Here is a 57,671-nt window from a genome sequence, read left to right as displayed (position 1 = left end):
GATGCCGAAACCGAGTGCCACGCCGATGCCGAGTATCCACGAGAAATACCACATGGGTCTGTCTCCTTGACGGTTGGGCCGCACGGCCGTGCGGCGTGCGTGTCGAAGTGCGCCGGGGCGCGTGCTGCGGTGCACGCAGCCCGATCATGACCAATATCGGCGTGCCGCGCAAGCCGGGCCGCCCGCGCAGCAAACCGGTAAACTGATGCGCAAACCGCAACATCACGGACAACATGCTGATCAACTGTGCTGCATACCAGGACGGCCGCAAGCTGGCCGACATCGATATCGACGCCATCAGCGACTACGTGTCGAAGCCGGAATGCTTCGTGTGGGTCGCGCTGAAGGATCCGACGCCCGACCAGATCGACCTGATGGGCGAGGAGTTCGGGCTGCACGAGCTCGCGCTCGAGGATGCCCGCAAGGGGCACCAGCGGCCGAAGATCGAGGAGTACGGCGATTCGCTGTTCGCGGTGCTGCATATGGTCGAGCTCGACGATGACGGCGAACTCAAGGTCGGCGAGCTGAACGTGTTCGTCGGTCCGAACTATGTGCTGTCGATCCGCAATCACACCGAGCAGGACTTCCGCGACGTGCGCAAGCGCTGCGAGCGCGAGCCGCATCTGCTGCAGGAAGGCTCGGCGTTCGTGTTCTACGCGCTGATGGACCAGGTCGTCGATCGCTATTTCCCGATCCTCGAAACGCTCGGCGTCGAGCTCGAGGAGCTCGAGGACCGCATCTTCACGAAGGCCTCGCCCGCGTCGTCTCGCGCGATCATCGAGGATCTCTATTCGCTGAAGCGCCGCCTCGTGATGCTGCATCAGCACACGGCGCCGCTGATCGAGCCGCTCGCGAAGCTCACGGGCGGACGCATCCCGCAGATATGCAGCGGGATGGACCATTACTTCCGTGACGTGTACGACCATCTGCAGCGGATCGTGAAGACGATCGAAGGGCGGCGCGAGATGGTCGTGACGGCGATCCAGGTCAACCTCGGAATGATCTCGCTTGCCGAGAGCGAGGTGACCAAGCGGCTCGGCTCGTTCGCCGCGTTGTTCGCGATACCGACGATGATCGCCGGCATCTACGGGATGAACTTCGCGAACATGCCCGAGCTGCACCTGAAATACGGCTTCTACGGCTGCATTGCCGTGATGGTCGTGGCCGATTTCGCGCTGTGGTGGCGCTTCAAGCGGGCAGGGTGGCTGTAGCCGTTCTTCGCGCCTAGGGCCTGTTCACGCTAATAACGGGCTTGCGAACGTGCCTTGCCGGCTGCAGTGCAAGAAGCAAGGAGCGCCGTTTGGCCGAGCCAAACAAGTGACGTGCGACGCCGCAATGCGGCCGGCAAGGCACGTTCCCCTGTTTGGAAAAAATCATTCGTGGGGCTGGCCACCAGAAGGGCCGATCGCTGCGTCATGCTCCTTGCGAATACGTCGAGTATTCGCTTCGTCGCAGTCCTTGCGCTCGGCCCTTCTGGTGGCCAGCGCAAGCCCGTTATTAGCGTGAACAGGCCCTAGCGCGCGTGCTTGCCGACCACCACGCGCCACGGACGCACGCGCCACGATTTCACGAGGCCGTTCTGCACATACGGATCGGCGCGCGCGAACGACTCGGCCGCCTCCGGCGAATCGCCTTCGAACACGAGCACGGCCTGGTCTGCCGGGTCCGACAGCGCGCCGGCGAGCACGAGTTCGCCGCGTGCGGTCGCGGCCTGGGCGAGTGCGAGGTGTTCGGCACGGAACGGTTCGCGACGGGACAGGTAATCGTCGACGAGTTCGTAAATCAGCTGGTAATGCATGCGTTGCTCCGGAAAGAGTCGGCGGCCGTGCCGGTGTGTCGGTGCGGCGGTCGGTCGGTCTGCTGCGGCCAGTATAGGACAGCCGGGCGGCAGCGGAGCGACGCCCGCGGAAGCGTATCCCCGCTTTCCTGAATGCAACTAACGGTCCGGTTTGCTGGCGCCCTGAAATTCCGGCCGCGACTGCGACTTCGATGCCGCGGAGTCTGCAGGACAGGCCCCGGCAGCGGAGACGCAATGATGACCCGTCCGCGTCGCCGGTCCGCGCCATTGTCGCGTGGTTTTATGCAGCGGCTTTGGAATTCGTCTGAAAAAGCGCGGCGAAAATCGTTCGCGGAAACACGGTCGCCATTGGCGCAGGCATGCGCGTGCAACCGCCATCGATCCGGCGCGCGCGCATTGCCGGGCGTGCGGTCCGGCCCGTCGCTGGTGCATGCGCGGCGCGACGGAATCGAGGTTGAAAATCGGATCAACTCGCCTATGCTCAACCTGTTTCCTCTGTGCAGGTTTTCGGGGTAAAGCAGGCATTCCGTTTGAATCCATGTCGCAACACAGGGCTCGCGTCCGGCGCTGAACGTCGGTCGGATGCGACTGCGGGGTGGGGATGCCGAAGCTGACGCATGCCGGCACGAAAGATCAGATGAATGGCGCGTAGGACGGCGCTTCGCCAGTCGTCTCCTTGCATTAGGCGCGGTTTTGAAGAACGTTGAGGAACGACGAACATGCTCGCATCGTCGGGCGGCGCCTCGCATGCGCCGGTTCTCGTCGGCGCCAGTGCGGCGATGGAGCGGCTGCGCATCGATATCGGCAAGGTCGCGCGCACCGACGCCAACGTGCTGATCACCGGCGAGACGGGCACCGGCAAGGAGTGCGTTGCCGAGTCGATTCACTGTGCGAGCGGCCGCGCGCGCTTTCCGCTGGTTCGGGTCAATTGCGCGGCATTGCCGGACACGCTGATCGAGAGCGAACTGTTCGGCTACGATCGCGGCGCGTTCACCGGCGCGCAGCAGCCCTATCCCGGCAAGGTGCGGCTCGCGGACCACGGCACGGTCTTTCTCGACGAGATCGGCGAACTCTCGCCATGCGCGCAGGCGAAACTGCTGCGCCTGCTCGAAAGCCATGAAGTGTTCCCGCTCGGCGGCCGGTCGGTCGTCAAGGTCGACGTGCGTTTCATCGCGGCCACCAATTCGGAACTCGAGTTGCTGGTCGAAGCGCGTGCGTTCCGCCGCGATCTCTATTACCGGCTCAACGTCGCGATGCTGTGCCTGCCGCCGCTGAAGGAGCGGCGCGACGATCTCGTCGAGCTGTTCGCGCACCACGTCCGCGAATTCAACCGGCGTTACGACGCGCAGGTCGGCGCGCCGAGCGCGGATCTGGTTGCCTGCATGCGTGCGTATCACTGGCCCGGCAACGTCCGCGAGCTGCGCAATCTCGTCGAATCGATCTTCATCGATCCACCCGTCGGCACGGTCGGCGTCGAGCATCTGCGCGAGCCGTTCCGCCGGCTGTTCGCAGCGTACGCGCGCAGCGGCGACGGCGAGCGGGAGCGCCTGATCGCGATCCTGCAGGAGACCAACTGGAACAAGAGCAAGGCCGCGGAAAAGCTCAGCTGGTCCCGGATGACGCTCTACCGGAAACTCTCCAAGTACGCGCTCGACGAGCGCCTGCCGCACAAGGCGTGAGCGTTCGCGATCCGCGCGTCACGCGTTGTCACAGTGTCACACCGTTGCCGGTCCGCCTGTGACAGCGCCGCGATCACCGCGGCGCGTGCGTGAGCGACCCGCCGCGCCATCGCGCGATCGCCGAGTGTCACACCGGCCTGTCACATCGCTGCCCGCCGCCGCGTCGCATATGTCGCGCGGTCCGCGCGCACCGCGCATTTGACCGCGTGTTCCCGGCTGGTACGGCAATTGCGTGACCGCACGCGTCCCTCACGTCGCGGAACCTGAGACGATGCACAAGACCTCGACCAAAGGCCGGCGGGCACCGGAGCGGCGCTACGTCAACTATTTCGAAGTGGGCCACAACCTCTGCGAGTTCGTGATCGATCTCGGGCAGTTCAACGTGGAGATCGCGCGGCCGCTGCTGAGCAGCCGGGTCGTGACCGGGCCCGCGTACGCGAAGCTGCTCGCGCGGATGCTGCGGGAATCGGTGGAGCGCTTCGAAGCGTCGTATGGCGCGATCCGCGAAGCGGGCGACGAGCTCGACCCGTTCGAGGTCGTCAAGCAGTCGATTGCCGGATACGACGGCGCGCCGGACGGCGCTGCCCGCATCAAACCCGTCAACGAATAGGCGCGCAATCGCGCGGCATGAACCGTCGCCAAAGGAGAAGGGCATGGCTAGCCAGATCCGCCCGAACCGGATCGAGATCAGCGATCGCTTCCCGATGATCGGGTTCACCATCCACGCGGATGGCGGGCCGAAATCGTTCGAGGTCGCGATCGCCACCGATCCGTCGCTGTTCAAGCCGGATGCGCGCGCACGGCGCACGCGCGCGAACTTCTATTCGAGCCGCGCGCGCGGCCCCGTGACCGCCGCGCGCGGCGAGGCCGTCTATCTGTTGCCGGCCGACGTCGTCGCGCGATTCATCGGCCAGGACAAGCTGTACTACGGCCTTGCCGCCGTCGGCGACAAGTCGGTCGATGCGCCGACCGTCCCGGGCGACGGCAGCCCGTATATCAGCCTGAAAGGGCTCAGCGAGCGCGCGCTGCGCCGCGTGCGGGTCTTGCCGAACCGGCAGCAGATCGCGGCGGGTTATGGCGTGCCGTCGCCGAAGGAACTCGAGTGGGCCGGCGACGTCGTGCAGCCCGGCGTCGCGCCGATCGCGGCGAAGGGCAACGGCCAGAGCGCGCCGTCGCCGGGCACGCCGGTGGCCGCGCCCGCGGCGGGCGGCAATGCGGCGAGCGCGAACGGCGTCGCGCATGCCGCGTCGCTGGCCGACTACGACGACGGCTACGGCCCGCTGCCCGCGCAGGACGGCAGCGGCGCCGCGTCCGCCGCGGACGACGACGCGCCGACGCACGCGATCGACTGGCCGATTCCTGACGACTCGGCAGGCGGCGGCACGGCCGCGAGCGCAAGCGCGCTCGGCGCCGACGTGCCCGATTATCCGCAGGCAAGCCGCTTCGTGCCGGCGGCGTCCGTCAACTACCGCCACGTGACCGGCACGCGCACGATCTCGCGTGTCGTGATCCACATCACCGAGGCCGCGACCACACGCAGCACGATCAACTGGTTCCAGAATCCGGACCAACGTACCCCCGACGGCACGCACGTGAACGTCAGCGCGCACTACGTGATCGGGCGCGACGGCGAGGTCGTGCAGATGGTCCACGACAACGACGTCGCGTGGCATGCGCACACCGCGAACAGCGACAGCATCGGCATCGAGCACGTCGCGATCGCGGGGCGGCTCAATCCGACCCAGGCCGAATACTGCGCGTCCGCCGCGCTCGTTACCTGGCTGTGCGACACGTACGGTATTGCGGTCGATCGCACGCATATCCTCGGCCACGCGGAGGCCGATCCGCACACGTCGCACGCGACCTGTCCGAACGCGGTGTGGGACTGGGACTACTACATGCATCTGGTGACGACGCGCAGCTGCGACGCGCAGCAGGCGGGCAGCGCGCATCCGGCGGCCGCGCAGGCGCTCGCCGCGGGCAGCCAGCCGGTCACGCTCGCGCGGCCGGCCCACGACCCCGCGCCGCATCATGCGGACCGCCGTCACGACGGCCGCGCGATGGCGCTCGGCGGCCAGTCGTACACGCTGAACTGGGACGGCGTCGAGCTGATCGCGCAACCGACCGACTATTCGTGCTGGGCCGCGTCGGCCGCAATGGTGATCGGCTGGCGCGACCAGATGTCGCTGACGCCGGAGACGATCGCGTCGATCTGCGGGCGCACGACGGCCACGGGCCTCGATCCCGGCCAGGTCGGGCCGTTTGCGCAGGACATGGGGCTCACGTCCGAGCCGCCGCAGTCGTACACGATCGACGCGTTCCGCCAATTGCTCGAGGATCACGGCCCGCTGTGGGTCGGCGCGAAAGTGCCGGGGCTGCATGCGATCGTCGTCACCGGGATGTACAGCGACGGCGCGGAAGACGGTTCGGATACCTACGTGAGGATCACGGATCCGTGGGATCGCGTCGCGGGCACGCCCGGCGCGCCCGGGCCTTACCGGAACACGCATGCGACCGGCAGCCGCTACATCCTGCGCTGGGCCGATTTCGTCAGCGAGTATGAAGGTGCCGCGACGATGCCGAACGTGAACCTGCAGATCCTGCATCCGGACAATGCGCTCGGCCGCCAGCCGAATCGCGGCAAGCCGGCCGACTATGCGATGGCGGCTGCCCTCGCGGACCGGCGCGGCGCCGATGCACGCTATCGCTCGCCGCGCGCCCATGCGCTCGATGCGCCGCCGCCGCTCGGGCCGGGCGACGTCGCGGTATCGGGCGGGCGCACCTACGTGGTGTTTGGGAGCGAGGTACGCACGGGCGGCGTGCCGGCGTGGCGCAACCACAACCCCGGCAACATCACCGCCGGCGAGTGGGCGGACGCGCACGGCGCGTATGCCGGCAAGCGCAACGGCGGTTTCGCGATCTTCCCCGACGACGCAACCGGCTTCGACGCGGTGATCGCGTTCATCGGCAGGTTTCCGAACGACACGATCGTCGCGCTGATGTCGCGCTATGCGCCGCCCGACGACGGCAAGAACCCGATGCTGAAGGGCAACGATCCGGCAGCCTATGCGCGCGCGATCGCCGCGCGGCTCGGCGTGCCGGTCACGACGCAGATCAGCGCGCTCGACGACGGCCAGCGCCGCACCTTCGCGTCCGAAATCCAGCGGATCGAGACGGGGCCCAACGGCGCCGGCACCTCGTACGCGTACAACGATCCGAAGCTGCCGGCCGACATCCGCAGCCGCCTGCCGGCGCCGGCCGCGAGTGCGCCCGATGCCGGCACCGACGCCGGCGGCCAGGATGCCGCGAGCCCCGATGCCGGCGCGCCGACCGGCGATGCGGGCGCGGGGGATGCCGGCGCAGGCGTGGGCGACGCGGGCAGCGGCGATGCATCGGCGTCGCAGGGGCTCGCGTATGCGGCCGGTGCGACGCCGGCGCGGCCGCATCCGCACCACCCGCACGCACGCGCGCCGCATACGCTGACGCTGGCCGAAGGCGGCGTCCCGTCGAACCCGGTCGCACCACCGGCCGATGCGTCGCCGCCGAGCGTGGCGTCCGGCACGGTGCCGGGCGCGACGCTCGACACGCAGGTCGGTGAAGCGGGCGGCGTCACCTGGGCGCTCGACCAGTTGCATGGGATGAAAGCCGTCGCCGGCGCCGATGCTGCGAACCGTGCGCTGGTCGACGGTCCGACGATCCGCATCACCGACTGGCCGTACCTCGACGATCCGGGCGGCCAGCGCGTCTGCGCACATTTCTTCGTCGACTGGCATTTCGACGGCCGCTCGGTCGGCGACGTGCAGATCGTCAACGTCGGCGCGAGCGACGCGCCGGGGCACACGCTGCACGTCACGGCGCGCATCGAGGACGACCCGCAGCGCTATCCGCCCGGCAAGCCGTTGTTCGGCGCGCTGCGCGTGCATTTCGCGTACCGCTTCGTCGAGCCCGACGCGTCGGTCCACGAGGCGACCACCGAGCTGCACCTGTTCGGCGACGGCACCTACGAGCAGGCGAGCCATTGGGCCGCGCTCGCGGCCTGAGCGAGGAACCGGCCCCTCCCGGCAATCATGGTCATGCTCCCCGCACCCCCGCCACCCGTTCGCCGCACCGCGCGGGCGTCCGCCACCGCCACCGCCGCCGACGAGTCGGCGGAGGTCGAGGCCGCGCGCGCGCTGACGGCGAACCTCGGTTCGTCGCTGCATCGATCCGCGGCGTTCCGGGATCTGCCCGCTCACGCGCGGCAGGGCATCCTCGCCGATCTCGACCGAATCCATCGCGGGCTCGGCGGTGCCGCGGCGACCGCCGGCGCGCTGGGTACGCCGCTCGATCTGCATCGCTTTGCACCGGCGTCCGCACCGGCGGACCCCGGCACGCCGGCCGATCCGCCGCCGGATGCGTCTGCGTCCGGCGACGGCGCCGCGAAGACGCCCGGCCCGAAAGCCGCGGCGACCGATACGATCGCGCGCCGCGCCGGCGCGCTGTCCGACGAGATCGATTTCCCGAAATTCGTCGCCGCGCTGGTGCACGGCACGTTCGACGCGATCGTCGAGGCGTCGATCCGGCAGATGGAGGCGTTTGCCGAGCTGGTCAGCGCGGTCGCCAAGTCGGCCGAGGATTTCACGCGCGAGAACATCACGCCGAACCAGGCGCGCGACTGGCTGGTCGCGCACTATCCGCAGGATCTCGAACTCGATCACGCGCAGGGCGAGCCGAAGGTGGTGCCGCGCGCGAGCGCGCCGTCGCAGGACGACAGCGAGCCGGACCAGCCGAACTCGCCCGCGTGGCTTGCCGAGTTCGATCTCGCGGGGGAGGAGCTGACGCCGGAGCTGGCCGAGACGCAACTGGTGCCGAAGGCGCAGCAGCGGGCCGGGCAGAACCGCCTGCAGACGCTCGCGACGATGGTGCTGCTCGGCATGAACCGCGTCGTCGTGCGCGACGGCACGATCTCGGCGCGCCTGCGGTTCCGTGCGGTGGCGGCCGACACCGCGAAGGTCGATTACGCGGTGTCGAACGACCCGAACCAGGGCAGCGATCTCGGCACGCGCGGCAGCACGACCTACGCGACGCCGTCGCTGCAGGTGTCGACGGTCGGCGTGAACGTGCAGGCCGACAGCGAGCTGCGCGCCGAACTGTTCGGCGAGGTGAAGATCAATTTCGCGAGCGAGACGCTGCCGCTCGAACGATTCGTCGACGATGCGCGCCGCACGCTGCTCGAACGGCATGCGCGCCCCGCACCCGTGCACAAGGCGTCGCCGCCGCCCGCGCTGCCGTCGCCGGCCGAGGTCGTGCCCGCCGTTGCGCCGCCGCCCGCGATCGCCGCCACGCCCGCGCCGGCGGGCGCCGTCAAGTGAGGACCGCCGCCATGCAACGCGCTCCGTTTTTCGCCAGCCTTGCCGCGATCGCGTCGGCCGCGCACGCGACGATCGTGTCGCCGGATCGCGCGCTGCACGCGCGGGAGATGGTGATCGAACTGCCGCTCGAACTCACGTGGGCGCGCTCGGCCGCCGGCTGCGAACTGTTCGCGAATCCGCCGCGCTGGCGCTGGCAGACCGCGTTCGACGCGCCGCTCGCGCGCGTGTCGATGACGTGGCGCGAAATGCCGCGCAGCGCCGCGGATGACCCGGGGACACGGCGATGAGCGCGAGCGACAGCCTGCCGATCGAACTGTTCATCCAGGCGCTGACGACGCAGCTCGATCACGCGCAGACGGCGATGGCGGTGAAGGCGCAGAACCTGAACCTGCCGCTGACGTTCGCGGTGAAGGATCTGTCGCTCGACCTGCGCACGCACGTCGAATTCGTGCAGAGCGAGGTGCGGATCCGGCCCGCCGGGCCCGGCGACCACGACGCGAGCACGATCCGGCTGTCGCTGACGACGATCACGAAGCCGATGATCGAGGAGAACGCGCCGCTGCCGTCGACGCGCAACAACGAGCCCGCGCTGCGCGACGTCGTCGGCAACACGCTGAGCGACGAGGAGCAGCGCCGGCTCGAATGGGCGGGCGTGCAGACCGCCGAGCAACTGAGGCGCTTCGAGCAAGGCGGCGAGCGGGTGCTCGAACGCGTGGCGAACCTGCCGGTCGAGCGGCTGCGCGCGGCGCTCGCGCGCGCGTCGGAGCCGCTCGTCACGCACGTCGAGCCGATCTTCCGCGACGGCAGCGACGGCGCAGGCGGCGATGCCGCACCCACGGACGCGCCGGCCGCGCCGCCGTGGATGCGGATCCGCGGGCGCAACCTCATGGCAGGCGGCACGCCGCGCGTGACGATCGGCGGCGAGCCGGTGAGCGTGCTCGATGCACGCGACGCCGAGCTGATCGTCGCGCCGGCCGCGCATCAGCTGGCTGGCGAGGTGGTGGTCGATCCGGGCAACGGCCGCACCGTCGCGCAGGCGTTCGATTTCGGATCGGCGCCGGCGCGGGCGGTGCGCGCCGGCACACCGGAGGAGGGGACGCGATGAGCGCGCCGGCTCCCTGGCTGCCGCACGGCGCCGGCTACGCGGTGCCCGGCGCGCTGCTCGTGAAGCTGCGCGTCGGCGAGGCGCCGCCCGCGGTGCCCGCGCGGCTCGACGTGATGCGGCGGCTCGGGGCGCCCGCGCAGGGGCTCGACGGCGGGCCGATCGACCGGCTGCTGCGGCATCACGGCGGCGCCGCGCGGGTCACGCGCGTGTATTCGGCCGCGCAGTCCGTGCACCGGCCGGGCGCGCGCCATCTCGGCTACGACGACGTCGAGCATGCGCTCGGGATGGCCGCCACGTTCCTCGTCGAAGTCGACCGCACGACGCCGATCGGCACGCTGGTCGACGCGCTGCGCCAGTTGCCGGCGGTCGAGCACGCGTGTCCGCACTGGATCGCGACCGCGCCGTTCGAGCTGCCGGCGGCGGCCGATCTCGACGACGCGTGGGCGCCGCGCGTGCGCGTGAACGGGCCCGATGCGCTTGCTTACGAAACCGGCGATCCGGCGATCGTCGTCGCGATCGTCGACACGGGCATCGCGCCCGTCCATCCGGAATTCGTCGACCGCTGGCGCGCGGGCTTCGACACGGTGCAGTTGAAGGGCACCGATCTCGCGGCGGGCGTGACGCTGCTCGGCGATCACGCGCGCTTCGACCGGCGGCCGTACGACCCGTTCGTCGGCCACGGCATGGGCTGCGCGGGGATCATCGGCGCGAGCGGCGCACGCCTGCCGCCGGGCCTTGCCGGCGCGGCGTCGCTGCTGCCGATCCGCGTGCTGGGCGCCGCGCGCCTGCCCGGCCGGCCGGACCCGGTCGGCATGGGCGCGCTCGCCGACATCGACTGCGGGATGAAGATCGCGGTCGACCTCGGCGCGAAGGTGATCAACATGAGCTTCGGCACGCCGGATTCGGCGCTCGCGAACGGCGGGCCGAAGCCGCACGAGGATGTGGTGCGCTACGCGCTCGCGCACGGCTGCGTGCTGGTCGCCGCGAGCGGCAATTCCGGCCGCGACGAGGCATTCTGGCCGGCCGCGTTCGACGGCGTGATCGCGGTCGGCGCGGTGGACGCGTCCGGCCGGCCCGCGCATTTCACGACGTCGGGCGCGCACGTCGCGCTGTGCGCGCCCGGCGAGCGGATCGTCACCGCCGCGCTGCGCGGCTACCAGAGTGCGACCGGCACCAGCTTCGCGGCGCCGTTCGTCGCCGGCGCCGCCGCGCTGCTCGTCAGCCGCGCGGAGCGGCGCGCCAGCCCGATCGACGGCGCGACGCTCCGCGCGCTCCTCGTCGAAAGCGCGAGCCCGTTTCCGGGCGGGAGCGCGCCGGGCTACGGCAGCGGCGTGCTCGACGTGCGCGCGGCGCTCGCGGCGCTCGACCGGCGGATCGATCGCGAAGAGGACGACGCGGACGCCGACGACGGATAGCCGGTCACGCCGGCCGGAGCACCCACCGAATCCGCGCCGGGTGGGGAGTCGCGGCACAGCGCGGAGACGGGTTCGTCGGGCATCGAGCGGCGGATCGGCACTGCAGCGGGGCGGGATTGAATCGACGTATCAGCCTTGCATGGGACCCGACCGGGCGCTGAAGCGCCGGATCGGGTCGACATCAAATCGAAAGGAGCATGACCATGGCCACACAGGTGATCTTCACCGACCTGGGCTCGGCGGATGCGGCGAAGCGGCTGACGCTCGAGGGGCGGCAATCCGAGCTGAACCAGGTCGCGCAGCAGCGCGCGCTGATGCCGCAGGAACTCGCGGAACTGGCGCGCATCACGCAATGGCTGTCCAAGGTCGAGCCGCCGCTGTTCGATCCGCTGTATATCGCGATCGCGAGCTACAACACGACGAGCGATCCGGTGAACGGCCTCGATTTCAGCGCGCTGCAGATCCAGCCCGCGATGCAGGCCGACGGCACCAACGCGTTCGGGATGGACGCCGGCAGCCCCGCGGGCGACCCCGCCAGCTATCCGGACGACGGCGTGCAGATGGCCGCCGTGTACGGCTACCTGTCGGCCGACAGCGTGCAGCCGCCGGACATCCTGCTGACCGAAATCACGCCGAGCCAGCTCGCGAAGATGGTGCCGAACGCGGCGTCGCCGCGCGGCCTGCCGCCGATCCTGTCGCACCTGACCGATCCGTCGCGGATCCTCGGCATCGACACGTCGGACCCGGTCTACCGGGCTTTCAGCGAGGCCTATTTCAAGGCGATGGGCGAGTTCAACGGCTGCAAGGCGCTCGCGACGCTGGTGTTCCCGATTCTCGTCACGATCGGCGCGACCAACGGCTCCTTCGAGGTCGACGCGACCGAATATGCACAGGTGCTGCGCATCCTGATCGGGCGCGGGATCGACGAGCGCGAGCCGCAGCTCACGCGCAAGGTCAACGAGGCGCTCGATGCGGTGCAGAACGTCTCGAACGGCGGGCCGACGTCGCAGATCAGCATCGACCTGCCGGACCTCGAGGCGTCGACCAACACCGAGATCATCGCCGACAACATCCGCGCGATGCAGCCCGCGTACTTCTCCGCGATGTTCGAGGAGCTGAAGGTGTTCCAGGTGGTCGACAAGCTCGCCGAGCTGTTCCAGAACGGCGTGCTGCCGATCGGCCGCGGCAAGGCCGGCGACTACCTGTACGCATACTGGAAGAACACGCCGAACCGCATCTCCGAGGCCGAGCGGCGCAGCTTCTATGCGCGCACGCTCGGCGTGCCGGGCGGCGACGACGGCGGCTCGCCGAACCGCGACTTCAACGACCTGTGGCTGCGCTTCGTGTCCGCGGTGTCGTCGTACGTGCGCCAGCAGCGCGTCGACGACCTGCTGCGCGCGCGCATTCCGAACCCGGTGAGCCAGCAGCTCGTGCGCAAGTCGGGGCGCGACATCGCGAACAACCTGTCGGTGCACGGCTACGGGATGGCGTATTTCATCGCGACCGAGCTGCAGCAGCTGATCAAGGATTTCATCGGACTCCTGTCGGATCCGGACATCCTGCTGTCGTACGGCGCGAAGGACATGTGGGGCGTGATCGACCAGGTCGCGACGCTCGAGCTCGGCGGGGCGAAGAACAGCGTGAAGTACCGGACGATGGCGACCTCGGGCGCGATCGTCATGGCGTGGCTCGCGAAGAACACGGTGAAGCTCGGCCGCTCCGGCTACGACGTGATCCTCGACGACAACGCGATCCGCTTCCCGGTGCCGCGGCCGGCAGGCGTCAGCGCGATGGTGTCGCCGTCCGACTACGACCTCGTGAACGCGTGCGACCAGTGGCTCGCGGTGACCGGCACCGAAGAGACGCGCGTCGACCAGTACGCGCAGGCGCACGAGGCGCCGATGACGACCACGCGGCCGATCCAGATCCCGTCGATCGCGCGCGACCTGCTCGATTCGGTCGGCGTGCCGGCGATGTCGCTCGGCACCGGCTACCGGCACTGAACGGAGGCGCAGATGTTGCAACGACCCATGTCCCACGCCATCGTCGAGCGGTTGCGGCGCGCGGCGGGCCAGCTGGGCACCGCGGACCCGACGCCGTTCGTCAAGCCGCTGATGGACCGCACGTTCGCGCTGCCCGAAGGCGACCGCCAGTACGCGGACAACGCGCTGACGCCCGGCACCGCGCCGTTCGAGCCGTCGTTTTCCGAACTGCAGCCCGGCGTGCTGCGCTTCACGATCGAGCCGCTCGGCCCCGGCGCGTCGGGCCAGGACCGCCGCGACGAGGCGACCCGCGAGATGCGCCGCCTCGTGCGGCCGTGCTTCGGGCCCGACGCGCTGCGCTGGTTCGACCAGCGCAGCGAGGAGTGGCGCACGGCCGGCTCGGGCACGATGCTGAACTACGGCGCGTTCTTCGGCAATTCGTTCGACCGGGACGGGCTGTTTACGTCGAAGGTCTATTACGAGATCGGCCCGCACCAGATGCGCGCGCTGCCGCTCGAGCTGCTCGATGCGGCAACCGCCGTGCAGCAGATGCTGCCGCAGGCCGTGCCGCTGTTCACGACGATCGGCTGCCAGCGCGAGCGCGGCCAACAGCGCCTGACGTTCCTGCATCGCGGGCCGCTGCGCCTGCGCGAACTCGGCCCGGTGCTCGAACAGCTCCGGCTGGGCCATCAGTTGCCCGGCATCATGCAGATCCTCGGCGTGGCGCTCGGCGGCCGCTTCGACCTGCCCGAGCGCTCGGTGCTGCTCGCGATCGGCCATACCGACGACGGCCCCGAGTTCGAGATCTACGTGCTGCTCGGGATGGTGCCCGACGTGCCCGCGAATTTCCTCGACCTGCTCGCGCTGGGCCTGACCGAGCGGCCGCGCGAACTGCAGGCGCTGGGCCGCTGGCTGCGCGCGTTCACGCCGGAGCGGGAAGACTGGCCCGGCCATTTCTCCGTGCTCAGCATCCACGCGGCCGCGCATTCGCCGCCGCGCGTGAGCCTCTATCTGCGGCCGGTCGAGTTCGAGATCAGCGACCGGATGGAGGCGCGCCGCGAACCCGAGGACGCCGGCACCTGACACCCATCGCCCAGCGAGGCCAACCATGAACCACGTCCAGCCCGAGCGCGGCGCGCATGCGAGCACCGGCCCGGCTCCGGCGGCCGTCCCGCGCGCCGAGGTGCGCCATGCGGTCAAGGATCTGCTGCAGCAGAGCCTGGCGTTCCGGCGCCTGCCCGGCCATATCCAGCAGCAGATCGCGCACGACACCGCGCAAATCGCCGACTACCTGGCGGCGCCGGAAGGCATTCCCGGTCACACGCTCGCGAACAGCCGCGTCAGCGCGCAGGCGCTCGACAACCCGCCCGGCGCCGACCAGTACCAGACCGACCGGCAGGCGGTGCAGGCGATCGGCGCGCAGAAGTTCAGGGCCGGCGCCGCGCGCGAAGGCGCAGAGGTCGCGGGGCTGTTCCTGCAGAAGGTCAATTTCCCGACCTTCGTCGCGAAGCTGATCCAGGGCGTGTTCCATGCGATCGTGCAGTCGTCGATCGAGCAGATGGAGGCCTACGGCAAGCTGGTGGCGAGCGTCGCGCAGTCGCTCGACAACTTCCGCGACGACAACGTCACGCCGAACCAGGGCCGCGGCCATCTCGTCGAGCAGTTCCCGGACGTCTTCCAGATCGGCGTTAGCGACGACAGCGACGGGCAGTCGCAGCCGCGCCTGCAACTGCGCGACGACGTCGACGAGGATTCGGCGCTCAAGCGCGTGAACGACAAGCTGGCGTCGACGGGCACGAAGATCGCGAGCCTCGACACCGAGGACGACGACAACGAGCGCGCGCTCGTCGAAGCGGCGCGCACGCACGTCGCGACGGGCCGCCAGCAACTGCTCGCGACGATGGTGCTGATGGGCATCAACCGGATCGTCGTGACCGACGGGCGGATCTCGGCGAAGATCATGTACGACTTCCAGGCGCAGGATTCGCGCAAGCTGCGCCGCAGCGCGACCGCGTACGACTACGCGCGCGACCAGTCCGGCAACGTGCAGAAGTCCTACGGATCCGAAGGGTCGTACGACCGTGGCGCCAGCCAGGGCTCGGGCGACGGCAGCCAGGATTCGAGCCAGAGCCCCGACCAGCAGGATCGCGATTCGAGCTGGTACACGAAGGGCACGTACAAGTACACCGAGACGCCGATCATCACCGCGATGAGTGCGGCGTCCGACACGCAGGACGAGTCGCTGAAGGTCAAGGCGACGCTCGCGGGCACCGTCGACGTGAATTTCAAGAGCGACTATTTCCCGCTCGAGAAGATGGTCGATCCCGCACAGATCGCGCAACTGCAGCTCGCGGCAGTGCCGGGACGCGGCGCCGGCGGCGCACGCGCGCCGGCCGGGGCGGCAGGCGCCGCGACGCCCGCGGCGGGCACGGGCGCCGGCACGGGGGCTGCCGCGACGCCTGGCGCCGGCGCGGGCGCGGCGGCACCGGGCAGCGCAGCGGCCGCGCCCGCGCCGGCCGCATGACGCGCCGGATTCGTCATGACCGCGCGCTCAGCGCCCCAAGCGTGGGCGGACGACGCAACCCTCGGGGTGGTGCGCCCGAAGGTGCGGGACATGCTGCTCGCGGTGCCGGCGTTTTCGCATCTGATGCCGGCCGAGCAGCAGGCGATCGCGTCGCAGATGGTCAAGGTCGCCGCGTACATGGCCAACCCCGACGGCGCGCTGGCGGGCACGCAGCCGGCCGCACCGCCGGTCGCGGCTGCACAGGCCGACAACGTCGCCGAGGCGGGCCGCCGCGCGACCGAGAATCGCGGCTTCGCGAGCAAGCAGTTCGATGCGGCGGCGGTGCGGCAGGGCGTCCAGCAGTTCGGCGAGCTGGTGCAGAAGGTCGACTTCCCGAAGTTCGTCGGCGGGCTGATCCAGAACGTGTTCCAGGCGATCGTCGATTCGTCGATCCAGCAGATGCGCGCGTACGGCGAACTGCTCGCGAACGTCGCGAAGACCGTCGACGAGTTCGCGCAGGACAACATCAGCGAGAACAACGCGCGCGACTGGCTGTCCGGCAAGTATCCGGACGTGCTGGACATCGACACGACCACCGAGGACATGGCCCAGGCGGACGGTGCCGCGGCGCCGGCGCCGCAACCGGTGCTGGTGGCGAAAGGCGACGATCCGGCCGCGGGCCTGCAGCGTATTTCCGGCGACCTCGGGCTCGCCAAGCCCGTCACCGACATCTCGAGCCCCGAGGACGAAACCCGGCTCGTGCTCGCCGCGCGGCAGCAGATGGCGCGCTCGCGCCAGCAACTGCTCGCGTCGATGGTGATGCTCGGCATCAACCGCATCGTGATCACCGACGGCCACATCAACGCGAAGGTCGTGTTCGACATGCGCGCGGCCGATACCGCGGGACGCGTCGCGAAGGCGTCGCTGTACGACGCGCAGCACGATTCGTCGACGACGACCGCGAGCGCGAGCACCGGCGGCTGGTTCAATCCGATCCAGGCCGGCATCAGCTCGACCGAGACCAGCGATCACATGACCACGGTGTCGTCGGCCGTCGACGACACGTCCGAATCGAAAGCCCAGGTGAAGGCGCAGCTGAGCGGCGAAGTTCGCGTGAACTTCAAGAGCGACTATTTCCCGATGGAGAAGCTGGCGAGCCCGGACATGATCGCCGCGATCCAGGGCAACTCCGTGCCGCAGCCGCAGCCGAAGGCGGCTGCCGCGGCCAAGCCGTAAGCCGTCATGGCTCCGTTCGACATCGCTCCGTCATCGTGCCGCGTCGACGTGCGCGGCCAGCCGGTCGAGCTGGCGGTCGCGCAGGCGCTGGATCTTGCACGGCTCGCGGAAACCGCGGGCTTCGCACTCGCGTTCGACGTGCTCGGCGACATCGCATTGCCGCCCGCCGCCGCCGTTTCCGGCGCGGCGGATGCCGCGCACCTGAACGCGATCGCCGCGCTGTATCTCGCGTCGGAGCTCGAGAACACGGAGCTCGTCAACGCGGCCCAGGCGCTGTGCGGCGTCGCGATGGCGGGCGGTCTCGCCGCCGACCTGGGCGATGCCGCGAACGATCTCGCGACCTTCTGGCACGGGCGCAACCAGCGCGCGAGCGCGGCCGAGCGGCACGCGTTCTACGTGCACCTGTTCGGCGACGACGCCCAGGCCGGCCGCGCCGATGCCGTGCAGGCGGACGCCGGCGAGCGTTTCGAGATGGCGTTCATCGACCTGTGCGAGGCGCTGTGCCGGCTCGACCCGGCGCTGCCGCCGGACGGGGCGGCCGATCCGGCACAGGCCGCGCAGGTCTCGCTCGCGGCGCGGCAGGTGCTCGACATCCTGATGGAGCGCGGTGCGGGCATCAGCGCGTTCATGGCGGGCGACATCCTGTCGACGGTGCAGGCCGCGATCCGGCTGTTGCAGCATCCGTCCGTGCAGCGTGCGTTCGGCGTGCGCGCGCTGTGGGATGTGGTGCGGGTGCTCGCGCAGCGCTACCTGCGCACGCGGCCGGTGATCGAGCCGCGGGTCGAGCGCGCGAAGGCCGGCTTCGCGGTGCTGACGTGGCTCGCGTCGACCGGCTCGCCAGGCCTGTACGCCGGGGACGCATCGACGCCCGTCGTCGCGCCGGGCGATCCGGTGCGCGCGAACGCGACCACCTGGCTGCAGTCGAGCCTGGACCTGAGCGAAAAGCTGGGCAGCGCGGCGGGAGGCTGACATGCGAGCCGATGCCCGCGCCCCCCAGCCGCTGCCCGAGGTGCGTCTCGCGGTGCGGGACCTGCTGTCCCGTGCGCCGGGATTTCGCGCGCTCGCGCCGGACGACCGCAGGACGCTGTCGCAGGCGCTGGTGCGCGTGTGCGCGGCCGCGATGGACCTGCTGCTCGAGGAAGCGCGCAGCGACGCCGACGCGCGTCGCGTGCAGCGCGCGGCCGGGCCTGAGGATGCGCCGCGCCTGCCGGCGGCGACCGCGCTCGCCAACGCCGGACAGGCGTTCAGCGGCATCGCGACCGACAAGCTCGCGAGCACGACGCAGCGAATCCTGAACGCGGTGTCGTTTCCGCGCTTCGTCTCGGACCTGATCAACGGCGTGTTCAAGGCGATCACCGACTCGAACCAGCAGCAGATGCAGTCGTTTCTCGACCTGCTGCGCAACGTCGCGACGACCACGGACGATTTCGCCGACGCGAATCTCGGCCCGGATCGCGCGCGGCAATGGCTGGTCGACAGCTTTCCGGGCTCGTTCGAGCTGGCGGGCGACGACACGTCCGGCGACGACGGCGGCGGCCGCTCGCCGGGCGATGCGGATTCGTCGCGCACGGTGCGGCTGAAGGACGGCGCGGCGATGCCGCCCGACGGCGCGTTGCGCGCGGTGCTCGGGCTGGGGCCGAACGAGTCGGTGCCGAGCGGCGAACCGGAAGCGGTGCTGCTGCCGTTCGCGCGCCGGGCGCTCGCGCAGCAGCGCCAGCAACTGCTGGGCACGATGGTGATGCTCGGCATGCAGCGCATCGTGATCGAGAGCGGCCGGCTGAACGCGTCGATGCGTTTTCACATCGACACGCGCAGCGCGGCCGCCGCGGACGAAGGCAGCCGCTTCGATTTCCAGAACAAGATCGACGCGAAGGGCAGCTTCAACGTCGGCGTGTGGGGCGCGGAAGCGAAGATGAGCAACACGATCGCGTACGTGTCGACGCAGAAGACCCAGACCACCGAGGAAATGAACACGGACCTCGACCTGAACTCGGGCGTCGAGCTCTATTTCAAGACCGACTACCTGCCGCTCGATCGCTTCGCGGGCAAGGGGCAGGTCGATCGCATCAAGGCCAACACGCTGAATCCCGACGCGGAGGAGAAGGCCGCGATCGCGGCGCGCGGCGATCGCGAGGCGAATGCGGACAAGGCGCAGGCGTCGCGGCTCGCCGCGCTGGACAAGGAGCTTGCGCCGCCCGCGGACACCGGGGCCGCACCGGCTTCGCCGGGTTCGCCCGCGCCGGCCGCGCATCCCGGTGCGGCGGGTGGAACGGCGGCAGCGGGCGGGGTCGGCGGGTCCGGTGGAAGCGGCGGCACGGGCACGGCGGGCGCAGGCGCAGCCACGGGCGGCGCCGGTGCGGCAGGCAGTACCGGCGGCGGCACATCGGCCGGGCATCCCGCGCCGCACGCGAATCCCGCGACGCCCGCCGCGGGTGCGCCGCACCCGGCAGCGAGTCACGGTCAGGCCGCGGCGTCTCCCGCATGACCCGGTCGCAGCGGGGTGGCATGCGCCCGGCGCCGGCCCGGCGGCTCGTGCCTACGCCTTGTATCCGATCGTGCGCAGCAGATCCTTGCGCCAGCGCACGTCGTCGTCGTCCTCGATGCCGAGCGGCGGAAAGCCGTCGACGACGCCGACGATCCCGCGTCCTTGCGCGGTTTCCGCGACGATCACGTCGGTCGGGTTCGCGGTCGCGCAGTAGATCCGGCAGACCTCCGGCACGGCCTTGATCGCATTGAGCACGTTGACCGGATAGAAACCGTCGCCGAGGAACACGATGAAAGCATGACCGGCGCCGATCGAAAGGGCGTTGCGGCATGCGAGTTCGACGAGCTCCGCATCGGTGCCGGAACGGCGCACGAGCCGCTTGCCCGATGCCTCGCAGAACGCGAGCCCGAAACGGATGCCGGGCACGGTGCCGACCAGCGTCTCGTGGATGTCCTCGACGGACTTGATGAAGTGCGACTGGCCGAGGATGAAATTCACGGCCTCGGGCTTGTCGACGGCGACGGTTTGCAATTGCAGCATGGCGGACCTCGTGTGGCGATGCGGCGCGCGCCGCAATGGGCTCTCCAAGCTTAGTACGCGGGGGCCGGCGCCGAAAGCGGCGGGCGCGTCCTATCCTTCGTTGTGTATGGCGCGCGAGCGCGAAGGCAAAGGAGGGAAACATGGACGTGCGACAAGGCTTCGTCGACTGCGTGGGTCGCACACCGCTGATCCGGCTGGCGAAGCTCAGCGCGGAAACGGGCTGCGAGATCCTGGGCAAGGCGGAATTCATGAATCCGGGCGGATCGGTGAAGGATCGCGCGGCGCTCTACATCATCCGCGACGCCGAGCAGCGCGGCGCGCTGAAGCCGGGCGGCACTGTCGTCGAGGGCACGGCGGGCAACACGGGCATCGGTCTTGCGCATATCTGCGCGGCGCGCGGTTATCGCTGCGTGATCGTGATTCCCGACACGCAATCGCCGGACAAGATGGCGATCCTGCGCACGCTCGGCGCCGACGTGCGCCCGGTGCCGGCGGCGCCGTACCGCGACCCGAACAACTATCAGAAGATTGCCGGGCGGCTTGCGGACGAACTCGACAACGCGATATGGGCCAACCAGTTCGACAACGTCGTCAACCGGCAGGCGCACTACGAGACGACCGGTCCGGAAATCTGGCGCGACACGGCGGGCACGGTCGATGCATTCGTCTGCGCGACCGGCACGGGCGGCACGCTGGCGGGCGTGAGCCGCTACCTGAAGGAGCAGAACCCGGCGGTCCGGATCGTGCTGGCCGATCCCCACGGCAGCGGGCTCTACGGTTACGTGAAAACGGGCGACCTCAGCGCCGAAGGCAACTCGATCACCGAAGGCATCGGCTCGACGCGCGTCACCGCGAATCTCGCGGGCACGCAGATCGATGACGCCGCGCGGATCGACGATCAGCAGTGCGTGACGATGGTCTACCGGCTGCTGCGCGAGGAAGGGCTGTACGTCGGCGGGTCGAGCGGCATCAACGTCGCGGCGGCGGTCTGGCTGGCCCGCCGGATGGGCCCGGGGCACACGATCGTGACCTTGCTGTGCGATCGCGGCGACATCTATCGCGCGCGGCTGTTCAACCGCGAATGGCTGCGCGAAAAGGGGTTGGAACCGGAGGGGGCGCCGGAATGAAGAAGAGGCGAAGCGGCGATTTCCATCGGCCAAAATGCGACCTATGCTGAACAAATCCGGAGCGAACTCCGTTCGCCCGATTCGCCCAGACGAGGTGTGCCATGCCTGTATCTGCCACCCTGCAGGATTGCCTGCGCCAGAAGTCATCGCGGTACGAAGTCGTGTACCACCCCTATAGCCATACGAGCATGGAGACGGCCGCCGCCGCGCATATTCCCGGCGATCGCCTCGCGAAAACCGTGCTCCTCGAGGACGACGAGGGCTACGTCGCCGCCGTGTTGCCGACGACGCACGCCGTGCGCCTGTCGGATCTCTGGGTGAAGACGGGCCGTCATCTCGTGCTCGCCCGGGAGGTCGAACTGCGCGAACTGTTCAAGGATTGCGACATGGGCGCGCTGCCGCCGGTCTGCATGGCGTACGGGATGAAAACGTTCCTCGAGGAACGCCTCGCGCAGCAGCCGGATGTCTATTTCGAGGCCGGCGACCACGAAGCGCTGATCCACATGACGCAGGACGAATTCCTGATGCTGATGGAGACGGCCGAGCGCGCGCATTTTTCGCACAAGATGCAGGGCATGCAGTCCTGATTGCGCGGCGCGTGCGGTGACGCGCGGGGCCGGTGCGCACGCGTGCGTGCCGATGCAATGGGCGCCGTGTTCGTGCGCCGGGACGTCGCGTGTCGTCCGCGACAGTTAATTCGATATCCGAAATAGTAAGGCGGACCTTCGCGCAGTGAAGGTCCGCCTTCTTTTTGTATCGGATTGCAGATCAATTGCGCGGAGGCCGGTTCGTGCACCCGACGTGTCCCGGGAGCGGTGTCGGCCGGCCAGGGCAGGTGAGCAGAGGCGCTGGACGACCGATGTCGGCATTGGCGACGCGAAGGGGCGAGCCTTGCACGTTACTTCCGCAGCGAACCGTTTTGGTGCAGCGCGGGAAATATGCGGATATTTATGTCGAAAGGATTTAATATTCGATCCCGCATATACCCATACAAATCAATTACCGTTTCAATAATAAAGGCTGGATTTAGTCTTACCGGAATATTATTTGAATAAACCCTCCAAACTTTGTATTTGGGCATCAAATAAAGTTTGACGGCAAAATTTTTTCCTTGCTATCTTCTGCACCCAAGTGAACGGCGCCATTGACATCACCGCGTAACGAACGGCGAATCGTCATACGAAACACGAGGTTGCGCCAGCTCAGCTGACAATTGCCTGACCGTGCGGGCGCGTGGATTTCCGGTGCGACACCGGGCCGCGCCGGCCGGAACGATTCCTTGAAAAAGAATGAATTGGAATTCGAATGCAATTCTTTCAGTTCGGATTGCTAATTGAATTTGAAATGAAATATTCGGGCTGATGCGGTTGCGATGCCGACCTGGTTTCGCCGCCAGCCGCAACCCGAAACTGGGCGAATCGCTTGGGGGATGGGATGGTGGGCATGAAAGTCGAAGAACGTCTGGCTACCTCGAACAGCGGACTGGCCATGCTGGGGCGTCCGCGAGAGTTCGGCAGGAAGCAGCAGAATCCGGTGCGCCGGTTCGGCGGCATCGGAATCGTCCTGGTGCTGCATGCAGTGCTGATCTACGCATTGCTCAACGGCCTCGCGACGAAAGTCGTGCAGGTGATCCAGCATCCGATCGAAACCCGCATCATCGAGCCGGTCAAGCCGCCGCCGCCACCGCCGATGCCCGTGGTCAAACTCCCGCCGCCGAAATTCGCGCCGCCGCCACCGCCGTTCGTGCCGCCGCCGGAAGTGCCGGTGCAGGCGCCGCCGCAGGCGACGATCACGCACCAGTCGGCCCCGGTTCCTTCCGCGCCGGCCGTGCAGGCGCCGGTCGTGGCGCCCGCTCCGGCGCCGGCCAAGCCGGTCAGCCATGACGTGGGCGTCGTCTGCCCGAATTCGGACACGCTGCGCGCGTCGATCCAGTACCCGAAGGAAGCGCAAGAAAACAACATCACGGGCGACGTGACGATCGAGTTCGTCGTGGATGCGGAAGGGAACATCACGAACGAGCGCGTGGCGCAGTCCGCCGATCCGATCCTCGATCGCGCCGCGTACAACACCGTGAAACGGTTCAAGTGCGTCGCGCAGGGCCAGTCGGTGCGGGTCCAGGTGCCGTTCTCGTTCAATCTGAATTGATGCAGTGGGCGGCCCGGCGCGAGCCGGGCCGGGGAAAACCGTCTCGAACTGAAGTATTAAGTTCACCGAAAGAACTGGAGTGGGGTATGACGAAGCGTTCACTGGCCGCGCTGGCGGCAAGCATGTTGATGTCCGTCGCCGCAGTCGACGGGTTCGTTGCACCGCAGCTCGCCCACGCGCAGGCAAGCGGGGCTGCCGGCACGTCGGCGCAGGCCGTGGCGCCGTTGGCCACGCCGGCCACGCCGGCACCGGCTCCGGCCGCCGCCGAGCCGGCTCCGCCGCCCGCGCCGGCCACGACGGAAGCGGTCGAGAATCCGTACGGGCTCGGTGCGCTATGGAAAAACGGCGACTTCGTCGCGCGTTTCGTGCTGATCCTGCTGGTGATCATGTCGATGGGCAGCTGGTACATCATGATCACCAAGTTCCTGGAACAGTTGCGCGCGAATCGCCGCGCGAAGCTGGCGGACGCGCAGCTCTGGACCGCGCCGTCGCTGGCAGAAGGCGCGAAGCTGCTCGACGAGGCGTCGCCGTTCCGGTTCATCGCCGAAACGGCGATCGAGGCCGGTGAGCATCACGAAGACGCGTTGCTGGAAGCGGTGGACCGCAACACGTGGATCGACGTGTCGGTCGAGCGCTCGATCACGAACGTGTCGAACCGGATGCAGGACGGGCTCGCGTTTCTGGCGACGGTGGGCTCGACGGCGCCGTTCGTGGGGCTGTTCGGCACGGTCTGGGGGATTTACCACGCGCTGACGGCGATCGGCATCGCGGGCCAGGCGTCGATCGACAAGGTCGCGGGCCCGGTGGGCGAGGCGCTCATCATGACCGCGATCGGCCTCGCCGTCGCGGTGCCGGCGGTGCTCGGCTACAACTTCCTGGTCCGGCGCAACAAGTCGGTGATGGAACGGGTCCGCAACTTCGGCGCGCAACTGCACACGGTGCTGCTGGCGGGCAACCGGCGCCCGGTGCGTGCGCCGGCGCCGGCGGCAGCGGCGTCGCTCGCGAACTGATCGGCTGACGGAGACGCGCGATGGCCATGAACGTCGGGCAGGACGATAGCGACGAAGTGATCGCCAACATCAACACGACGCCGCTCGTCGACGTGATGCTGGTGTTGCTGATCATCTTCCTGATCACGATTCCGGTCGTGACGCACACGATCCAGCTTCAGCTCCCGAAGGAGACGGTGCAGCCGCTGCAGACGACGCCGAAAAGCATCGAGATCGCGGTGAACCGCGATGGCGATTTCTTCTGGGGCGAGCAACTGGTGGACGCGCCGACGCTGCTCGCGAAGCTGAAGGGCGTGTCGCAGCAGCAGCCGCAGCCGAGCGTCCATGTGCGGGGCGACCAGGATACGCGCTACGAGTTCATCGGCCGGGTGGTCACGATGTGCGAGCGTGCGGGAATCGCGAAGCTGTCATTCATTACGGAGCCGCCGGCGCGTGGCGGCTAGCGCCGCACGGGAATCGCTGCGAAGCATGCGGCCGGAGTACGTGCCGGGGCACGCGCGCCGGCCGACACGAGCGCCGGAGCGCCAACGCTGATCGACCGCAACGCATGGGATCGGATGCGACGGATGGGGCTGGAGTAAGTGCTGAAGCGCTGACTCTGATCGACCGCAAAGCATGGGATCGGATGCGAAGCATGGGGCTGGAGTAAGTGCTGAAGCACCAACTCCAGCCGACATAACCGCTAAAGCGCTAACTCTGATCGACAGGAGTCGAAAATGGGAATGAACGTGCCTTCGGGCGGAGGCAATGCGGAACCGGACGTGATGGTCGACATCAACACCACGCCGCTGATCGACGTGATGCTGGTGTTGCTGATCATGCTGATCATCACGATCCCGATTCAGATGCATTCGGTGAAGATGGACTTGCCGGTGGGCAATCCACCGCCGCCGGCGACACCGCCGGAAATCGTGCAGATCGACATCGACTTCGACGGTACGACGACGTGGAACGGCGCACCGGTGCCGGACCGCGCGGCGCTCGAGGCGAAGCTGACCCAGGTGGCGGCGGAACCCGTGCAGGCGGAGATCCATCTGCGGCCCAACAAGCTGGTGCCGTACAAGGACGTGGCGGCCGTGCTGGCGTCCGCGCAACGCGTGGGCGCGACCAAGATCGGCCTGATCGGCAACGAGCAGTTCATGCAATGACGACACGGACGAGCCGATGAACCAGCGACGATGGAAACGGATGATGGCGGTGACCGCGCTCGGCGCCGCATGCATGCTCGGCCGGCCGGCGCTGCCGGCGGACGCGCTGCGGCCGGACGTGGCAAAACCGCTGGCGGCGGCGCAGGAGCTGTACCGCGCGCACAAGTATCGCGACGCGCTCGGCAAGATCGCCCAGGCTGCGGCCGTGCCGAACCGGACGCCGTACGAAACGTACATGGTGGAAGAGATGCGCGGCGCGGCGGCGATGGCCGCCGGCGACTCGGGCACGGCCGCGCAGGCGTATGAGACCGTACTGAACTCGGGGCGGCTGTCGGGCGAGGACGAGCAGCGGACGACGGCGGCGCTGGCCGGCGTCTACTTCCAGCAGAAGAACTACCCGCTGGCGATCCGGACCGCGCAGCGCTACCTGAAGGCAGGCGGAACGGATCCGGAAATGCGCACGCTGCTCACGCAGTCGTATTACCTGTCGAACGATTGCGCGCCGGTCGTGAGCCAGTTGAAGGCGAGCACGGACGCGCAGGCGAATGGCGGGCACGCACCGGATGAAGGGCAGTTGCAGATGCTCGCGACCTGCGCGCAGAAAGTGAAGGACGGCAGCGCGTACCGCGGTGCGCTCGGGCTGCTGGTGGCCTACCACCCGAGCCCCGCGTACTGGGACGAAATGGTCACGGCGATTCGCGGCAACCCCGGGTATCTGTCGTCGCTCGACCTCGACATCTACCGGTTGCGTCGTGCGACAGGATCGCTCACGACGGCCAATGGCTACATGGAGATGACGCAGCTCGCGCTGGTGGCGGGACAGCCCGCCGAAGGCAAGCAGGTGATCGACCAGGGGTTCGCGTCCGGCGTGCTCGGCAAGGACGCGCAGGCTGACCGCGAGAAGCGGCTGCAGGCGCTCGCCGCCAAGCGCGCGCAACCGGGCGGGGACGCCGCCACGCCGGTGGCGCCGCTCGATGCGGGGATGAACCTCGTCTTTGCGGGCCACGCACAGCAGGGCTTGCCGATGATGGAGCAGGCGATCGCGAAAGGCGGGCTCGAGCATCCCGACGCGGCGCGACTGCGGCTCGGCGAGGCGTACTACGTGGCCGGCCAGAAGGCGCGTGCGGTTCAGGTGCTGCACACGGTCAAGGGGGCCGACGGTTCAGGCGACCTGGCAAAGCTCTGGACGGCGGTGGTATCCCGGTAACGCAACGGAACGGCGCGACGGCGCGCGACGCGGTCGGCGGGCGGCATGCTGCCGCTGCAATGCAAGTGCTTGACGGTCAGGTCCGACGAGGAAAAGGGGCAGCCTTGTTAGTTAGTAAACCGAATGAAATGTGCGAAGGCCGCGTGACCGTGCCGAGACGGTGTCGCGCTGCGCCGCGCGCCGCTTTTGCACGGCAGCGGTGTGCGACCGGGTGTCATGCCCGGCCGGTCGCGTCATCGCATCGATCAAGGATCGCCGACATCAAACCGATTTCGACTGCGAGGTTCCGCCTTTCCATGCCTTTGCCCCCTGATGAGTCGGTGCTCGTCGCCGTGTCGCTCGGCAACAAGATCCGGGCGCTGCGCCAGCGCCTGAAACTCACGCTCGACGAAACGTCCACGATCGCCGGCATTTCGAAGCCGTTCCTGTCGCAGGTCGAGCGCGGGCGGGCAACGCCGTCGATCACGTCGCTGGTCAGGATTGCGAAGGCGCTGGGCGTGACGATGCAGTATTTCATCGACACGCCGACGGAAGCGCGCTCGGTGTGCCGCGGCAACGCGCTGCAGTATTTCCAGTTCGCGAACTCGGCCAGCCAGTTCGCCAGGCTGACGAATCTCGTGGACGGCCGCAAGCTCGACGCGATTCTCGTCCGGATGCCGGCAGGGCAGTCGCCGTCCGAGGTGACGACGCATGCGGGCGAGGAGTTCGTCTACGTGATGCGCGGGCAGGTTGCGCTGACGCTCGAGGATTGCACGTTCACGCTGAACGAGGGCGATACCGCGCATTACGAATCGACGATGCCGCATGCGTGGCACAACACGGCCGACGAAGAGGCGGTGATCGTCTGGGTCGGCACGCCGAGGTTGTTCTAGCGGAGGGCGGCCGGCGCTGCGCGCCGCGATGAAGGAGAAGTACCCGATCGACGGCGGTTGGCACGCGAGACGTTCTCGTCGCCTGCAGGACTCGCCGTCCATCGAATCGGGAGGTAGCAGGGAAGTGCGCTCAATGTAGGTAATCAGTATGACGAAGCAAAATCAAAAAAGACGGTGGTGCTGACTGGCACGGGTGCCTCGAGGCCGATCCGTTCGAGTCATGGCAGTCGGAAGGGTGGCAATCGCGGGTTCCGGCACACGGGCGCCCAGGACGCGCAGGGAATTCACAAGATTCCGGCGCACGGCAGGTGGGGTCTTACTACGAGCGAGAGGGAACAAGATGAAGCAGAGAGTTTTGGCGTTGGCCATCAAGAGGATAGTCTGGGCGGAACTGGCGCTGACGGCCGCACTGGTGCCGCCGGCGTTCGCCCAGAGCCAGCCGGCGCCGGGCGTCGTCGCGGTCGCGGATGCGGTCGCGAACGGCGCGCCCGTGACCGTCGCACAGGCGGGCGGCACGTCGGATGCCGCCGCTGCCACGGGCGCCGCGGCAACCGAGGCAACGCCCGCCACACCCGGTGCGAACGGCCAGGGCAAGGTCGCGCAGATCAAGCGGTTCGAAGTGACGGGTTCGCTGATCCGGCAGGCCGACAAGACCGGTTTCCAGCAGGTGCAGACGATCACGCCGAAGGAAATCCAGAGCAGCGGCGCGGTGACCGTCGCCGACTTCCTGCGCGATGCGGCGGCCAACTCGGCGAACAGCTGGGGCGAGGGGCAGTCGGGCAACTTCGCGGCCGGTGCCGCCGGCATTGCGCTGCGCGGCCTGTCCGAAAAATATACGCTCGTGTTGATCGACGGTCAGCGCGTGGCGCCGTACGCATTCTTCTCGAACAGCGTCGATTCGTTCTTCGACCTCAATACGCTGCCGCTCAACGACATCGAGCGCATCGAAATCGTGAAGACGGGCGCCGTGTCGCAATACGGATCGGACGCGATCGGCGGTGTCGTCAACATCATCACGAAACACAATTTCCGCGGCCTGCAGCTCGACGGCAGCCTCGGCAGCGCGATCAACGCCGGTAACGGCGACGGCACGATCAAGTTCGGCGTGCTCGGCGGCTTCGGCGACCTGAACGCCGACCGCTTCAACGTGACGGCGGCGCTCAGCTACTACAAGTCGAACGGCTTCACGCTCGCCGACCGCGATTCGACCCGCAACCAGGACTTCACCGCCAAGCCGGGCGGCTTCTCGCTGCTCGCGCCGTCCTACTGGAACATGCCCGGCGGCGTTGCGCAGGCGCTGAGCGGCGGCTGCCCGTTCGGCGGCTCGGTGCATCCGGCCGCGTCGAATTCGCTGTCGGCCGGATCGCCGGGCACGATCTGCGGGTACAACACCGCCGAAAGCACGTCGATCCTGCCGATGACGGAGCGCCTGAACGCGAAGATCCATGCGGACTTCAAGATCGACGACAAGACGACCGCGTTCGCGGATTTCCTCGAGAGCTACAACACGACCACGACCAACGACGGCCTGTGGAACAACGTGATCGGCAACTCGCAGAACCCGGCGCTCGTCTGGAATCCGCAGACGAAGCTGCTGTCGCCGTTCAACTTCGTCGTGCCGGTCAGCAACCCGTACAACACGACGGGCGCGGCCACGCCGCTCACCTATGCGTTCCCGAACACGGTCGCGCAGAAGACCTGGGCCAACTACTGGCGCGCGGCCGCCGGCATCAAGGGGTCGTTCACGCTGCCGTACGGCGACTGGGACTGGGCAACGTCGGTCAGCCATTCGCAGAGCACGGTGTCGAACGTGTTCACGAACCAGCTGAACGTCAACGCGCTGAACAACATCTACCAGAACGGCACGCTGAACTTCGCGAACCCGGCGGCGACACCGAACGCGTTCAACGGGCTGTACCAGGAAGCGAACAACCTCGGCATCTCGAAGCTCGACACGATCGACGCGACGCTGTCGACGCCGAACCTGTTCCATCTGCCGGCCGGCGACGTCGGCATCGGCTTCGGCGCGCAGTTCACGCACCAGAGCGAAGTGCTGACGCCGGGCTCGGAATACCTGAGCGGGGCGGTCATCACGCCGGACCTGGAGACGGTGAACGGCCAGCGCAACGTCGCGGCCGTCTATTACCAGATCAACGTGCCGATCCTCGAGAACCTGACGTTCAGCCAGGCGGGCCGCTACGATCACTACACGGACGTGGGCGGCGCCTTCTCGCCGCGCTTTGCGTTGCGCTACCAGCCGATCAAGGCGCTCACACTGTATACGTCGTACAACCGCGGCTTCCGTGCGCCGACCTTCGTCGAGGACAGCAAGTCGCAGACCCTCGGCATCCAGGTCGACCCGGCCACCGGCCAGAACTACACGTCGATCACCGTCGGCAACCCGAACCTCGCGCCGGAACGCACGCGCAACTTCAACATCGGCTTCCAGGTCTCGCCGAGCCGCTACACGGATCTCGGTTTCGACTGGTACAAGATCCGCATCGACAACGTGATCGGGCAGGGCACGCCGTCGCAGGTCGTGACCGATCCGACGACGGGCCAGTTGCTGTACAAGGTGATTCCGTATCAGAACCTCGGCTACCTCGATACGAACGGCTTCGAAGGCACGTTCCGCCAGGGGCTGCCGCTCAAGGGCTGGGGCACGCTCACGCTGTCGGGTGACTGGGCGTACATCAACAGCTACAAGATCGGCTTCCCGGGCGGCTCACCGGTGAACGGCGCGGGCAACAACTTCACGATCACGCAGCCGTTCGGCGGCAGCTTCCCGCGCTGGCGCGGCAACACGACGCTGGACTGGAACTACCGCAAGTTCGATGCGGCGCTGACGTGGCAGTTCACGGGCCCGTATGCACAGAACCTGCTGCCGGCGCCCGCGCCGTCGAAGGTCGGTTCGTACAGCCAGTTCAACCTGATGCTGACGTATACGGGCTTCAAGAACTGGACGATCTACGGCGGCATCGACAACATCTTCAACCGCACGCCGCCGTACGACCCGATCTTCGCGAACGGTACGCTGGACCAGAGCGGATACGACACGTCGATCTATTCGTACATCGGCCGGTTCGCGCAGATCGGCGCGCAGTACAAGTTCTGACGGCGATCGCGATGCACTGACAGGCTTAGACCGGCCGCTCCACGTCCACACCCCCCCTTTCCATGGAGCGGCCTTTTTTCACGTGGCGCCACGACGGTCCGTAACCGGGACGTACGGCGGCGCAGCTTGACGGATCGTTTGCAACACGAACAACCAGCGGGACGCGGGCTGCATGCTGCGTCCGGCGCACGCATCGACCGCGCGCAGGCATCGCGCCCGCACGCTTCCGGACAGACTGACCATGACACTGTTGAAATGGCGATGGACACGTGAGCCACGCCACGCGCGCCCCACACGCACGCGCGGGCGGATGCGCAACGGCACGCGCGCCGCGCTGTTCGCCTGCGCGGCGCTGCTCGCGTCGGGCGGCGCCATGCCGCGGGACGCGCTCGCGGTATCGGCGATTTCGCAATACGACCAGCCGAAGTATCCGCCGGACTTCACGCATTTCGACTACGCGGATGTGAATGCGCCCGACAACGGCACGCTGAACTTCGAAAACTACGACGAAGCGCAAAGCTACGACTCGCTGAATCCGTTCCTCGTGCGCGGGTCGCCCGCGCCGGACATCAAGAACCTGATGTTCGACACGCTGATGCAGCGCAGCTGGGACGAACTCGCGTCCGAATACGCGCTGATCGCCGACGACGTCGAGGTCGCACCGGACCGGCAGTCGGCAACGTTCCACATCAACCCGGCCGCACGCTTCTCGAACGGCGACGCGATCACCGCGGCCGACGTCAAGTATTCGTTCGACACGCTGACGAGCCCGCAGGCGTCGCCGATCTACAACGCGCAGTTCTCGATCATCAAGCGCGCGGTGGTGGTCGACAGCCATGCGATCCGCTTCGAATTCAAGCACGCGGAGCGCGACGCGGCGCTGATCGCGGGCGACCTGCCGGTGTTCTCGCCGAAATGGGGGCAACGCGCGGACGGCACGCGGCCGCCGTTCGACCAGATCGCGACCGCACCGCCGATCGCGAGCGGTCCTTACCTGATCGAGCAGCGCAAGAACGACAAGCAGATCCGCTATGTGCGCAACCCGCATTACTGGGCCGCGAACCTGCCGTCGCGGCGCGGGATGTTCCGCTTCGCCCGCGTGTCGTTCAAGCTGTACCTGGATCAATACACGGCGCTCGAAGCGTTCAAGGCCGGCGATATCGACGCGCGGATGGAATACAGCTCGACGCAATGGGCGCGCAAGTACGTCGGCAAGAATTTTCGCAATGGCCTGCTGAAGAAGGGCGAATTCCCGGACGGCCCCGCGCAGATGCAGGGGTTCCTGATCAACATGCGCAAGCCGATGTTCCAGGACGTGCGCGTGCGGCGTGCGCTCGCGCTGGCGTTCGACTTCGACTGGATGAGCCGGATGATGTTCTACGGGCAATATCGCCGCACCAGCAGCTTCTGGGAAGCGAGCCCGTTCGCGGCATCCGGCATGCCGAGCGCGAAGGAGCTCGCGCTGCTCGAACCGTACCGGTCGACGCTGCCGCCCGAGGTGTTCGGCCCGATGGTCAGCCAGCCGTCGACGCTGCCGCCCGGCTCGCTGCGCGCGAACCTGAAGGAAGCGCGTGACCTGCTCGCGCAGGCCGGCTGGCACTATCGCGACGACGCGCTGCGCGACGCGAACGGCACGCCGATGACGATCGAGATCATCGACGACCAGCCCGGCATGGACCGGCTGATCCTGCCGTACACGCAGGCGCTCGCGACGCTCGGCATCCATGCGTACCTGCACGAGATCGACAGCGCGGTCTACCTGAAGCGGCTCGACAATTTCGAGTACGACATGACGACGTACATCTACTTGCCCGTGACGATCCCGGGCGCGGAGCTGACGCGCCGCTTCGGCAGCACGGCTGCATCGCAGCCGGGCTCCGAGAACTATCCCGGCGTGAAGTCGAAGGCCGTCGATGCGCTGATCCGTGCGGCGCTCGCGGCCGACACGCTCGACGATCTCGAGACGGCCACGCACGCGCTCGACCGCGTGCTGATCAACCTGTACGCGCTGATCCCGCAGTACTACCTGCCGAACGCGCGGATCGCGTACAAGGCGACGCTCGACCATCCGGCGATCGTGCCGGACTCCTATCAGTACGAGGACTGGATCATCGACTACTGGTACGTGAAGAAGCCGGCGGCGCAGCCCGCTCCGGCGGCCTGACGGGTGCAACGATGCTGGCATACATATTCAGGCGGCTGCTGCTGATGATCCCGACGCTGATCGGGGTGGTGACGATCACGTTCGCGGTCACGCAATTCGTGCCGGGCGGCCCGGTGGAACAGGTGCTCGCGCAGTTGCGGCACGGCAGCGCACGCGGAGGCGAGGCGGGCGGAGGCGGGGGCGGCTACCACGGCAGCCAGGGCGTCGATCCGCAGCAGATCGAGCAGATCCGCAAGCAGTTCGGCTTCGACAAGCCGCCGCTCGAGCGCTACCTGCTGATGCTGAAAAGCTATGCGACGTTCGATCTCGGCCAGTCCTACTTCGCACACCGCAGCGTGTGGGCGGTGATCCGGTCGAAGCTGCCGGTGTCGATCACGCTCGGGCTGTGGACGGTGATCCTCACGTATCTCGTGTCGGTGCCCCTCGGCATCGCGAAGGCGGTGCGCAACGGCTCGCGCTTCGACACCGTGACGAGCGTGCTGGTGCTGACCGGTTATGCGGTGCCGGGTTTCGTGCTCGGCGTGCTGCTGCTGATGCTGTTCGGCGGCGGCACGTTCTGGCAGGTGTTCCCGATGCGCGGGCTCACGTCGGACAACTTCGACGAGCTGACGCTGATCGGCAAGACGCTCGACTATCTGTGGCACATCGTGATGCCGGTGACCGCGTCGGTGATCGGCAATTTCGCGATCGTCACGATCCTGACGAAGAACACGTTCCTCGAGGAAATCGGCCGGCAGTACGTGCTGACCGCGCGGGCAAAGGGGGCGCCGGAGCGCGACGTGCTGTGGAAGCACGTGCTGCGCAATGCGGCGATCCCGCTGCTCACCGGGCTGCCGGCGGCATTCGTCGGTGCGTTCCTGAACGGCAACCTGCTGATCGAGACGCTGTTCTCGCTCGACGGGATGGGGCAACTGTCGTACGACTCGGTGATCCGCCGCGACTATCCGGTCGTGCTCGGCTCGCTGTTCCTGTTCACCCTGATCGGTCTGCTGACCAAGCTCATCGCGGATATCTGCTATGTCGTCGTCGACCCCCGTATCCAGTTCAGCCGCCTGGACCACTGATCCCGCGTGCGCGCCGTCGCCGTCGCCATGGCGGCGCACGTGGCAGCGCTTTCGCGCGCAGCCGCTCGGTTATGCAAGCCTCGTGATCTTCGCGGCGCTGTTCGCGCTCAGCCTGTGTGCGGACGGCCTGTCGAACGACCGGCCGCTGCTCGTGCGCTACGACGGGCACTATTATTTTCCGATCGCGAAGGACTATCCGGAAACCGAGTTCGGCGGCGACTTTCCCGCGAAGACGAACTACCTCGATCCGTATATCCGCGCGAAGCTGGAATCGCATGGCAATTTCGCGATCTATCCGCCGAACCGCTACGGCTACGACACGATCGACTACTTCGCGTCGCGGCCGTATCCGGCGCCGCCGTCGGCGAGCAACTGGCTCGGCACCGACCAGTTCGGGCGCGACGTGCTCGCGCGGCTGCTGTACGGGTTCCGGCTGTCGGTACTGATGGCGTTCGCGCTGACCGTGTCGGGGGTGCTGGTCGGCGTGCTGACCGGCGCGCTGCAGGGTTTCTACGGCGGCCGTACCGACCTGTTCGGGCAGCGCCTGATCGAGATCTGGAGCGCGCTGCCGGACCTGTACCTGCTGATCATCTTCGCGTCGATCTTCACGCCGTCGCTATGGCTGCTGTTCGTCCTGCTGTCGATGTTCGGCTGGCTCGTGCTGTCCGATTACGTGCGCGCCGAGTTCCTGCGCAACCGCACGCTCGATTACGTCAAAGCGGCGCGCACGATGGGGCTGACGAATGCGCAGATCATGTGGCGCCACGTGCTGCCGAACAGCCTCACGCCGGTGATCACGTTCCTGCCGTTCCGGATGAGCGCCGCGATCCTGTCGCTGACGAGCCTCGATTTCCTGGGGCTCGGCGTGCAGCCGCCGACACCGAGCCTCGGCGAACTGCTGCAGGAGGGCAAGAACAACCTCGACGCCTGGTGGATCTCGATCTCCGCATTCGCGGCGCTGGTGGTGACGCTGCTGCTGCTGACCTTCATGGGCGACGCGCTGCGCAACGCGCTCGACACGCGCGCGCGCGGCTCGGCGTTCGGCGGGGGGCGATGATGGCGAACGCGTTGCTGCAGATCGACGGGTTTTCCGCGCGCTTCGGCGCGAAGGCGGCCGTGCAGGACCTGAGTTTGTCGGTCGGCCGCGGCGAGCGCGTCGCGCTCGTCGGCGAATCGGGCTCGGGCAAGAGCGTGACGGCGCTGTCGATCCTGCGGCTCGCGCAGCAGGCGACGCTGTCGGGACGAATGCTGTTCGACGGCGAGGATCTGCTCGCGAAGACCGAACAGCAGATGCGCGGGATTCGCGGCGCCGATATCGCGATGGTGTTCCAGGAACCGATGACCGCGCTGAATCCGCTGTATACGATCGGCAAGCAGATCGCCGAGAGCCTGCGGCTGCACGAGGGGCTGCGACCGGGCGATGCGCGCGAGCGGGGGATCGCGCTGCTGCGTCGCACCGGTATCCCGGAGCCGGAACGGCGTATCGACAGTTTTCCGCACCAGTTGTCGGGCGGGCAGCGCCAGCGCGCGATGATCGCGATGGCGCTCGCGTGCCGGCCGCGCTTGTTGCTGGCGGACGAGCCGACGACGGCGCTCGACGTGACGGTGCGCCAGCAGATCGTCGATCTGCTGATCGAATTGCAGGAACAGGAGGCCGCCGCGCGCGGGATGGCTGTGCTGCTGATCACGCACGACCTGAATCTCGTGCGGCGCTTTGCACAGCGCGTGGCCGTGATGGAGCAGGGTGTGCTCGTGGAGACGAATACGACCGACGCGCTGTTCGCCGCGCCGCGGCACGCCTATACGCGCCGGCTGCTCGACAGCGCGCCGCAGCGGGACGTCGAACCGGTCGCGGCCGGCGCGCAGACGATCCTCGACGTGCAGGGCCTCGCCGTCGACTACCGGATCACGGCGAAGGGCTGGCGCGCGGTGCTCGGCAAGACGACGTTCCGGGCCGTGCACGACGTGAAGCTGAACCTGAGGCGAGGCGAAACGCTCGGGATCGTCGGCGAGTCGGGCTCGGGGAAATCGACGCTGGCCGCGACGGTGCTCGGCCTGCAGCGGCCGGCGGCCGGAGCGATCGAGATCGACGGCATGCCGCTCGACGCGCTGCGGACGACGGGCGGCAGGCGCGCGCTGTACGGCAGGATGCAGGTCGTGTTCCAGGACCCGTTCGGCTCGCTGTCGCCGCGGATGACGGTCGAGCAGATCGTCGGCGAGGGGCTTGCCGTGCACCGGCCGCAGGTGGCAGGAAACGCGCGGCGCGCGCGTGTCGCCGCGCTGCTTCAGGAGGTCGGGCTGCCGGCCGAATCGATGCTGCGTTATCCGCACGAATTCTCCGGTGGCCAGCGGCAGCGGATCGCGATCGCGCGAGCGCTGGCGGTGGAGCCGGAACTGCTGGTGCTGGACGAACCGACGAGCGCGCTCGACGTGTCGATCCAGAAGCAGGTGCTGAATCTGCTGACGAATCTGCAAAAGAAGTACAAACTGAGCTACCTGTTCATCACGCACGATCTCGCGGTGATGCGTGCGATGGCCCACCGGGTCGTCGTGATGAAGGCGGGGCGCGTGGTCGAGGAGGGCGAGACGCTCGACGTGCTGCATGCGCCGTCCCATCCGTATACCCGTGCGCTGCTGGCGTCGTCGATGCTGGCACCGGAGCGCGGCCCGCAGGAGGGAACCGATGATTGACGTGAACCGGGCGAAGCACGCCCACGCCGCTCGCGCGCCGCGCGGTGGCGCCGATGTCGCTGCCGTTCAACCGCTCCGCGCCGGAACACCGGCGGTTCGCTGACGCGTGCCGATGCCGTCGTTCTTCATCGATCGTCCCGTCTTTGCGTGGATCGTTGCGCTCGCAATCGTCGTCGCGGGCGTGCTCGCGATTCCGCAGCTTCCGATCGCGCAATATCCGCGTCTTGCGCCGCCGCGGGTCGTGATCACGGCCGCATATCCGGGCGCATCGACCGAGACGGTCGACGGCGACGTCGGCAGCATCATCGAGGAAAGCCTCGACGGCGCCGACGGGCTCCTGTACTACGAGACGAGCAGCGACGGTCACGGCAACCTCGAGATCGACGTGACGTTTTCGCCCGGCACCGATCCGGACATCGCGCTCGTCGACGTGAACAACCGGCTGAAGCAGGTCGAGTCGCGCTTGCCGCAGCAGGTCGTCCAGCAGGGGATCGGCGTATTCAAGGCGGCGAACACGTTCCTGATGCTCGTCACGCTGACATCGACCGACGGCACGCGCGATTCCGCGCAGCTCGGCGATTACCTGAACCGCTACGTGCTGCGCGAACTGAAGCGTGCGCCGGGCGTCGGCGCGGCCGAACTGTGGGATGCCGACGAAGCGCTGCGGGTCTGGCTCGATCCGCACAAGCTGCGCGAATACGGGGTCGGCGCCGACGACGTGATCGCGGCGATCGGCACGCAGAACGCGACGGTGACGGCCGGCGCGATCGGCGATGCGCCGTTCCCGGGCGGCCAGCAGCTCACCGCATCGATCGTCGTCAAGGGGCAGCTCGCATCGCCGGACGAGTTCGGCCGGATCGTGTTGAAGTCGAAGCCGGACGGTTCGGCGGTGCGCGTCGCCGACGTCGCGCGGGTCGAGATCGGCCGCGACGACTACTCGTTCTATTCGCGGCTGAACGGCCGGCCGGCGGCCACCGTCGGCATCCAGCTCGGCCCGCGCGGCAACGCGCTCGAGACGTCGAACGCGATCCGCGCGCGGCTCGCCGAGTTGTCGAGGGTGTTGCCGCCGGGCGTGGCGATCGAGATTCCGTTCGACGGCGCCCATTTCGTGACGATCGCGATCCGGGAGGTCGTGCTGACGCTTGTCGAGGCGGTCGTGCTGGTGTTCTGCGTGATGTGGCTGTTCCTGCGCGATCTGCGCTACACGCTGGTGCCGACCGTCGTGATTCCCGTCACGCTGATGGGCGCGTTCGTCGCGATGTGGGCGTTCGGACTGTCGATCAACGTGTTCACGATGTTCGGTCTCGTGCTGGCGATCGGCATCCTCGTCGACGATGCGATCGTCGTCGTCGAGAGCGTGCACCGGGTGATGGAGGAGGGCGTGTCGCCGCGCGACGCCACGCGTCGGGCAATGAAGCGGATCGGCGGGGCGATCGTCGGCGTGACCGCGGTGCTGACCGCCGTATTCGTGCCGATGGCGTTTTTCCCGGGCACCGTCGGCGGCATCTACCGGCAGTTCGCGGTGGCGATGATCGCATCGATGCTGGTGTCGTCGTTCATGGCGCTGTCGCTCACGCCCGCGCTGTGCGCGAACCTGCTGAAGCCGGTCGCGCGACACGACGGCCGAGCCGGACGTGCGCGGCGACGCGGGATCGGCGCGCGCCTGGCCGACCGGTTCGGTACGGCCTTCGCGCGCGTCGAAACCGGTTATCGCCGCATCGCCGTGTTCGCCGTGCGCCGCACCGGTTTGGTCGTGGCGGTCTACGCGGCGCTCGTGATCGCATGCGGGCTGCTGTACTGGATGATGCCGGGCGGCTTCCTGCCGACCGAAGACCAAGGGCAACTGCAGGTGATGATCCAGTTGCCGGCGGGCGCCACGCAGGCGCGCACGCTCGCGATCGTCGAGCGTGCCGAGGCGATCCTGCGCGCGGAGCCGGCGATCGCGAACGTGACGAGCGTGATCGGCTGGAGTTTCGCGGGCAGCGGGCAGAACGTCGGGATGGCGTTCGTGGAGCTGAAGGACTGGGCGCAGCGCGATGTCGACGCGATGGCGCTGCGCGACCGGCTCAACGCGCGTTTCGGCGCGATCCTCGACGGCGACGTCGAAGCGTCGCTGCCGCCGTCGGTGCGCGGCATCGGGCATTCCGACGGATTCACGTTCCGGCTCGAGGATCGCGGTGGTGTCGGCCTCGACGCGTTGAAGGCGGCTCGTACGCAGCTATCCGAACGCGCGAAGGCGGATCCGTTGCTCGCCGCCGTGCATTTCGAAGACCTGCCGGACGCGCCGCGTATCGAGCTCGATGTCGATCGCGCGAAGGCGTATGCGCTCGGCGTACCGTTCGAGCGAATCGCGGGGCTGCTGGGCGGCACGTTCGGCTCGAACTACATCAACGATTTTCCGGCGTCGGGCCGGATGCGGCGGGTGATCATCGAGGCCGACCCGGTCGCACGCGCGACCGACGCGCAACTGATGGCGCTGACGGTGCCGAACCGCACCGGCGACATGGTGCCGCTGTCGGCGATCGCCGCGCCGCACTGGACGATCGGCCCGGTGATGCTGAATCGTTACAACGGTTATCCGTCGCTCGACATCAGTGGCCGGGCGGCAACCGGCACGAGTTCGGGGGCGGCGATGGCGGAGATGGAGCGGCTCGCCGGTGCGCTGCCGGCCGGGATCGGCTTCGACTGGGTCGATGCGGCGCGCGAGGAGCAGGTTGCCGCGCGGCAAACGCCGTTGCTCGTCGGGCTGTCCGTGCTGGCGGTTTTCATGGCGCTTGCCGCGTTGTACGAAAGCTGGACGATTCCGCTGTCCGTGCTGACGATCGTGCCGCTCGGCATGATCGGCGCGATCGCGGCGGCGCTCGCGCGCGGGATGCCGAACGACGTGTACTTCAAGGTCGGGATGATCACCGTGGTCGGGCTGGCGGCGAAGAACGCGATCCTGATCGTGCAGTACGCGCGCGATCTGGCCGGGCGCGGCGTGCCGCTGCGACAGGCGGTGATCGACGCGGCCGCCGCGCGATTCCGGCCGATCGTGATGACGTCGATGGCGTTTTTGCTCGGGGTCGTGCCGCTCGTGCTGGCGACCGGCGCGGGTGCGGAAAGCCGGCGGTCGATCGGGACGGGTGCGTTCGGGGGCGTGCTCGCCGCGACGATGTTCGGGCTCGTGTTCGCGCCGGTGACGTTTCGGGTGGTGGTGTCTGTTGGTCGGCGCGGACGGCATGTTGCGATGACGAGGCGCGACGCGCGGCGGGCGGAGACGGTTGGGGATCTGGAGGTGGATTGAGGGTCAGGGCGGGTTGTTGGGGGCGGGATCGGCGGTTTCAGGACGTGAGTATCGTATTTGGCATAGGTATATTTAGCGAATTTTTGCGGTCGCAAGAAACATATGACCTCCGGGCCTGATTCAGGCGAACGCGCTCAGCGCGGCCGGAACGATCGCGGCTCCCCCGTTTTGTTGACCGACTCGTTGTCGTTCCGACGCCATTCTCAGGCGTTCAACAGCTGCGGCCGCCATCCTGACTTTCCCCGTAGCACCTCAATTTTTGGTTCATCGCATGACCGTGAAATGTTGCGGGAACGGCGTTTCGGTATCCGGCCGCCCCGCAGCGCCGTCGGCGCGCGCCAGCGGCGCGCCTGCCAACAGCGGCGTCATCAGCGCCGGAATGATTGCGCGATTGATCGCATCGCCAAAGCAGCGATGCAGGCCATAGCCCCACAGGATATAGATGTCCCAAGGCCGGTCGGTGCGGAACGCGTCCGGATCGTCGACCACGGCCGCATCGAACATCGCGGACAGGTTCGACGCGAACACCATCGCGCCTTTCTTCACCTGGCACGCGCGCGTCGTGCCCGACGCGATCTCGCAATCACGCGTTGCGCGACGATAGATCACCGGATTGACCGGATTGAACCGCAGCGCCTCGAAAAGGATCGAGCCGACCGCCTGCTCGTCGCCGCGAGCCGCCGCGGCCTGGGCCTGCGCGAGCATGTCCGGATGATCGAGCAGCACGTCGAGCGCCTGCACGCACGCCTTCGAAATGGTCGGAATCGCGCCAATCACGAGGCCGATCATGTTGTTGCGAATACCGGCGCCGCCGAATCCGCCCGTGCCGGCATCGCGCAGTGCAACCGCGCGCTTCAACACGGTGACGGGGCCGCCGGGGTTCGCGTCGAGCTTGGCGATCGCCGCATCGATCGCGCTCAGGCATTGGCCGGCGTAATCGAGCGCCTTGCTTTCCACCACCGGATCGCCTTGCAGATCGGCGAACAGATACCAGAACATCGCGGTCGTCCATTCGACGAGATCGGGAACAGACGCGGTATCGACGCCGAAATACTCCCGCACCATCAGTGCGGGCACGACCGTGGTCAGCACCTGCGGCAGATCGATCTCGTGCGGATGCGCGGCCACGATCCGCCGGGCCGCATCGCGCGCCTTCGGGACGACGAGGTCGACCACGTCGCCGCGCTGCGCGGCGAGTCGCATGATCGACGCGTTGAGCTGATACTCGGCGCCATCCTGCATCCCGAGGAAGAAATTCGGGCCGCCAGTGATCTTGCGCATCCTCGGCTCGTAGACGACCTCGAAGTCGGCTTGCCGATCGAGCACCTCGCGCACGTCGGCCGCCAGCGTGACGATGACCGACCCGTCGCACGGATAGGCGGTGACGAACGTCTTGTCCGTGGCGATATTGGGCGCGAACGCGCGCAGCGACGCGAACACCGAGCGCTGGCCGGCAGGATCGGTCAGCACGGCTTTCAGCCGCGCCGCGAGATCGCCGCTGCCGCTCGCGAGCTTCGCCGCGATCTCGTCGCCGGCGAGCACACCCTTGCCCAGCGAGTGGGCTTCGAGCGCGATCGCATGGAACAGGTTCGATGCAAAGGCGAAGGACATCGGCGCGCTCCGCGTCAGGTAGGATCGGTCAGGCCCATGCCGATCAGGCGCAATGCCGTCATGCTGGGCATGAAGAAGTAGTCGCCGCCGCGCGTCTCGACAAAGTTCGGGATCCCGCTCGCGATGAACGGCGGATTGCCCGATTTCGGATCGGCCGCGATCACGTAACGCGCATTCGGCGCATGACTGCCGACGAGCGGGCAGGTGTCGTTGCCGAGATTGAAATCGAGGCCGTAGTTCAGCCATTGCTGCTGAACGAACTCGAACTGGCGCGACAGGTTCGCGCAGACCGCAAGCATGACGATCCCGTGCTCGCCGTGGGCGTCGTCCTTGCTGCCGTATGGAAGACCGCGGCGCAGGATGCGCCGGCGGTTGTTGAGCGCGGACCCGGCACGGTTGGCCGGATTGTCGTCGCCGACGTGCGGATCGAGCAGGTCGCGCGTGTTCATGCGGCGCGTATGCGCGCCCATTGGGCAGCGCAGGCCATCGAGATCGCCGCGATAGACGAAATCGACCAGGCGGCGCGACCGTTCCGGATTGAGCTCGCCTGGTTTGTCCTTGTCGAAAAGCGGGTATTGGGCGTTGAAGGCCTGCCATTCGGCAAAGGTCGACGCCGCCATCAGCGGCACCCCGTCCTGCCAGCGGCCGGCCATTTTTGCCATCAGTGTCTGCTTCGCTTCGTCTTGCGACCCGAGGCGCCAAAGCCCATTCAGCTGGTCCGCCGTCTTGTCGATCCAGCCGTGAAAACCGCTCACGTCCTGATGCAGCTTGCGATACGCGAAGAACGTTCCGTTGCGGCTGAAATCGAGCGGCATCGCGGCGCCGGGGATTTCCTGCGCTTCATCCGGCCAACCCAGCAGGAACTCGCCGCGCGCGAGCGGCGACCAGTTGCCTTGGCCGTCCACCTTGCCCTGGCCGACGGCCGCTGCCATCGCGACCTTCCTGTTGCCGGGCACCTGCCCGTCGAAGACCGGATCGCTGATCGCGTCGGTAAAGCCGAAATGCTCGTCGGGCGTCGCCACGATCTTGCCGTCGAATTCCCGGGTGATCGCGGACAGATCCTGCCAGCGTTCGTCCGAGCCACGATGACCCACGCACAGAGCAACGCCGCTGTCGGCATGTGTGCACCAGCCGATGATCTCGTCGGTGACCGTCTGCAAACCGGGAACAGCGGTGCCGTCATCCTGCATCCGCGCATTGAGCATCACGAGAATGTGCGGCTGGTTCCGTGGGTCCTTCGTTTTCGACTGGTTCCAGACCGGGTCCCAGTCGGTCGCGTCGTCGCTGAGGATCGATGCGCGTGCCGCCATGCCGTCGATGAAATCGTCGGGCATTCCGCGCAGCGTGCGCGTCGGCACGCCGAGCGCGACCAGCCCCCAGAACGTGAATGCGAGGTTGATCGTCACGTCCGGCCGCTCCACCGGGACATCGCCCGTGGGCCTCAACGTGGGATGACGAAGGGAAGGCCATCGCATCGCGGTGGTCGCCTTCCGGCGCATATGCTCGACGAACGCGCGTCCTCTGGCGGCGTTACGCACGTTGAGCAGCATGAAGCGTCCTTTCGGAAAGCCCTGACGGCCATATGCGGTGAGGATGTTGCCCTGGATATCGGCGAGATCGAGATCGACGTCGTACTGTTGCTCTGTCATGACTGGGTCACCCCTGGTGCCTCGTTCGAGTTGGCCATGGCGGCGGCGGGAACGGTTGCCCTGACGCTCGGGCTGACTCTGTCGGCGGCCGCAACGTCGGTGTCGATGACGCCCGGCGGCTGGGTCGGGCTCACGATGTCGGTGGGGCGGTGCGCGTTGAGGAAATCGCCGAACGCCGCGTGAAGCCTCGCCGGATCGTCGCCTTGGTGATCGATCGCGAAGCGCGCGAAATTCTGTTGGAGATACAACGACTTCAGCACCGAGCGCAGATCGGAGAACGGCGCGGTATCGAACGGTACCTCACCGCACTTCATCACGTACCGATAAGCGCCGTAGATGCCCAACGCGAGCGACACGGGCAGCGCGAGCCATGCCAATTTGCCCGCCACCATCGCTACGATGAGCGTCACCACCAGCGTGAAAATCGCGATCGCCGCGCCAATCTTCGGAATCGAAATCGACCGCGACAGGAATGGCGGCGTCGTGATCCAGTAATCGTTGAACGGCATCGTCGTTTCGACCTGGCAGCGCTTGATGTAATGCGCGAATTCGTCGCCGGTGCCGACGGTCTCGAAGCCGTAGCAATGTCGATAGACCGCGCTCAGCTCGTCGCGCATCACATTCCACAAGCCGACGAGATAATCGTGCAGGCCGCCGTCGTTGTCGCTGGCGTGACTGGGCGCGGGGTCGAAATCCACGCTCAGGAGCAGCCACGACGTCGATAGGTTGTCGACGTGCTGATCCTCGAGAAGATTGGTTTTCCGGATCGCGTCGACGAGCGAGTCGACCGGCACGCGACCGTTGAAGGCCGGCTGGTCAATCACCGCGAAGCGGGCGAAGTGCGTGCTGTGGGAGCGCGAGAACGGGCTGTTACGGCCGCCGGCCTCGCATGCCTTACTTTGCATCGCAGTCGGCAGGGTGGCGAGCACCTGGCGCAGCGACGACGTGGGCGACGTCACGTTGCCGTCGTTGTCCTTCCACGGCTCGACCCGAACCGGCGACAGCACGGTAAGGAAATAATGACCACCGTCAAGGTTCACGATTGGGTGCCTCCTGCCTTGCTCTTGGGCCAGGCCCGATCGACGAAGGGCTGGCGGTTGGTATCGGCGTTGGCCGTGTCGTTCGACGCGACGGGCGCGAAGCCGTGCGTGCCGAGATCGTTCTGCACGGCCACGAGCATCGCGCGATAGGCTTGCGCAAAAGCATCGGGGGACAACGTCGCATATTGATCCGCGAGCGTGACCAAATTCGACCGCACACGCAATGCGGCCTTGATGTCGCGTTGAGCGGCACCGGGCGTTGCGTTGTAGTAGTAGTCGGTATCGATCTGATTCGCGCGAATGTAATTCTTGAACGGCGTGATCGGAATGGAATGCGGATATTTGGTGCTGGCATACCAGAACAGGTCAAGGCCACCCGGAATGCCGTCCGAAAAGGCGTCGATGTACTGATCCCAGGTGCCGTTGAAGTTGCTGATGAACAGCATGTAATCGTTTTTCAGATCGGACTTGGGCTGGCCGAGATCGGGCCAGTCTTTTCGGCGGATGATGGCCCAGCGCGCAAAATGGATGATCGATAGACCGATCAGTCCGGTCAACGTGGCGGGCAGCGCCCGCGCGATCATGAAGATGAAGCGGTTGATCCACGTCCGATGCGGCGGCATCGGCGTCACGACGTTCATGCCATAGGCCTTGCCAGCAACATTCGACATGCCCCGTCTCCCGTCAGGCCCTCACCGGCGCGATTGCGGAACGGGGAGGTTGGTCGTTTGCTTTTTCGGCGGACAGGCTTTGGCAGCCGGTCCCGTCATATAACGTGTTTTCTGGTTTTCGGAGCTTGAAGCCGCAGCACTCCTTGGCGGTGAGAATAGCACAGTGAAATTCGCCGGCAACGACTTTTTTATGAGCAATTAAAAATGGTTTCTTCTCATCTTTTTCGGCAAAAAAACGAGGTCATGTCCGCGCACAAAAGATAAACACTTTACGGAGAACTTGCGGAGGCCGGTATCAATGGGACTTTGGTGAGCATAAATGGAATGGTCGAACGTCCACAACCTCAGGATTGTTGAATAATTAGCTCAATAGTGACGAGCAGTGACGCAGTGGGGTGCCCTGGAAGCGTAAGTTGCGACCTTTGCGAGCAAGGACAATGTAGCCACCCTTGACAATCCACACGGCGCGTCGCCGGACTCAGGCTGTCCAAAACGAAAATCTCGCTGGTCACCCGACGTGGCGGGAATCGCCGGAACACCGGCACTAGACGGGGCCAACAAGCAGAAGTCGCTGGACGATTTGCTGTCCTGGGATGCGTTCACGCTCACAGACATGACTCGGGTTACCGTGCTATCAAAACCGCTCTGGATATCTACGCGGATAAACATGCGTCTTTGCTTTTCAGCCCTGTCAGGCTTTACAGGGTGTATCCACGATATCCGACGCCTATATTGCTCTGGCAGGTGCGCGACCGACGCGCTTGACTGCATCCTCCAAATTCATAAAGAATGGAGATTCCGATGGCCAATGTACCTCTCACCGGCACCTATATCTCGTCGGACAAGAATTTCACTTTCAAAATCACGTCCGCCGATCCATCCAATGGCGTCATCGCCGGCGTCTATACCACCAACTATAGCCCGATCGGCGCGTTCACTTCCGAAGGCAACGTCGGACACTATGGCTGGGTGTTCAGCAAGGCCCAAGGCAAGGACGGCGTCGCGCCATTCAACATTAGCTTCGGCGGCAGCCAGCGCCCCGACCAACGTCCCTACAACATTGTCGATAGCTGGAACGGCGCCTATTTGACCAACAACACAATCGTTGCCGAAGGTACGCGTTCCTTCGTCAATAGCGATGGTGTGGTCGAAGTCGGCAGCCTGGGCACGTTGAAGTTCGCACTCGGCTAAGCTGATTTGTCATTACGTTGGCGGCGGCAAATCATCGCTGCCGCATCGATGGACCACAACATTGACAGGCCGTAGAAATACCTCCCGCGGACGTCATTCGAGCGGCAGGGGTAAACGTTGAAACAAGGTATCGAACAACACTGAGAGCGAAGCGATGCGCGGAGCGGACGGCTACCCCGAGACGATGTTCAGGATGGCGAAGCTCGATGACTTCGTGTCAGCCAATCATCCCTGCGACCGATTCGCATCTGGTTGAACGAAACGCTCAAGCGCATGGACGGCGTGTTCGCGCGCATGCACGAGAGCGATGCGAAAGGCGGCTTACGGCCTCACGCGCATGCGAACGCTCACGGCGAAAGCGGCATAGAAGCGAAAGTCGGCGAGCAAATGACATCGAATCGGTCCGAATTAAGGAAATCCAGCATGAAATATTCAATTTTACATAATCATAGTTATCGATAGTTTGTGTTGTAGTGGCTAGATTGAAATGTCCGCTTTTGGCTACATGGAAATGTCCGCTTTCGTGCCGCGTAAGCTGTTCGGCCGCCGGGTGTCCGGCGCCGGAGGCTGCGATGGCTGCAACGGAGCGGATCACGATGACGATGCGCGAACTGGACCGATTCAAGGTCATTCAGGACGTGGCGGACGGCAAGCTCAAGCCATGGCGTGCAGCGGAACGGCTGGAACTGACGACACGACAGATTCGCCGGCTGGTCGCCCGGCTGCGTGAGCACGGTCCGGCGGGTTTGGTGTCGGGACACCGCGCGAAGCCCGGCAACCGCCGTCTGGACCCAGGAGACGCCGACCGGGCGCTGTCGATCATCCGCGATCGCTACGCCGATTTCGGACCGACTCTGGCCTGCGAGAAGCTCTGGGAATGTCACGGCATTCGGCTGGCCAAGGAGACGGTCAGGAAGCTGATGACGGAGGCAGGTTTATGGGTGCCGCGCCGGCAGCGTCCGCCGAAGGTTTATCAGCCGCGAGCGCGCCGGGCCTGCCTGGGTGAACTGATCCAGATCGATGGCAGCGACCATCGATGGTTCGAGGAACGGGCGCCGGCCTGCACGCTGTTGGTGTACGTCGACGACGCGACGAGCCGGTTGATGATGCTGCACTTCACGCAAACCGAATCGACCTTCAGCTACTTCGAGGCAACGCGGGCGTACATCGAACGCCATGGCAAACCTGGGGCGTTCTACAGCGACAAGGCCAGCGTGTTCCGCGTCTCGACACCGGGCAAGACTGGCAATCGTGTGACGCCGTTCGGCCGCGCGATGTACGAGCTGAACATCGACACGTTCTGCGCGAACAGCAGTTCAGCCAAGGGGCGAGTCGAGCGTGCGCACCTGACGTTGCAGGACCGGCTGGTCAAGGAGATGCGATTGCGCGGGATCGGCACGGTAGCCGACGCCAATGCTTACGCGCCCTCCTTCATGGCCGCTTACAACACGCGCTTCGCGAAACCGCCGAAGAGCGACTTTAATGCGCACAGGCCGCTGCGGTCCGACGAGAGCTTGGATCTGGTGTTGACGTGGCGCGAGCCGCGGAAAGTGACGAAGTCGCTCACGGTGCAGTACGACCGGGTGATGTACTTGCTGGAGGACACGCCGGAGAACCGGAAGCTGATCGACCGACAGATCGAGGTGTGGGAGTACCCGGATGGGCGGATCGAAATCCGGTCTGACGATCGCGTGTTGCGCTGCAGGCAGTACGACCGTTTGGCTGAAATCGATCAAGGTGCCATCGTCGAGCACAAGCGCTTGAGTCACGTGCTGCAGGTCGCGCAAGCCCTTCAGGCACAACGCGATAACAGTCGAATCGGTAAAGCGCCGTCACGCACACATCGCGGGACTCGACCCGGACCAATCGAAACGAGGCTGAGCCGGGCAAGAAGAAGCAACGCAAGATCATGCAGGCCGACGTCGAGCATGTGATCGTGGATCTGGCGCAACGGAAGCAAACCGCAAAGCTGCCAAACAAACCTGGCCGTCGGTCTGCAAAGGCTGGGGAAACAAACGTGAGCGCCCTGCCCGTTCAGGCGCCGACCTTCGACACTGCATAACGCTCAAAACGAGGGAAAAACGCAGCAAAACCAACCCTAAAACCGGACATTTTTAAATAGCTGGAAGGTGGACATCTGAATCCGGGTATGACATGGGTGTAGTAGCTTTTTAGAAATGTCGTGTTCTAGCCATTTAGAAATGTCTGATTTCTGCTCCTGAGCGCATGCCATGCTACGCGCTGGCGTCGCCGGGAGCCCAACATGAACGGACGTGAGCTGGTCACGGCAAGCTTCAGCCGTCCAAAGAAGCCTTCGCATGCTGCGCTATCAGGAAACCGGTGCCGCCGGATTGGCGACGCGCAAGCGCGGTTTTCCAGGCAACCGGAAGCATGGACTCATGCCCGATCATTTCCTGTCGACGGGCAAACGTGAGTCGTGCATTCTTATGAGCATTCATCCGGCCAGGCTTCTCGAAGCGTGGGTGTTTGGCGACTTTCAGTCGTCCAGACCTTGTCCGAATGATCGATAGTTTCAGCCTATTGAAGCTTCATAACATGTGGAGGTCAATCATGGTTTTGGAACTTCTCCCAGAGCGAGAGAAACTTGCGCTGAACAGGGACGTTGTTCACCGCGGCGCCAGTAACCAGGGCGTTACGCAACACGGCACCGTCATCTTTCACTTGCAACAGGTGCTGAGTCATTTCGCTAGACAAAAAAAATACGACAAGTTCTATATCGGTGTCACCAACGATGTGGACACCCGGCTGGCTAGCCACCGGCGCAACAAGCCCGAATACAGATGGATGGTTCCGATTTACGAGGAGGATTCCGTCAATGTGAGTAACGCTTTCGATCTCATGGAACAAGAGGCCATCGATTACTTCAGGAGCGGCTTTTATGACCACAACAGCGGTCAGCATCTCGACTGCGGGAACGGTCCAAGGGGGGCGTCACCGAAGATGTGTCTGTATATATTGATCCGCGAAATACCACCATCAAAACGAAAGACCTGAGAGTGTCCCGCTCTACCAGGCCGAGCTACGGCGTTCTGGAGTTGCGACTGCCGCGCGCGGCAGTCATCACACGGGCGTCGTAGTGGGGCCACGACCGCGACGAATGTCCGGTTTCTCGGCGCGGTCAGCGCAATTGCGCCGTATCGCTGCAACGCGCCGTGCGTGGCTTTTGCACCGTTGGCGGACGCCGGTTAATGGCGCCGCCACGGCAGCCCCCTCCTCGCCTCGCTCAAATCGCCACTTCGGGCGGCGCCTGGCGAAACAGGCGCGTAATCCAGCACAGATACACCAGTCCGAGCGCGAACCACACGACGCCGAGCACGAGCGCCGCCTTCTCGAGGCTGACGAGCAGCCAGATATCGGACACCGCGCCGATCACCGGAAACACGAGCCCGCCGAACACCCCGATCCTGCGCTCGCCGTGATTGCCCGAAAGGTACAGGCGAATCACGCACAGATTGACGGCCGTAAAGGCGAGGAACGCACCGAAGTTGATGAACGACGTCGACGTGGCGACATCCAGCTTCAGCGCGATCAATCCGACGACCCCGGCCAGCGCGATGTTGATCGCGGGCGTCTTGAAGCGCGGATGAATGAACCCGAAGATGCGCTTCGGCAGGATTTCATCGCGACCCATCGCATAGAGCAGTCGGCCGACGCTCGCTTGCGCGGAGATGCCCGACGCGAACTGCGCAAGGATCAGGCCCGCGAGGAACACGGTCACGAACAGATCGCCGCCGATCATCTTCGCCACTTCGAACGCGGCCGAATCCGTGTCCTTGAACTCGACGCCGGGGTGCGCGAGCTGCATCGTGTATGCCGCGATCACGAAGATCGCGCCACCGATCAGCGCAATCAGCAGGATCGCGCGCGGCATGTTCTTCTTCGGATCGATCGTTTCCTCGGTCAGCGTCGAGACGGCGTCGAAGCCGAGGTACGAATACGCGGCGATCGCAGCGCCCGCCATCGTCGCGCCGAACGGCACGTGCGGCTTGAAGAACGGCTCGGCCATCGCGATACCGCCCGCGCCTGCCGCCGCCGATGCGTAGTGCCAGCACAGCACGACGAACATCGCGACGATCGCGAGCTGCACGATCATCAGCACGATGTTGAAGCGCGCGGCCAGTTCGATGCCGAAGATGTTCAGGCCGCTCGTCAACACGATGAACGCCACGATCCAGATCCATGTCGGCACATGCGGAAATGCCGCGTTCAGATAGGCGGCGCCGATCAACCAGATCACCATCGGCAGGAAGAAATAGTCCAGCAGCGTCGCCCAGCCGATCATGAAGCCCAGGTGCGGGTTGAACGTCCTGCGCGTGTACGTATAGGCGGAACCTGCGGCGGGATAGAGCCGCGCGAGCTTGCCGTAGCTGAGCGCGGTGAACGCGATGGCGATCAGCGCGAGCAGATACGCAAGGGCTGCCGTATCGTCGCTGGCCTTGGCAAGCACGCCGTAGGTACCGTAGACGATCAGCGGCGCCATATAGGCGAGGCCGAACAGCAGCACGGACGGCAGGCCGAGCGTGCGCTTCAGGCTTGGCGATTCATGGGATGACGACGCTTGCATGTTATCTCCTGGGCCTTCCGGGGCCGATGCGAATGCCTGTGTGCCGTCCGGCCGGCATTTCAATGGAATGGGCAGGCACGTGCAGGGCTGGGCGCCCTGCTCCATGCCGTGAATGAACCGTTGTGAATTCGGACTACTCGACGCGGTGACGGCGCGCTTCGATCGTGAGCGCGCGATGCCCGCTCGACGGTTCGACAGGCGCGAGGCCGAGCGCCACGCGTGCGTCGTGGAGATAGCTGTAGTGTTCGCGGCTCGCTTCGAGACGCGTCAGGTCGAGGTTCGCTTGCACAATCGCCTCGTCCCGGCCCAGTTCGATCGCGGTTTCGCCGAACGGATCGACCAGCGCGGACAGGCCGGCGAACGTCAGGTTGTCGTCGCCGTCGCCGCAGCGGTTCACCATTACCGCGAACATCTGGTTCTCCATGGCACGCGCCGCGATCGCGCGGCGATGCACCGGGCCGAACGGGTCCATGTTGCCGTTGGTGACGATCAGCAGATCGGCGTCGAGCGCACCGACGGCGCGCGCCGTCTCGGGGAACTCGATGTCGTAGCAGATCAGCAGGCCCACCGTCAGGCCGTTCCAGACGCAGGTCGCGAAGCGGTCGCCCGGCGTGAATACGCCGACATCCGACGCCCACAGATGCGTCTTGCGATACCGCAGCACGATGTCGCCCTGTTCGTCGACGAGCACCGTGGTGTTGTAGAACTGTCCGCCGTCGCGTTCCGCGAGGCCCACTGCGACGGCGATGCCCTTTTGCCGCGCCGCGTCGCATACCGCCGATAACGCAGGGCCGTCGAGCGTCTGGGCGACGTCGGCGACGTTCTCTCGCGTCGGAAAGCCCGACAGCGTCGTCTCGGGGAACACGATCAGCTTCGTGCCGCCTGCCGCATCGACGCGCCCGATCGTCTCGATCACCTTGCGCGTGTTGTGCGCGACGTCACCGTCGATCAGCGAGAGTTGCGCGAGTTCTACCTGCATGAAGCCGTCTCCTTCCAATAGCCTTTCATTTGCGTGTCGCATGCACTGCACGTGTCACACGACGCTTCGTCAAGCGAGACAGCGCGTATGCGGCTGCCGTTCGAAGTGAGGCCGATTATCGGGGTATTATTTTTGACCTGAAATTCCCCGCCAGGGTTACCCTCACCGGAGCACATGATGGACTTCGAATGGCGAGATCTCGCTTTTCATCGGGAGATTGGTTCGGCCATCGACGCCCTCGATGGCCCGCATTTCTGGGCACGCCTCACGCGCGTGCTCGAGCGGCATCTCGGTTTCGACAACTGGGTCGCGCTGCGATTCGCGCGCGACGCCGCGCCGCTCGTGCTCGCCGAACAGGCGATGCCCGACGGCAAGATCGACCTGATGTTCCAGGACTATCTGGCCGCGCTCTATCAGCTCGATCCGTTCTACCTCGCCGCGTTCGAAACGCAGGCGTCGGGCTTCTACACGCTCGCCGACGTCGCACCGGACAACTTCCGGATGACCGAGTACTACCAGCGGTACTTCAAGAAAAACATCGTTGGCGACGAAGTGCATTTCAACGTCGTGATCGATCGGGATCACACGCTGGGCTTTTCGCTCGGCAAGACGAGCAAGTACGACGAACGAGAGATGGCGTTGCTCACGCTGTACACGCCGTGGGTGCTGTCGTTGATGCAGCAGCGCCTGCGCTTCGAGACGTTCGTGGCGAAAGAGGCGCCGCGCGCGACCGAAGGCGAGGCGCCCGACCCGCATGCGCGCTTCGGCATGCTGACCGGGAAGAACGGACGCGGCGCGTTGACGACGCGCGAAATCGAAGTGGCGATGCTGTCCTTGAGCGGATTCTCGTCGCGCGCGATCGGGGAGAAACTGTCGATTTCGTTCGAGACCGTGCGCGCGCACAAAAAGCACATCTATGCGAAGCTGGGCGTCGGATCGCAGTCCGAACTGTTTGCGATGTTCTACGATCCGGGAAGAGCCGGCGAGCCCGTGTGACTCGCATCCTGGTGTGCCGGTGCGGGCGGCGCAAGCGGAACCGGGCAGGCGTTCCGCCGGCAAGCGCCCTGCTGTTTCAGGCTTCGTCCGGCGGCGCCGAATCACGAATATCCAGATCGAGCCGCAGATCGGTCACGAACGCGGCTCCCGGCTCCCGGGACAGCCTGAATCCGAGTGATCGCGCGAGGCCGGTCATCGCGTCGTTCTCGCTCCACGTCGTGCCGACCATTCGCTTCATGCCCGACCGTTGCGCAAGATCGATCAGGCTCGACAACAGCGTACGTCCGAGCCCTTGCCGATGCCAGACGTCGTCGATCACGATCGCGCATTCGACGACATCGGTTTCGCCGTCGTTCATCGCATAGCGCGCGACGCCGATCAGCCGTTCGCGGCCGCCGGTCCAGATCGTCGCGATCACCGCGCCTTCCCGCCGGCGGTCGATGCGGGTCCATCGAATCATCTCGTCTTCGGTCGGCTTGCGCGCCGACATCAACCGCATGTAACGGCTCTGGCTCGACAGCCGGTCGACCAGGTCGCGTTCGATCTCGAGATCGCTGTGCTCGATCGCACGCAGGAGCACCGGCGTACCGTCCCTCGCCTCCCGGATGCACCGGATGCTGAGGGCCGGCGCGTCCGGCATGGCCTCGCAGTACGGGGTCGGCTCGATCTCGATCGTATCCATCGTTCTCTCCGCATGGTTTGCGCGCTGCCCGGCGTGCGTCCGGATTCCGTTCGACACGGAAAGCGACGCCGTCTTCGGCTGGCGCTTCGTCATGCAATCAGTCTAGCGATACGCCCGCGTCTACCCAAGCGTGCCGGATCAAAGCGGTTTTCCAAGCGCATCAATAATGCCGAACGACAAACGGCGTGAGCCCGACGGCCTGGCGGCACCCTGCGGCCCCGTTACGCGCGGCCTGCTCCGCCGTTCGTTGTCGCTTGCGGCTCCCGCATCCCGGTGCGCCGATTATTGATCGATCCGGAAAGCCGCGATTCATCGCCGCCCTCTTGCGCCGCTCTCGTTCTCCAGCTAGCGGGACGCAGCCGGATTGCGGTTTAATGGCGACTCCACCCCCGACCGGAGTCGCGTACATGGACCGCATCGCTGCGATGAATGCATTCGTCCGCGTCGTGGAAGCCGGAACCTTCACGAAAGCGGCCGATACGCTCGACATGCCGAATGCGACGTTGACGCGGTTGATCCAGAAACTCGAGGAAGACCTGCAGGTTCGCCTGCTGCATCGCACCACGCGATCGGTGACGGTTACGCCCGAAGGGGCGATCTACTACGAGCGCGTCGTGCGGCTGCTTGCCGATCTGGCGGAAATCGAATCGTCGACGACCCATGCGCGCGCAAAGCCGTCCGGCAAGATTCGCGTGGATACCGCCGCGGCGATCGGCACGCTTGTCGTCGTGCCCGCGCTCACGGAATTCTATGACGCGTACCCCGACGTCGAGATCGAACTCGATATCGGCAACAAGCGTACCGACCTGATCGCCGAAGGCATCGACTGCGCGATACGCGCGGGCGAAGTCGACGAGCAGTCGCTGGTCGCGCGGCAGATCGGCAGCTTCGGTTTCACGACCTGCGCGACGCCCGCGTTCCTCGACGCGCACGGCATGCCGGCGTCGCCGGACGCGCTGCGCGAGTTTCCGACCGTTGGCATGATCCCGTCGCGCGGTGGCCGCGCGCTGCCATTCCAGTTTTCGACCAGCGGCAAAAGAAGCGATCTCGCGCTCAATCATCGTCTCGTCGTGAACGATACGAACGCCTACCTCGCCGCGGGCCACGCGAACCTCGGCATCATCCAGGCGCCGTCCTATTCCGTTCGCGACGCCATCGCCGCCGGCACGCTCGTGCCGATCCTCGAGGATCGGGCGCCGCACGCCAATCCTGTCTACGTGATCTACGCGCCCAACCGCTACCTGAGCGCGAAAGTGCGCGTGTTCATCGACTGGGTCATCGCGCTGTTCGAGCGCGACGAACATCTCAGGCGCCGCTGACGCCGGGTCTGGCCGATCGGATCGGCCGCGACATGCGCGTGTCCGCCTGATGCGTTGACTGTAGAGATTCGCGCGCAGTCCGCGAACGTCGAGCATCAACCGTACGTGGAATCGGCTTCGTCCGCGCTGGAAATTTCGCGCAGAAGCCGTTCGATACCGGCGTCATGGAGGCCGAGGCGCGTCAACGCCTGCACGGTCGAATCGAAGTAGTCGCGCGACGTGCCGAGCGGGCCGCGGCCGGTGCGAATCATGTGCGCGACACGGTCAAGCGTGCATCCGCCGAGGTAACGGTCATGCGACCGGTTGACGACGAAGGTCAGCGCGCGGATCGATTGGCCGTCGACCTGTGCCGCCACCCATCGCGGTTCGTACGAATCGGCCAGCATTTCGCGTCGCCACAGCAAGCGCAATTCGGCTTCGACCTTGGCCGCGTCGATCCGGTACAGCACGCCGTCGCACTTGCCGCCGCGGTCGAGCGCAAGCATCGCGCCCGGCTGCTCGGGCGTGCCGCGCGCGATGACGAGCCGCAGGCAGAACGCCCGGTGCCAGCCGTCGACGCGTGCAACCGACGATCCGGCGACATCGAGCGCCGGATTCCACATCAACGAACCGTATGCGAATACGTGCAGATCGCGACCGGGTGCGTGGCTGTCGAGCGTAGTCCGCAGCGTGCGCTCGAGTTCCGCATCGCTTCGCACCGTCATGCCGGCCGGCGGGTCCGCGCGCAGTGCTTGCGGCAGCGTGCCGCGAGCCAGGCGCTCACGCGTCATTGCATAGACGGAGTCGGTGGTGCGTCGATCGTCGGACATGGCCGGAAGCGATTGCGCGTCGTGATGGTGAGGCGACTGTATGTCGTGCCGCCGTCGCGAGGAAGCCGGGCGCAAACAATGCGCTTTTGTCGCGAATGAAAAAGCGGACGCGATGCGATCAATGTGTCGTCGTCGGCCCTTCTTGCCGGGCGGCACGATTGCTCAAGCACTTTTGTTCCAACTGGAACGTTGAATTGGAGCGGCGGGCATTTATCGCGACGTCGTTCGATCCTAACCTCCATTCGACGACTGAAACAAAGGTCGCTTCGCTCAATCTTCCTGAGGTGGTCATCATGAAATCGCTGATTCGTACACTCGTCGTTGCATCCACACTCGCCGCGCCGGCAATCGCGTTCGCGCAGGAAACCCAGCCGCTGACGCGCGCGCAGGTTCGCAACGAGCTGATCGAACTCGAGCAAGCCGGCTACGACCCGATGACCTACGACTATGCGAAAAGCCTGCAGGACGCCGAAGCGAAAATCGCCCGCCAGCACGAACGTGACGGACAGACGGGATCCGGCAGCAAGCAGGTCATGTCCGAGGCCGACGCGCATTCGCCGCTGAACGTCACGCGGAAATGACGGCTCGCGGTGCACGGGCACGGGCGTCCCGTGCACCAGTGACGCGACGTCTCTTCGCAATTCCTGCTGAGGCCCGTGCTAGCGCTGCCAGCACTCCGGCTCCAGCCATATCGGGAACGACAGGATCACCGCCAGTCCGTGCTCCTCGATACGGGCCGCCACCTCGATCGGCCCGCCGTGAGATTCGGCAATTCGCGCGACAAGCGACAGGCCGATGCCGCTTCCCGGCTGCACCGTACCGGGTACCCGGTAAAAGCGTTCGAAGATCCGCGCGCGCTCGTCAACCGGCACGCCCGGCCCGTCGTCCGCGATACGCAGCCTGACCCGCGCCCCGTCCGCAGGGCTGTCGCACGTGACCTCGCCCCGCCCGCTTTTGTGAGCGCCCTGCGCCATCGGTTCCCCGCGTTGCGGATCATGCAGATGGATGCGGCCCGGCTCGGCATGACGGGTGACTTCTTCGGCGGAGCGCGCGCACGTGTTATTGTGAGCGGATTGCCACTCGTCGCGATGCTGGTCGAACAGGCCGTCGCGATCGTTCACTGCGCCTTCGCGCGCCACCTGGCTGCCGGTGGCGCGTCCTATCAATCACGTATCTGCCGCGCTGCCCGATCCCGGCGCGTTATCTGGAGGCCATGCGCATTCGCGCAGTCCGAGTCGGCATCGCGTGGATGAACTTCCCGCCCGCGATCGTGTATTGCTTCGAATGCCGAATCGATGCGGCCGGCCATCAGCGGCCTGGCGCGCGGCCTCTGTCGGAGGTGGTTGCGCAAGCCACTACTTCATACAGCCTCGACACAACCCGATTTTCCCGTACTCCATCACTCGACTCGAGCGGCGCCGGGCAGTCAACAGACGGAAGTCCATCATCATGAACGCTCTCGGGTATTGGCTGATGCTCGGCCTGCTACGGCTCCTATCCCTTCTTCCGTACTCGCTGGTCGCGAGAACCGGCAGCAGCATCGGCGCTGCGCTTTACCGCATACCGAGCCGACGCAAACACGTGGTGCATGTCAACCTGCAACTCTGCTTTCCGTTGAAGACCGACGAGGAGCGCGACGTTCTCGCGCGTGCCCATTTCGAACATGTCGTCCGGAGCTACCTGGAGCGCGGATTCCAGTGGTTCGGCAGCGCACGGTCGATCAATCGCCTGGTCGAACTGGACAGCCACATCGATCTCCACGACCCGGACGCGCCGCCGACGATCTTCATGGGTTTTCACTTCGTCGGCATCGAGGTGGGCTGCATGCTCTATTCGTCGTCGCTGCCCGTGGCGGCGCTCTACACGCGCATGTCGAACCGTCGCATGTGCGATCTCGCCAAACGTCAGCGCGGACGCTTCGGGGCCGAGATGATCGAACGCAGCGCGAGCGCGAAACACCTCGTCAGGCTTCTGCGCGCGGGTACCCCGGTGATGCTCGCCGCGGACATGGATCACGGCACGACGGGTTCGGTGTTTGCGCCGCTGTTCGGCGTGCAGGCCTGCACGTTGACATCGGTATCGCGGCTGGCGAAGCTGAGCGGCGCGCGGGTCGTACCGTTCGTGACCGAAGTGCTGCCGGCGTTCCGCGGCTACAAGCTGACCATCTTCGAGCCGCTCGGCAGCTATCCGACCGATAGCGAGTCATTCGACGCGCG

The 57,671-nt window shown here is 66.4% G+C and carries 48 protein-coding genes and 3 pseudogenes (2 of these 51 running past the window's edge); 39 read left to right on the top strand and 12 right to left on the bottom strand.

Annotation, left to right across the window (positions count from 1 at the left end):
* A protein-coding gene (cydX, locus tag LXM88_RS14145) for a cytochrome bd-I oxidase subunit CydX (RefSeq protein WP_262531810.1) crosses the window boundary here: on the bottom strand, positions 1 to 54 show its 5' end (the start). It extends 93 nt beyond the left edge of the window; 54 of the gene's 147 nt are visible here — the first part of the coding sequence; the start codon lies at positions 52 to 54; the stop codon falls past the left edge of the window.
* 179 nt (positions 55 to 233) lie between these two features.
* On the opposite strand from cydX, the gene corA reads away from it, so the two are divergent.
* Positions 234 to 1,211 (top strand): magnesium/cobalt transporter CorA, encoded by a 978-nt coding sequence (gene corA / locus LXM88_RS14140; RefSeq protein ID WP_262531809.1) that lies wholly within the window; start codon positions 234 to 236, stop codon positions 1,209 to 1,211.
* A 302-nt stretch (positions 1,212 to 1,513) separates the two neighbouring features.
* Here corA and LXM88_RS14135 read toward each other — a convergent pair whose 3' ends face one another.
* Positions 1,514 to 1,798 (bottom strand): YciI-like protein, encoded by a 285-nt coding sequence (locus LXM88_RS14135; protein ID WP_262531808.1) that lies wholly within the window; start codon positions 1,796 to 1,798, stop codon positions 1,514 to 1,516.
* A 234-nt stretch (positions 1,799 to 2,032) separates the two neighbouring features.
* Between LXM88_RS14135 and LXM88_RS14130 the strand changes: the two genes are divergently transcribed.
* The 14 genes from LXM88_RS14130 to LXM88_RS14065 all read left to right on the top strand — a co-directional run bounded on the left by LXM88_RS14130 (position 2,033) and on the right by LXM88_RS14065 (position 19,554).
* On the top strand, positions 2,033 to 2,314 hold the full coding sequence (locus LXM88_RS14130) for a hypothetical protein (RefSeq protein WP_262531807.1): 282 nt from the start codon (positions 2,033 to 2,035) through the stop codon (positions 2,312 to 2,314).
* Positions 2,315 to 2,517: 203 nt separating this feature from the next.
* On the top strand, positions 2,518 to 3,477 hold the full coding sequence (locus LXM88_RS14125) for a sigma-54 interaction domain-containing protein (protein ID WP_262531806.1): 960 nt from the start codon (positions 2,518 to 2,520) through the stop codon (positions 3,475 to 3,477).
* Positions 3,478 to 3,748: 271 nt separating this feature from the next.
* Entirely contained in the window at positions 3,749 to 4,087 is a 339-nt protein-coding gene (locus LXM88_RS14120; RefSeq protein WP_262531805.1) for a DUF3467 domain-containing protein, read from the top strand.
* Between the two features lie 43 nt (positions 4,088 to 4,130).
* A complete protein-coding gene (locus tag LXM88_RS14115) occupies positions 4,131 to 7,517 on the top strand; it encodes an N-acetylmuramoyl-L-alanine amidase (RefSeq protein ID WP_262531804.1) in 3,387 nt (1,128 codons plus the stop codon).
* Between the two features lie 33 nt (positions 7,518 to 7,550).
* Positions 7,551 to 8,828 carry a hypothetical protein gene (locus tag LXM88_RS14110; RefSeq protein ID WP_262531803.1) on the top strand — a complete coding sequence of 426 codons (1,278 nt, stop codon included), beginning with the start codon at positions 7,551 to 7,553 and terminating at the stop codon, positions 8,826 to 8,828.
* An 11-nt stretch (positions 8,829 to 8,839) separates the two neighbouring features.
* On the top strand, positions 8,840 to 9,115 hold the full coding sequence (locus LXM88_RS14105; protein WP_262531802.1) for a hypothetical protein: 276 nt from the start codon (positions 8,840 to 8,842) through the stop codon (positions 9,113 to 9,115).
* Entirely contained in the window at positions 9,112 to 9,933 is an 822-nt protein-coding gene (locus tag LXM88_RS14100) for a hypothetical protein (protein WP_262531801.1), read from the top strand. The genes LXM88_RS14105 and LXM88_RS14100 overlap by 4 nt, the downstream gene beginning before the upstream one ends.
* Positions 9,930 to 11,348, top strand: a complete 1,419-nt coding sequence (locus LXM88_RS14095) for a S8 family peptidase (protein ID WP_262531800.1) — start codon at positions 9,930 to 9,932, stop codon at positions 11,346 to 11,348. The genes LXM88_RS14100 and LXM88_RS14095 overlap by 4 nt, the downstream gene beginning before the upstream one ends.
* 197 nt (positions 11,349 to 11,545) lie before the next feature.
* A complete protein-coding gene (locus tag LXM88_RS14090) occupies positions 11,546 to 13,351 on the top strand; it encodes a hypothetical protein (RefSeq protein ID WP_262531799.1) in 1,806 nt (601 codons plus the stop codon).
* A gap of 27 nt (positions 13,352 to 13,378) precedes the next feature.
* The gene (locus LXM88_RS14085; RefSeq protein ID WP_262531797.1) at positions 13,379 to 14,413 is read left to right on the top strand and encodes a hypothetical protein; all 1,035 of its coding nucleotides are present in this window, start codon (positions 13,379 to 13,381) and stop codon (positions 14,411 to 14,413) included.
* Positions 14,414 to 14,438: 25 nt separating this feature from the next.
* Entirely contained in the window at positions 14,439 to 15,854 is a 1,416-nt protein-coding gene (locus LXM88_RS14080) for a hypothetical protein (protein WP_262531796.1), read from the top strand.
* 15 nt (positions 15,855 to 15,869) lie between these two features.
* A complete protein-coding gene (locus tag LXM88_RS14075) occupies positions 15,870 to 17,069 on the top strand; it encodes a hypothetical protein (RefSeq protein WP_262531795.1) in 1,200 nt (399 codons plus the stop codon).
* Positions 17,070 to 17,075: 6 nt separating this feature from the next.
* Positions 17,076 to 18,038, top strand: a complete 963-nt coding sequence (locus LXM88_RS14070; RefSeq protein ID WP_262531793.1) for a hypothetical protein — start codon at positions 17,076 to 17,078, stop codon at positions 18,036 to 18,038.
* A gap of 1 nt (position 18,039) precedes the next feature.
* Positions 18,040 to 19,554 carry a hypothetical protein gene (locus tag LXM88_RS14065; protein ID WP_262531791.1) on the top strand — a complete coding sequence of 505 codons (1,515 nt, stop codon included), beginning with the start codon at positions 18,040 to 18,042 and terminating at the stop codon, positions 19,552 to 19,554.
* A 51-nt stretch (positions 19,555 to 19,605) separates the two neighbouring features.
* On the opposite strand, the gene LXM88_RS14060 is transcribed toward LXM88_RS14065, so the two are convergent.
* Positions 19,606 to 20,094: an adenosine-specific kinase gene (locus LXM88_RS14060; protein ID WP_262531790.1), complete on the bottom strand. Its 489-nt coding sequence runs from the start codon at positions 20,092 to 20,094 to the stop codon at positions 19,606 to 19,608.
* A 140-nt stretch (positions 20,095 to 20,234) separates the two neighbouring features.
* On the opposite strand from LXM88_RS14060, the gene LXM88_RS14055 reads away from it, so the two are divergent.
* The 14 genes from LXM88_RS14055 (at position 20,235) to LXM88_RS13990 (ending at position 39,923) form a co-directional block, all read left to right on the top strand.
* Complete coding sequence (locus LXM88_RS14055; protein ID WP_262531789.1) at positions 20,235 to 21,221, top strand: cysteine synthase A; 987 nt, start codon at positions 20,235 to 20,237, stop codon at positions 21,219 to 21,221.
* 101 nt (positions 21,222 to 21,322) lie between these two features.
* On the top strand, positions 21,323 to 21,808 hold the full coding sequence (locus tag LXM88_RS14050) for an aminoacyl-tRNA deacylase (protein ID WP_047900737.1): 486 nt from the start codon (positions 21,323 to 21,325) through the stop codon (positions 21,806 to 21,808).
* Between the two features lie 856 nt (positions 21,809 to 22,664).
* A complete protein-coding gene (locus LXM88_RS14045) occupies positions 22,665 to 23,366 on the top strand; it encodes an energy transducer TonB (RefSeq protein WP_262531788.1) in 702 nt (233 codons plus the stop codon).
* A gap of 86 nt (positions 23,367 to 23,452) precedes the next feature.
* Positions 23,453 to 24,376 (top strand): MotA/TolQ/ExbB proton channel family protein, encoded by a 924-nt coding sequence (locus tag LXM88_RS14040; protein ID WP_262531785.1) that lies wholly within the window; start codon positions 23,453 to 23,455, stop codon positions 24,374 to 24,376.
* Positions 24,377 to 24,396: 20 nt separating this feature from the next.
* Complete coding sequence (locus LXM88_RS14035; RefSeq protein ID WP_047900735.1) at positions 24,397 to 24,819, top strand: ExbD/TolR family protein; 423 nt, start codon at positions 24,397 to 24,399, stop codon at positions 24,817 to 24,819.
* Positions 24,820 to 25,092: 273 nt separating this feature from the next.
* Positions 25,093 to 25,524 carry an ExbD/TolR family protein gene (locus LXM88_RS14030; RefSeq protein WP_072441201.1) on the top strand — a complete coding sequence of 144 codons (432 nt, stop codon included), beginning with the start codon at positions 25,093 to 25,095 and terminating at the stop codon, positions 25,522 to 25,524.
* 16 nt (positions 25,525 to 25,540) lie between these two features.
* Positions 25,541 to 26,731, top strand: a complete 1,191-nt coding sequence (locus tag LXM88_RS14025) for a tetratricopeptide repeat protein (protein WP_262531783.1) — start codon at positions 25,541 to 25,543, stop codon at positions 26,729 to 26,731.
* Between the two features lie 296 nt (positions 26,732 to 27,027).
* Positions 27,028 to 27,603, top strand: coding sequence for a helix-turn-helix domain-containing protein (locus LXM88_RS14020; RefSeq protein WP_262531781.1), 576 nt, complete (start codon positions 27,028 to 27,030; stop codon positions 27,601 to 27,603).
* A gap of 340 nt (positions 27,604 to 27,943) precedes the next feature.
* Positions 27,944 to 30,718 (top strand): TonB-dependent receptor, encoded by a 2,775-nt coding sequence (locus LXM88_RS14015; RefSeq protein ID WP_262531780.1) that lies wholly within the window; start codon positions 27,944 to 27,946, stop codon positions 30,716 to 30,718.
* Positions 30,719 to 30,959: 241 nt separating this feature from the next.
* A complete protein-coding gene (locus LXM88_RS14010) occupies positions 30,960 to 32,882 on the top strand; it encodes an extracellular solute-binding protein (RefSeq protein WP_412524103.1) in 1,923 nt (640 codons plus the stop codon).
* A gap of 11 nt (positions 32,883 to 32,893) precedes the next feature.
* Positions 32,894 to 33,946: a microcin C ABC transporter permease YejB gene (locus tag LXM88_RS14005; protein WP_262531779.1), complete on the top strand. Its 1,053-nt coding sequence runs from the start codon at positions 32,894 to 32,896 to the stop codon at positions 33,944 to 33,946.
* Positions 33,900 to 35,003 (top strand): ABC transporter permease, encoded by a 1,104-nt coding sequence (locus LXM88_RS14000; RefSeq protein WP_262531778.1) that lies wholly within the window; start codon positions 33,900 to 33,902, stop codon positions 35,001 to 35,003. Before LXM88_RS14005 ends, LXM88_RS14000 begins: the two co-directional genes overlap by 47 nt.
* Complete coding sequence (locus LXM88_RS13995) at positions 35,003 to 36,637, top strand: ABC transporter ATP-binding protein (RefSeq protein ID WP_262542848.1); 1,635 nt, start codon at positions 35,003 to 35,005, stop codon at positions 36,635 to 36,637. The genes LXM88_RS14000 and LXM88_RS13995 overlap by 1 nt, the downstream gene beginning before the upstream one ends.
* 112 nt (positions 36,638 to 36,749) lie before the next feature.
* The gene (locus LXM88_RS13990; protein ID WP_262531777.1) at positions 36,750 to 39,923 is read left to right on the top strand and encodes a multidrug efflux RND transporter permease subunit; all 3,174 of its coding nucleotides are present in this window, start codon (positions 36,750 to 36,752) and stop codon (positions 39,921 to 39,923) included.
* 264 nt (positions 39,924 to 40,187) lie between these two features.
* Here LXM88_RS13990 and LXM88_RS13985 read toward each other — a convergent pair whose 3' ends face one another.
* Genes LXM88_RS13985 through LXM88_RS13970 form a run of 4 tightly spaced genes read right to left on the bottom strand, consistent with a single transcriptional unit; the run spans position 40,188 to position 44,894 of the window.
* Positions 40,188 to 41,534 (bottom strand): cytochrome P450, encoded by a 1,347-nt coding sequence (locus tag LXM88_RS13985; protein ID WP_262531776.1) that lies wholly within the window; start codon positions 41,532 to 41,534, stop codon positions 40,188 to 40,190.
* Between the two features lie 14 nt (positions 41,535 to 41,548).
* Positions 41,549 to 43,183, bottom strand: coding sequence for a Dyp-type peroxidase (locus tag LXM88_RS13980; protein ID WP_262531775.1), 1,635 nt, complete (start codon positions 43,181 to 43,183; stop codon positions 41,549 to 41,551).
* Complete coding sequence (locus tag LXM88_RS13975; RefSeq protein ID WP_262531774.1) at positions 43,180 to 44,223, bottom strand: hypothetical protein; 1,044 nt, start codon at positions 44,221 to 44,223, stop codon at positions 43,180 to 43,182. Before LXM88_RS13975 ends, LXM88_RS13980 begins: the two co-directional genes overlap by 4 nt.
* Positions 44,220 to 44,894, bottom strand: a complete 675-nt coding sequence (locus tag LXM88_RS13970) for a hypothetical protein (protein ID WP_262531773.1) — start codon at positions 44,892 to 44,894, stop codon at positions 44,220 to 44,222. Before LXM88_RS13970 ends, LXM88_RS13975 begins: the two co-directional genes overlap by 4 nt.
* Positions 44,895 to 45,695: 801 nt before the next feature.
* On the opposite strand from LXM88_RS13970, the gene LXM88_RS13965 reads away from it, so the two are divergent.
* The 5 genes and pseudogenes from LXM88_RS13965 to LXM88_RS13945 all read left to right on the top strand — a co-directional run bounded on the left by LXM88_RS13965 (position 45,696) and on the right by LXM88_RS13945 (position 49,100).
* Positions 45,696 to 46,085, top strand: a complete 390-nt coding sequence (locus LXM88_RS13965) for a hypothetical protein (protein WP_262531772.1) — start codon at positions 45,696 to 45,698, stop codon at positions 46,083 to 46,085.
* A 154-nt stretch (positions 46,086 to 46,239) separates the two neighbouring features.
* A pseudogene (locus tag LXM88_RS13960) lies at positions 46,240 to 46,415 on the top strand (IS5/IS1182 family transposase); the annotation flags it as partial.
* A gap of 242 nt (positions 46,416 to 46,657) precedes the next feature.
* Positions 46,658 to 48,147 (top strand): annotated as a pseudogene (locus LXM88_RS13955) (ISNCY family transposase).
* Positions 48,148 to 48,403: 256 nt separating this feature from the next.
* Positions 48,404 to 48,616, top strand: a complete 213-nt coding sequence (locus LXM88_RS13950) for a hypothetical protein (RefSeq protein ID WP_262531770.1) — start codon at positions 48,404 to 48,406, stop codon at positions 48,614 to 48,616.
* Between the two features lie 40 nt (positions 48,617 to 48,656).
* Positions 48,657 to 49,100, top strand: coding sequence for a GIY-YIG nuclease family protein (locus LXM88_RS13945; RefSeq protein WP_262531769.1), 444 nt, complete (start codon positions 48,657 to 48,659; stop codon positions 49,098 to 49,100).
* A gap of 229 nt (positions 49,101 to 49,329) precedes the next feature.
* Here LXM88_RS13945 and LXM88_RS13940 read toward each other — a convergent pair whose 3' ends face one another.
* Both LXM88_RS13940 and LXM88_RS13935 read right to left on the bottom strand, forming a co-directional pair.
* Complete coding sequence (locus tag LXM88_RS13940) at positions 49,330 to 50,670, bottom strand: APC family permease (protein ID WP_262531768.1); 1,341 nt, start codon at positions 50,668 to 50,670, stop codon at positions 49,330 to 49,332.
* Between the two features lie 133 nt (positions 50,671 to 50,803).
* The gene (locus tag LXM88_RS13935) at positions 50,804 to 51,649 is read right to left on the bottom strand and encodes a carbon-nitrogen hydrolase family protein (RefSeq protein WP_262531767.1); all 846 of its coding nucleotides are present in this window, start codon (positions 51,647 to 51,649) and stop codon (positions 50,804 to 50,806) included.
* A gap of 177 nt (positions 51,650 to 51,826) precedes the next feature.
* Between LXM88_RS13935 and LXM88_RS13930 the strand changes: the two genes are divergently transcribed.
* Positions 51,827 to 52,645 carry a response regulator transcription factor gene (locus LXM88_RS13930; RefSeq protein ID WP_262542847.1) on the top strand — a complete coding sequence of 273 codons (819 nt, stop codon included), beginning with the start codon at positions 51,827 to 51,829 and terminating at the stop codon, positions 52,643 to 52,645.
* Between the two features lie 76 nt (positions 52,646 to 52,721).
* On the opposite strand, the gene LXM88_RS13925 is transcribed toward LXM88_RS13930, so the two are convergent.
* A complete protein-coding gene (locus tag LXM88_RS13925; RefSeq protein WP_262531766.1) occupies positions 52,722 to 53,327 on the bottom strand; it encodes a GNAT family N-acetyltransferase in 606 nt (201 codons plus the stop codon).
* A gap of 407 nt (positions 53,328 to 53,734) precedes the next feature.
* Between LXM88_RS13925 and LXM88_RS13920 the strand changes: the two genes are divergently transcribed.
* The gene (locus LXM88_RS13920; protein ID WP_262531765.1) at positions 53,735 to 54,646 is read left to right on the top strand and encodes a LysR family transcriptional regulator; all 912 of its coding nucleotides are present in this window, start codon (positions 53,735 to 53,737) and stop codon (positions 54,644 to 54,646) included.
* 95 nt (positions 54,647 to 54,741) lie between these two features.
* On the opposite strand, the gene LXM88_RS13915 is transcribed toward LXM88_RS13920, so the two are convergent.
* Positions 54,742 to 55,455, bottom strand: coding sequence for a gamma-glutamylcyclotransferase (locus LXM88_RS13915; protein WP_262531764.1), 714 nt, complete (start codon positions 55,453 to 55,455; stop codon positions 54,742 to 54,744).
* 158 nt (positions 55,456 to 55,613) lie between these two features.
* On the opposite strand from LXM88_RS13915, the gene LXM88_RS13910 reads away from it, so the two are divergent.
* Positions 55,614 to 56,036 (top strand): DUF4148 domain-containing protein, encoded by a 423-nt coding sequence (locus LXM88_RS13910; protein ID WP_262531763.1) that lies wholly within the window; start codon positions 55,614 to 55,616, stop codon positions 56,034 to 56,036.
* Between the two features lie 78 nt (positions 56,037 to 56,114).
* Here the strand turns inward: LXM88_RS13910 and LXM88_RS13905 are convergent, their stop codons facing one another.
* Positions 56,115 to 56,429 (bottom strand): sensor histidine kinase, encoded by a 315-nt coding sequence (locus tag LXM88_RS13905; protein ID WP_412524138.1) that lies wholly within the window; start codon positions 56,427 to 56,429, stop codon positions 56,115 to 56,117.
* Here LXM88_RS13905 and LXM88_RS13900 point away from each other — a divergent pair.
* Both LXM88_RS13900 and LXM88_RS13895 read left to right on the top strand, forming a co-directional pair.
* Positions 56,397 to 56,908: pseudogene (locus LXM88_RS13900) on the top strand (phospholipid methyltransferase); the annotation flags it as partial. The gene LXM88_RS13905 and the pseudogene LXM88_RS13900 sit on opposite strands and share 33 nt — an antisense overlap.
* Positions 56,905 to 57,671, top strand: the 5' portion of a protein-coding gene (locus LXM88_RS13895; RefSeq protein ID WP_318654690.1) for a lipid A biosynthesis lauroyl acyltransferase. It continues 109 nt past the right edge of the window; the window shows 767 of its 876 coding nt (coding positions 1–767); it begins with the start codon at positions 56,905 to 56,907; its stop codon lies off the right edge, out of view. The pseudogene LXM88_RS13900 and the gene LXM88_RS13895, both read left to right, overlap by 4 nt.

Origin of the sequence: Burkholderia sp. S-53 (assembly GCF_025560745.1) — a bacterium.
GTDB lineage: Bacteria > Pseudomonadota > Gammaproteobacteria > Burkholderiales > Burkholderiaceae > Burkholderia > Burkholderia pyrrocinia.
This window is presented reverse-complemented; position numbering and strand designations above follow the sequence as displayed.

Excerpts from the sequence above, each read along its gene's own strand:
- LXM88_RS14085 (WP_262531797.1), top strand. The coding sequence starts at position 13,379 with ATGTCCCACGCCATCGTCGAGCGGTTGCGGCGCGCGGCGGGCCAGCTG.
- LXM88_RS14045 (WP_262531788.1), top strand. The coding sequence starts at position 22,665 with ATGAAAGTCGAAGAACGTCTGGCTACCTCGAACAGCGGACTGGCCATG.
- LXM88_RS13930 (WP_262542847.1), top strand. The coding sequence starts at position 51,827 with ATGGACTTCGAATGGCGAGATCTCGCTTTTCATCGGGAGATTGGTTCG.
- LXM88_RS14125 (WP_262531806.1), top strand. The coding sequence starts at position 2,518 with ATGCTCGCATCGTCGGGCGGCGCCTCGCATGCGCCGGTTCTCGTCGGC.
- LXM88_RS14100 (WP_262531801.1), top strand. The coding sequence starts at position 9,112 with ATGAGCGCGAGCGACAGCCTGCCGATCGAACTGTTCATCCAGGCGCTG.
- LXM88_RS14120 (WP_262531805.1), top strand. The coding sequence starts at position 3,749 with ATGCACAAGACCTCGACCAAAGGCCGGCGGGCACCGGAGCGGCGCTAC.
- LXM88_RS14090 (WP_262531799.1), top strand. The coding sequence starts at position 11,546 with ATGACCATGGCCACACAGGTGATCTTCACCGACCTGGGCTCGGCGGAT.
- corA (WP_262531809.1), top strand. The coding sequence starts at position 234 with ATGCTGATCAACTGTGCTGCATACCAGGACGGCCGCAAGCTGGCCGAC.
- LXM88_RS14080 (WP_262531796.1), top strand. The coding sequence starts at position 14,439 with ATGAACCACGTCCAGCCCGAGCGCGGCGCGCATGCGAGCACCGGCCCG.
- LXM88_RS14025 (WP_262531783.1), top strand. The coding sequence starts at position 25,541 with ATGAACCAGCGACGATGGAAACGGATGATGGCGGTGACCGCGCTCGGC.
- LXM88_RS14115 (WP_262531804.1), top strand. The coding sequence starts at position 4,131 with ATGGCTAGCCAGATCCGCCCGAACCGGATCGAGATCAGCGATCGCTTC.
- LXM88_RS14055 (WP_262531789.1), top strand. The coding sequence starts at position 20,235 with ATGGACGTGCGACAAGGCTTCGTCGACTGCGTGGGTCGCACACCGCTG.
- LXM88_RS13935 (WP_262531767.1), bottom strand. The coding sequence starts at position 51,649 with ATGCAGGTAGAACTCGCGCAACTCTCGCTGATCGACGGTGACGTCGCG.
- LXM88_RS14050 (WP_047900737.1), top strand. The coding sequence starts at position 21,323 with ATGCCTGTATCTGCCACCCTGCAGGATTGCCTGCGCCAGAAGTCATCG.
- LXM88_RS14110 (WP_262531803.1), top strand. The coding sequence starts at position 7,551 with ATGCTCCCCGCACCCCCGCCACCCGTTCGCCGCACCGCGCGGGCGTCC.
- LXM88_RS13990 (WP_262531777.1), top strand. The coding sequence starts at position 36,750 with ATGCCGTCGTTCTTCATCGATCGTCCCGTCTTTGCGTGGATCGTTGCG.
- LXM88_RS13915 (WP_262531764.1), bottom strand. The coding sequence starts at position 55,455 with ATGTCCGACGATCGACGCACCACCGACTCCGTCTATGCAATGACGCGT.
- LXM88_RS14040 (WP_262531785.1), top strand. The coding sequence starts at position 23,453 with ATGACGAAGCGTTCACTGGCCGCGCTGGCGGCAAGCATGTTGATGTCC.
- LXM88_RS14020 (WP_262531781.1), top strand. The coding sequence starts at position 27,028 with ATGCCTTTGCCCCCTGATGAGTCGGTGCTCGTCGCCGTGTCGCTCGGC.
- LXM88_RS13905 (WP_412524138.1), bottom strand. The coding sequence starts at position 56,429 with ATGGCGCAGGGCGCTCACAAAAGCGGGCGGGGCGAGGTCACGTGCGAC.
- LXM88_RS14015 (WP_262531780.1), top strand. The coding sequence starts at position 27,944 with ATGAAGCAGAGAGTTTTGGCGTTGGCCATCAAGAGGATAGTCTGGGCG.
- LXM88_RS14060 (WP_262531790.1), bottom strand. The coding sequence starts at position 20,094 with ATGCTGCAATTGCAAACCGTCGCCGTCGACAAGCCCGAGGCCGTGAAT.
- LXM88_RS13980 (WP_262531775.1), bottom strand. The coding sequence starts at position 43,183 with ATGACAGAGCAACAGTACGACGTCGATCTCGATCTCGCCGATATCCAG.
- LXM88_RS14135 (WP_262531808.1), bottom strand. The coding sequence starts at position 1,798 with ATGCATTACCAGCTGATTTACGAACTCGTCGACGATTACCTGTCCCGT.
- LXM88_RS14065 (WP_262531791.1), top strand. The coding sequence starts at position 18,040 with ATGCGAGCCGATGCCCGCGCCCCCCAGCCGCTGCCCGAGGTGCGTCTC.
- LXM88_RS14035 (WP_047900735.1), top strand. The coding sequence starts at position 24,397 with ATGGCCATGAACGTCGGGCAGGACGATAGCGACGAAGTGATCGCCAAC.
- LXM88_RS14030 (WP_072441201.1), top strand. The coding sequence starts at position 25,093 with ATGGGAATGAACGTGCCTTCGGGCGGAGGCAATGCGGAACCGGACGTG.
- LXM88_RS13920 (WP_262531765.1), top strand. The coding sequence starts at position 53,735 with ATGGACCGCATCGCTGCGATGAATGCATTCGTCCGCGTCGTGGAAGCC.
- LXM88_RS14070 (WP_262531793.1), top strand. The coding sequence starts at position 17,076 with ATGGCTCCGTTCGACATCGCTCCGTCATCGTGCCGCGTCGACGTGCGC.
- LXM88_RS14000 (WP_262531778.1), top strand. The coding sequence starts at position 33,900 with ATGTCGTCGTCGACCCCCGTATCCAGTTCAGCCGCCTGGACCACTGAT.
- LXM88_RS13985 (WP_262531776.1), bottom strand. The coding sequence starts at position 41,534 with ATGTCCTTCGCCTTTGCATCGAACCTGTTCCATGCGATCGCGCTCGAA.
- LXM88_RS13995 (WP_262542848.1), top strand. The coding sequence starts at position 35,003 with ATGGCGAACGCGTTGCTGCAGATCGACGGGTTTTCCGCGCGCTTCGGC.
- LXM88_RS14075 (WP_262531795.1), top strand. The coding sequence starts at position 15,870 with ATGACCGCGCGCTCAGCGCCCCAAGCGTGGGCGGACGACGCAACCCTC.
- LXM88_RS13965 (WP_262531772.1), top strand. The coding sequence starts at position 45,696 with ATGGCCAATGTACCTCTCACCGGCACCTATATCTCGTCGGACAAGAAT.
- LXM88_RS14095 (WP_262531800.1), top strand. The coding sequence starts at position 9,930 with ATGAGCGCGCCGGCTCCCTGGCTGCCGCACGGCGCCGGCTACGCGGTG.
- LXM88_RS13925 (WP_262531766.1), bottom strand. The coding sequence starts at position 53,327 with ATGGATACGATCGAGATCGAGCCGACCCCGTACTGCGAGGCCATGCCG.
- LXM88_RS13940 (WP_262531768.1), bottom strand. The coding sequence starts at position 50,670 with ATGCAAGCGTCGTCATCCCATGAATCGCCAAGCCTGAAGCGCACGCTC.
- LXM88_RS14105 (WP_262531802.1), top strand. The coding sequence starts at position 8,840 with ATGCAACGCGCTCCGTTTTTCGCCAGCCTTGCCGCGATCGCGTCGGCC.
- LXM88_RS13970 (WP_262531773.1), bottom strand. The coding sequence starts at position 44,894 with ATGTCGAATGTTGCTGGCAAGGCCTATGGCATGAACGTCGTGACGCCG.
- LXM88_RS13945 (WP_262531769.1), top strand. The coding sequence starts at position 48,657 with ATGGTTTTGGAACTTCTCCCAGAGCGAGAGAAACTTGCGCTGAACAGG.
- LXM88_RS14010 (WP_412524103.1), top strand. The coding sequence starts at position 30,960 with ATGACACTGTTGAAATGGCGATGGACACGTGAGCCACGCCACGCGCGC.
- LXM88_RS13950 (WP_262531770.1), top strand. The coding sequence starts at position 48,404 with ATGCTGCGCTATCAGGAAACCGGTGCCGCCGGATTGGCGACGCGCAAG.
- LXM88_RS14130 (WP_262531807.1), top strand. The coding sequence starts at position 2,033 with ATGATGACCCGTCCGCGTCGCCGGTCCGCGCCATTGTCGCGTGGTTTT.
- LXM88_RS14005 (WP_262531779.1), top strand. The coding sequence starts at position 32,894 with ATGCTGGCATACATATTCAGGCGGCTGCTGCTGATGATCCCGACGCTG.